Source organism: Escherichia sp. WS1265, assembly GCF_046487585.1.
GTDB lineage: Bacteria > Pseudomonadota > Gammaproteobacteria > Enterobacterales > Enterobacteriaceae > Escherichia > Escherichia coli.
Genome location: NZ_JBJQJE010000003.1, coordinates 114427 through 172097 on the forward strand (window position 1 = coordinate 114427; position 57671 = coordinate 172097).

A 57671-nucleotide genomic window follows, 5' to 3' on the forward strand; every position below is an offset into this window, starting at 1 on the left:
CTCGCTTTTGCCGTAAAACTCATCTTCATGCCAGACGCCTTGCGGCAGCTGTACGTCGGCAATTTTCGCGTGTTCCGGCGTAATGCGGATCTGTTTACGGTAGAGGTAGTAACCGTCTTTGATCTGCCAGGTCAGATTAAGGTCATGTTGGTTTTGCTGAAAATCAAAAGCAAAGGCTTGATCCGCGGGGACAAATTGTGAACGTCCCGGCGCGTCGAATAATCCGGCAAAAACGGAAGTGCTGCAAAGTAGCAGGATCAGCGTAAAGATGCGTTGAGCCATGAGAGGTAATCTGTGTCTCCGTGTGTAACAGGTAAAACCAGAAGTTCCGGGGTTTGATATGGATGATGAGACTTCAGGCATTCCAGCAGTGCCTGCTGGTGAGATACGGTAGTTTTTAAAATCATCTGCACTTCGTATTCTTGCTCCAGCTTACCTTCCCAGTAATAGAGAGAGGTAGCGCCGGGAATCAAGGTCGCGCAGGCCGCCAGTTTTTCCGCCAGCACTTTGGCGGCTAAATCCTGGGCTGTCGCTTCATCCGGTGCCGTACATAGCACCACGACAGACGCGGTATTCGAACTTTTTTCATCAAGCATAAACACCTCGCAAGAACAGATGGAACCGCAAGAGAGAGGTCACTATACAACGGACGGGGGAAGGATGTTAGTCGGCGGGAAAGAAAGCGGGGCCTGAAGCCCCGCGATTGGTCATTACAGCATGAAGCTACCCAGCACGAAGCCGAAGCAAACGGCCAGGGCAACACCCAGAGTACCCGGGATGAAGAACGGATGGTTGAAGACGAATTTACCGATACGGGTAGTACCCGTGTCATCCATCTGTACCGCAGCAACCAGCGTCGGGTAGGTCGGCAGAATGAACAGACCAGACACCGCAGCGAAAGAAGCAACAGCGGTCAGAGGAGAAACGTTCAGTGCCAGAGCCATCGGCATCAGTGCTTTTGCGGTTGCAGCCTGAGAGTACAGCAGAGCAGAAGCAAAGAAGAAGATGACGGCCAGCAGCCACGGATGACCCTGAATCACTTCACCAGCGGTATCTTTGATCCAGTCGATGTTGTTGGAAACGAAAGTATCGCCCAGCCACGCAACACCCAGGATACAAATACAGGCGCTCATACCTGCTTTGAAGGTGCTGGAGTTGAGGATGTTGTCGGTATCGACTTTACAGATAACGGTGGTCAGAGTTGCAACGCTGAGCATGATGATCAGGATTGCGTTGGTGGTGTTCATCAGCGGTTTTTCAACCAGACCCATGCTTGGGCTGTTGATGATTGCATAGATAACCACGCCAACTACGCCCAGCAGGAATAGCCAGACGGACGTTTTTGCACCGGATTTGATTTCAATCTGCTTTTCACCGCGCAGTTCAACCAGGCCTTCTTCCAGACGCTTGCGATAAATCGGATCGTCAGAGAGTTTGGAGTTGAACAGCATAGTGACCAGGAAGGACATCACCAGAACCGCCAGCAGGGTGGACGGGATGACCACGGAGAGCAGATGGAGGTAGCTGATGCCATGACCTTCCATTACGGAAGACATGTAAACCACTGCTGCTGAGATTGGCGATGCGGTGATCGCAATCTGCGCGGATACCACTGCAGTAGACAGCGGACGGCAAGGTTTAACGCCTTGTTCCTTCGCAACTTCAGCGATAACTGGCAGTGTCGCCAGAGAGATGTTGCCAGTACCAGCAAAGATTGTCAGGAAATAGGTCACGATCGGCGCGAGGATCGTGATGTATTTCGGGTTACGGCGCAGCAGCTTTTCTGTCTGATGAACCAGATAGTCCAGACCGCCAGCAACCTGCATGGCAGAAATAGCGGCGATAACCGCCATGATAATGGAAATGACATCGAACGGGATGTTACCGGGTTTAACGCCAATAGCGGCAAGAACCAGCACCCCCAATCCGCCTGCAAAACCAATACCTATTCCCCCCAATCTGGCGCCCAAGAAGATCGCCAGCAAAACTATGATGAGTTCTACAACTAGCATATTAGCCTTCCTTGTTTTTTAACAAGTTGATATTAGATTGTTATTTTTAAGTTACTGCTCACAAGAAAAAAGGCACGTCATCTGACGTGCCTTCTCTATTTGTACTACCCTGTACGATTACTGTTCGCTTTCATCAGTATAGCGTTTTGCTTTGTAAGCCGGGTGCATCAGATTCTGTACGGAGAAAATATCGTCAAGTTCCGCTTCAGTCAACAGACCGCGTTCCAGAACGACTTCACGTACACTCTTACCGGTTTCGGCACAGATTTTACCCACGATGTCACCGTTGTGGTGACCGATGAACGGGTTCAGGTAAGTAACGATACCGATAGAGTTGTAAACGTAACCTTCGCACACTTCTTTGTTAGCAGTGATGCCGTTAATGCATTTTTCCAGCAGGTTGTAGCAAGCGTTGGTCAGAATGTGAACGGATTCGAACATAGCCTGGCCAATGACCGGCTCCATAACGTTCAACTGCAGCTGACCTGCTTCTGCTGCCATGGTAACAGTGGTGTCGTTACCGATGACTTTGAAGCATACCTGGTTAACCACTTCCGGAACAACCGGGTTTACTTTAGCTGGCATGATGGAAGAGCCCGCCTGCAGTTCCGGCAGGTTGATCTCGTTCAGGCCGGCACGTGGGCCAGAAGAGAGCAAGCGCAGGTCGTTACAGATTTTGGACATCTTCACAGCCAGGCGTTTCAGCGCGCCGTGAACCATAACATAAGCGCCGCAGTCAGAGGTCGCTTCGATCAGGTCTTCAGCCGGTACGCATGGGAAGCCAGTGACTTCAGCCAGTTTTTTCACTGCCAGCGGAGAGTACTCTTTCGGCGTGTTCAGACCAGTACCGATTGCTGTTGCGCCAAGGTTAACTTCCAGCAGCAGCTCAGCGGTACGTTGGATATTTTTCACTTCTTCTTTCAGCAGGATGCTGAAAGCGCGGAATTCCTGACCGAGGGTCATCGGTACTGCGTCCTGCAGCTGGGTACGACCCATTTTCAGGATGTCCTGGAATTCGACAGCTTTACGTTCAAAGCCTTCACGCAGTTGGTTAATCGCATCTACCAGCTTAATCAGGGAAGAGTAAACTGCGATACGGAAACCGGTCGGGTAGGCGTCGTTAGTGGACTGACATTTGTTAACATGGTCGTTCGGGTTCAGGTACTGATATTCACCTTTCTGGTGACCCATCAGTTCCAGACCGATATTGGCCAGCACTTCGTTGGTGTTCATGTTTACGGAAGTACCTGCGCCGCCCTGGTAGACGTCTACCGGGAACTGATCCATGCATTTTCCGTTGTTCAGGACTTCATCACATGCGGCAATGATGGCATTCGCTACACTTTTAGGAATGGTTTGCAGCTCTTTGTTTGCCATAGCTGCGGCTTTTTTAACCATTACCATACCGCGAACAAATTCAGGAATATCACTGATTTTGTTGTTGCTGATATAGAAGTTTTCAATCGCTCTCAGAGTGTGAACACCATAGTAGGCATCAGCTGGAACTTCCCTGGTACCCAACAGATCTTCTTCGATACGAATGTTGTTTGACATGTGAACCTTCTTTTTCAAGCTGCCAATGATTTGCTTTAAACACACAGAATATATGTGGTTTCGAATGTTTTTCGACCGACGATTATCCCCTGCATCGACCGAATACCCGAGATCATATGCTGCTTGAGGATTTCTACCGTAATCTGGATCACTTTAAGTGTCGGTTTTTACCCCTTAATTATTAATTTGTGAAATAGATCACCGCTTTGGGATTACTACCAAAAATAGTTGCGCAAACATCTTGAAATTTTGCTAACGACCACAATATAAGCTGAACGCGATTCGCAACCCATTCAGGTAGCCGGGGTTAACCGGCTGCTATTACAGGAGAAACCTTTGCGCTGGTTACCTTTTATTGCCATTTTCCTTTATGTCTATATTGAGATTTCAATCTTTATTCAGGTTGCCCATGTATTGGGGGTATTGCTGACCCTCGTGCTGGTTATATTCACGTCAGTTATCGGTATGTCACTGGTACGCAACCAGGGCTTTAAGAATTTCGTGCTGATGCAGCAAAAAATGGCGGCGGGTGAAAACCCAGCGGCGGAGATGATTAAAAGTGTTTCGCTGATCATTGCCGGTTTGCTGCTTTTATTACCTGGCTTTTTCACCGACTTCCTCGGTCTTCTGCTTTTATTGCCGCCGGTGCAAAAGCATCTGACAGTGAAGTTGATGCCGCATTTGCGCTTTTCTCGCATGCCAGGCGGCGGTTTTAGCGCCGGGACTGGTGGCGGTAATACTTTTGATGGTGAGTACCAGCGAAAGGATGATGACCGCGACCGCCTTGATCATAAAGACGATCGCCAGGATTAATGCCGAAACGCCGGATTATGTGGTTATGCCATTTTCCGGCGTTTTTCGTTTAGGCAGAAACAGCCATAACCCCGCCAGCATGATCAGCGCATAGAGACTTTTCCAGCCGACCATTGCCAGTAACAGAACGCATAACAGCCCGCCAACCACCGCCAGTAGTCGATAACGTCCTTGCAATAATTTACAGCCTGCCAGCATGCATAACAGATAAATCATAATAAAGATGCCATTGGCATAGATGATAAGTGCGTCCAGATTGATCTCTAAAGCATGAATCACCAACGTGCTCACCACGCAGCAGCCGAGCACCGCATTGAGGGCATTATTCGGGATATGACGAGAAGAGAGGCGTGCCAGGTAGTGGTCAGGATTATGTTGCGCCTGCGACCAGACCAGACGGGCGAAGCTCTGTATATAAATGTTGAGACTGGCAAAGCAGGCCAGATAGCCAATCACGCAGGCAATCCATAACGCTCCTACACCGAACAACTGCACTACAATTTTTGGAAGCGATGCTGCCGCCGCCATTTTTTCACCATAGGCGTCGAAGTGTAAGACGACTACCGTACAGCCCCAGTAGACTAATCCTGCCAGCAGCAGACCAATCATCAAAGCACGAGGAAAATCACGCTCTGGATTTTTAAATTCCGAGGCAAGATGGGCAAATGCCTCCAGACCGACAAAGCACCAGAACATCACTGATAACGCAGCAAATAACCCGGTAAGTTCGATATTACCAGGTGCAGGGAAGGGGATATTCGCAGGTTTGATATCGCCCGCCCACCAGATAGCGACAATCAGCGCGACGATAAGTCCGGCAATAACGGTTTGTAGATTAGCACTGGAACTAGCACCGCGAGTACCGATATACCACACCAGCGCCAGCGTACCGAGTTCTGCCAACAACAGTTGCCAGCTATGCCAGCCAAACATTGCCTGGCCGAACCCGGCGGCAATTTGTAGCGCGGCAGGCAAACCCACGGGAATGACCGATAAAAACAACCAGCCGGTGACTCGCTCAAGCCGCGAACCAAACGCCATACCGACGAAGTGCGCGACACCGCCTGCGCTGGGATAGTGGCGACCCAGAATCGCAAACACAATCGCAATCGGGAACACTAAGATAATCAAAACAGGCCACGCCCACAGGCTGTTATTGCCCGCTACCAGTGCAGCTAACGCAGGAACGGCAAACACGCCAGTGCCTAATAATGACGTCGATAGCAGGCCAATGCCCTGGGCCAGCCCCAGTTCTTGTTTGAGTCCACTCATGGGTTGATGTCCGATTGCGCCCAAATTATGGGCAACTGCGTAGATTTTCGATGGTAGCACAATCAGATTCGCTTATGACGGTGATGAAGAAATTGCGATGAAATGTGAGGTGAATCAGGGTTTTCACCCGATTTTGTGCTGATCAGAATTTTTTTTCTTTTTCCCCCTTGAATGGGCGAAGCCTCATCCCCATTTCTCTGGTCACCAGCCGGGAAACCACGTAAGCTCCGGCGTCACCCATAACAGATACGGACTTTCTCAAAGGAGAGTTATCAATGAATATTCGTCCATTGCATGATCGCGTGATCGTCAAGCGTAAAGAAGTTGAAACTAAATCTGCTGGCGGCATCGTTCTGACCGGCTCTGCAGCGGCTAAATCCACCCGCGGCGAAGTGCTGGCTGTCGGCAATGGCCGTATCCTTGAAAATGGCGAAGTGAAGCCGCTGGATGTGAAAGTTGGCGACATCGTTATTTTCAACGATGGCTACGGTGTGAAATCTGAGAAGATCGACAATGAAGAAGTGTTGATCATGTCCGAAAGCGACATTCTGGCAATTGTTGAAGCGTAATCCGCGCACGACACTGAACATACGAATTTAAGGAATAAAGATAATGGCAGCTAAAGACGTAAAATTCGGTAACGACGCTCGTGTGAAAATGCTGCGCGGCGTAAACGTACTGGCAGATGCAGTGAAAGTTACCCTCGGTCCGAAAGGCCGTAACGTAGTTCTGGATAAATCTTTCGGTGCACCGACCATCACCAAAGATGGTGTTTCCGTTGCTCGTGAAATCGAACTGGAAGACAAGTTCGAAAATATGGGTGCGCAGATGGTGAAAGAAGTTGCCTCTAAAGCGAACGACGCTGCAGGCGACGGTACCACCACTGCAACCGTACTGGCTCAGGCTATCATCACTGAAGGTCTGAAAGCTGTTGCTGCGGGCATGAACCCGATGGACCTGAAACGTGGTATCGACAAAGCTGTTACCGCTGCAGTTGAAGAACTGAAAGCGCTGTCCGTACCGTGCTCTGACTCTAAAGCGATTGCTCAGGTTGGTACCATCTCCGCTAACTCCGACGAAACCGTAGGTAAACTGATCGCTGAAGCGATGGACAAAGTCGGTAAAGAAGGCGTTATCACCGTTGAAGACGGTACCGGTCTGCAGGACGAACTGGACGTGGTTGAAGGTATGCAGTTCGACCGTGGCTACCTGTCTCCTTACTTCATCAACAAGCCGGAAACTGGCGCAGTAGAACTGGAAAGCCCATTCATCCTGCTGGCTGACAAGAAAATCTCCAACATCCGCGAAATGCTGCCGGTTCTGGAAGCTGTTGCCAAAGCAGGCAAACCGCTGCTGATCATCGCTGAAGATGTAGAAGGCGAAGCGCTGGCAACTCTGGTTGTTAACACCATGCGTGGCATCGTGAAAGTTGCTGCGGTTAAAGCTCCGGGCTTCGGCGATCGTCGTAAAGCTATGCTGCAGGATATCGCAACCCTGACTGGCGGTACCGTAATCTCTGAAGAGATCGGTATGGAGCTGGAAAAAGCAACCCTGGAAGACCTGGGTCAGGCTAAACGTGTTGTGATCAACAAAGACACCACCACCATCATCGATGGCGTGGGTGAAGAAGCTGCAATCCAGGGCCGTGTTGCTCAGATCCGTCAGCAGATTGAAGAAGCAACTTCTGACTACGACCGTGAAAAACTGCAGGAGCGTGTAGCGAAACTGGCAGGCGGCGTTGCAGTTATCAAAGTAGGTGCTGCTACCGAAGTTGAAATGAAAGAGAAAAAAGCACGCGTTGAAGACGCCCTGCACGCGACCCGTGCTGCGGTAGAAGAAGGCGTGGTTGCTGGTGGTGGTGTTGCGCTGATCCGCGTAGCGTCTAAACTGGCTGACCTGCGTGGTCAGAACGAAGACCAGAACGTGGGTATCAAAGTTGCACTGCGTGCAATGGAAGCTCCGCTGCGTCAGATCGTCCTGAACTGCGGCGAAGAACCGTCTGTTGTTGCTAACACCGTTAAAGGCGGCGACGGTAACTACGGTTACAACGCAGCAACCGAAGAATACGGCAACATGATCGACATGGGTATCCTGGATCCAACCAAAGTAACCCGTTCTGCTCTGCAGTACGCGGCTTCTGTGGCTGGCCTGATGATCACCACCGAGTGCATGGTTACCGACCTGCCGAAAAATGATGCAGCTGACTTAGGCGCTGCTGGCGGCATGGGCGGCATGGGTGGCATGGGCGGCATGATGTAATTGCCCTGCACCTCGCAGAAATAAACAAACCCTCAGGCAGAAATGTCTGGGGGTTTTTCTTTTAGTCATCTTTCTAGTATAAGATTCAGACACGGACGACGCGAGTGGCGTCCAGCTCATTGATTATGGGGAATAACATGCACGTAAAATACTTAGCAGGGATTGTCGGTGCCGCGCTACTGATGGCGGGTTGTAGCTCCAGCAACGAATTGAGTGCTGCCGGTCAGAGTGTACGCATTGTGGACGAGCAGCCAGGCGCAGAGTGCCAGCTGATTGGTACTGCGACAGGTAAGCAAAGCAACTGGCTTTCCGGGCAACACGGAGAAGAGGGCGGTTCTATGCGCGGCGCGGCAAACGATCTGCGCAACCAGGCGGCTGCAATGGGCGGTAACGTGATTTATGGCATCAGCAGCCCGTCGCAGGGGATGTTGTCCAGTTTTGTCCCGACGGATAGCCAGATTATCGGCCAGGTATATAAGTGCCCGAACTGATGGGATCCAGAGGCTGGATACTTCCAGCCTCGTAGTAAAACAGATGGGATTATTTCGCCTGTGGTGCAGTTTTGCTGGTGGATTGAACACGTAAGTGATGCAGCGCGCGTAAGCATTGATCCTGGGTTAGCGGTTGGGCGTTATTTGCCGCTACGGTGCGAACATAGACCTGACATGGTACACCCGCGAGTTTTTTCAGTCGTGGGCTGAAATCAAGCATTCGGCGAGTGATCGCCTCCACTTCTTTACCCGGCGTTGCTTCACGCGTTTTCACTACTGCGCCGCTAAATTGTTCTTTGCCACTTTCATCTTTAAAGCGGTAAAGCACCGCCAGATAATGGTTGAACAAGTTATGTTTCCATTCCGGTTGGGAATAGGTGTCATATTCCAGATTGCCATTGTCCTGGCAGTCAACGTCGTATAACGGCAGGAAATCTAACAGTGAAGTAATACGTAATGCCAGTTCACGCATTTCCGCATTATTAATTGCATGAATGATTGCTCGCGCCAGCATTTCAATCTGTAATTCATTGATGACTAACTCACATTTGCTACCGTCATGTAGTGTTAATACGAAGGTAAGATTTTCGCCCTGATTATCGGTAAGTTCCAGCGTGTTAACCCGACGATTAATATCGGCATTTTTAAGCTCATCAACCAGAATTTCTGGGATATTTTCTGCCATTTTCTTAATGACTTTATCGCGAGCTTGCTCATACTGAAGGCGTGCAGCAGCATCCAGTTTATGCTTTTGATGCAGACGGCTTTCCAGCGCAATCAGAAGGTCGCGCAGTTCCATGACAGACAGAAAGAACAACGATTCTTTATTGCGAGGCTCTTTAATTTTCAGCGCCAGTGCAATGAAATTATTACTCTTGCGAATAACACCGGTATTAACACCCTTGATGCTTATGGCCATGTAGGTTCTCCCTAACCATTTCTCAATCAAATAATTAATTTTAATTTATAAGCCAGATAAATGGGCTTGGTAGTAATAGTTGTTAAAATAACATAAATAGCCGTGCTCACTCTATATAAACAGAAAAGAAAGGTTAATTATTGGTGTTGGTTATATAAAAAGTAATAACAGCAATGTATATGAATAATTAAAGGTTATGCAACGTGCAAAGATTAAACTTCCCTGTTTAATCAGTTACTGCTGGCGTAGCTGGAGATCCAGCGGCGTTTTGCTGGGTTCGCCGCCAATTTCTCGCGCCAGTTTAGGCACCAGATATCCCGACACCAGTGTCAGCAACTCACGCATAATCTGCCGTGCTTCGTCATCACTCACCATAAAATGCGCCGCGCCCTGTACCTTATCGAGCACATGCAGGTAATACGGCATCACGCCGGCATCGAACAACGCATTACTCAGGTTTGCCAGCGTTTGTGCGTTATCGTTCACGCCACGTAACAGAACGCTCTGGTTGAGCAAAGTAACGCCTACCCGGCGCAACTTAGCCATCGCCTGACGGAATGTTTCATCTATCTCATTGGCATGGTTGATGTGATTCACCAGCAAGATTTGCAGCGTAGAATGTGAAAAGCGTTCAACCAGCGCATCTGTGATGCGTGCCGGGATCACAATCGGCAGACGGCTGTGAATCCGCAGACGTTTGATATGCGGGATGGCTTCCAGTTGTGTGAGCAACCAGTCCAGCTCGTGATCTTTCGCCATCAGCGGATCGCCGCCGGAGAAAATTATCTCGTCCAGTTCCGGATGCGCAGCAACATACTCAAGTGCAGTCTGCCAGTTACGCTTGTTGCCCTGATTTTCGGCATAGGGGAAGTGGCGACGGAAGCAATAGCGGCAATTTACCGCGCAGCCGCCTTTGACCAGCAAAAGCGCCCGGTTGTGGTATTTATGCAACAAACCTGGCACTACGCTGTGCTGTTCTTCCAGCGGGTCGGTGGAGAATCCGGGCGCGACGACAAACTCATCTTGCGAGGTAATTACCTGACGCAAAAGCGGATCGTTCGGATTGCCTTTCTCCATGCGATCGATAAATGAGCGGGGCACACGCAGGGCAAACAGCTTTTTGGCGCTGCGTCCGGCCAACAGTTTTTCGTCCGCGTCTATATTCAAAAGACGCAGAAGTTCATCAGGATCGGTCACAACATCGGCAAGTTGCGTTAACCAATCTTCTCTGGATGGGGTATTTAGGGTTACAATATGCGCCATTTTGTGGCTTAGCTACCAATTAACAAATTTCAGAGGGCCTTATGGCAACGTACTATAGCAACGATTTTCGTGCTGGTCTTAAAATCATGTTAGACGGCGAACCTTACGCGGTTGAAGCGAGTGAATTCGTAAAACCGGGTAAAGGCCAGGCATTTGCTCGCGTTAAACTGCGTCGTCTGCTGACCGGTACTCGCGTAGAAAAAACCTTCAAATCTACTGATTCCGCTGAAGGCGCTGATGTTGTCGATATGAACCTGACTTACCTGTACAACGACGGTGAGTTCTGGCACTTCATGAACAACGAAACTTTCGAGCAGCTGTCTGCTGATGCAAAAGCAATTGGCGACAACGCCAAATGGTTGCTGGATCAGGCAGAGTGTATCGTAACTCTGTGGAATGGTCAGCCGATCTCCGTTACTCCGCCGAACTTCGTTGAACTGGAAATCGTGGATACCGATCCGGGCCTGAAAGGTGATACCGCAGGTACTGGCGGCAAACCGGCTACCCTGTCTACTGGCGCTGTGGTTAAAGTTCCGCTGTTTGTACAAATCGGCGAAGTCATCAAAGTGGATACCCGCTCTGGTGAATACGTCTCTCGCGTGAAGTAATGCGGTTGTGGTGCGGCCTGCAGGCTGCACCATCACTTATTCAGGCCAGAGATGATGAAACGCCTTATCGTTCTTGTTTTGCTTGCCAGTGCGCTGCTCACGGGCTGTAACACCGCTCGCGGTTTTGGTGAAGACATTAAACATCTCGGTAATTCCATCTCCCGCGCTGCCAGCTAATTTTTCTTCTCTTCCGAAAAATCATCAGATTTCCATCATTTTTGGCGATGTTGTCTATTATTAATTTGCTATAGGCAAACATAAATAACATTACCTAAAAGGAAGACGTTATGGTGAAGAAGACAATTGCAGCGATCTTTTCTGTTCTGGTGCTTTCAACAGTATTAACTGCCTGCAACACCACGCGTGGCGTAGGTGAAGACATTTCTGATGGCGGTAACGCGATTTCTGGCGCAGCAACGAAAGCGCAGCAATAAGCAATAACGGTACGGCAGCTGTGTCGTGCCGTTTGTTTTTTCTGCGATAGTTACAAAGGTAATAGTTGAAATTCCTCTGCCACCTGGCAAAATATCCGTTCAACCATCAGCTTTGCAGGACGACCTGCAAACGCCTCTTTTCACCGGGGACGGCCCCAATTCTCCGGAGCCTGATATGTCCTGGATTATCTTAGTTATTGCTGGTCTGCTGGAAGTGGTATGGGCCGTTGGCCTGAAATATACCCACGGCTTTAGTCGTTTGACGCCAAGTGTTATTACCGTGACGGCGATGATTGTCAGTATGGCGCTACTTGCCTGGGCGATGAAATCGCTACCGGTAGGGACGGCTTATGCCGTGTGGACGGGTATTGGCGCAGTCGGCGCGGCCATCACCGGCATTGTGCTGCTCGGCGAGTCCGCTAACCCGATGCGCCTGGCGAGTCTGGCGTTAATCGTATTGGGGATTATTGGTCTGAAACTCAGCACTCATTAACTACCGGGTTGCTGTACCCAAATAAACTTACTGACATCAAACCCTTCCCGGGTCGCGATTGCCAGCATCTCCTGTTTCACTTCGTCAGAAATGGTTGGCGTGCGGGAGAGTATCCACAGGTAGTCGCGGTCCGGGCCGCAAACCAGCGCATGGCGGTATTCCCGATCGAGTGCAATAACGTTATAACCGCCATAGAAAGGACCAAAGAATGACACTTTCAGCGCAGCGCGAGTTGGTGCGCCGGTAAAGTACGCTTTCCCTTCACTCTGTTGCCACATTTCTCTGTCAGGGTTATAGCCTTTATTAATGACATTCAGGCCGCCGTCATCCCGCAGGCTGTATGTTGCGGTGACTTTTTCCAGTCCACGTTCAAAGCGGTGATCAAAACGGGCAATCTCATACCAGGTACCGAGATAGCGTTTAGCATCGAAATTATTCACTACGGTCACGCCACGGGGCGGCGTAGGAGAACTGCAGGCAACGACCAGAAATGCAGCTGTCGCTGCGGCAACGAGAGGGAGCAGGCGCATAAATGTTTCCTTACTGGTTTTTTTCTAAGTGTAGATGACAGCAAGGAAAAGCGGAGAAAAGGTCCAAAAATTCGGACCCGATGAAATTTTACTGTAGAGCGTTGAGAATCTGCCAGGCGGCAGTGACTCTCGCTGGATTGGGATAGTTTTTGTTAGCCAGCATCACGATACCCAGCTCTTTTTCTGGAATAAACGCGACATAGCTACCAAATCCGCCGGTCGCCCCTGTTTTATGTACCCATGATGCGCGCACTGCAGGAGTTGGGGGCGTAATCGCTTTTACGGGGCGTGCTGCCAGTGCAATTTTATTGTCACTGCCGTTAATGATGCTGTCAGGATTTACCGGCCAGTCCAGCATTTCCCAGCCCAGGCCCTGATACATATCGCCGGTTTGCCAGTAGCGAGATTGTGCCAGTTGTATCCCTTGTTGAAGCGTTTTCTCAGTGATATCAAGGGGTTTTAAATTGCTTTGCACCCAGCGGGCCATATCTTCAATGGTCGACTTCACACCATAAGCTTCAGCATCTAACGCCCCTGGCGAAACATGCACTGCCTTACCTTCGCGATATCCCCAGGCGTAATTCTTTTCTTCTGCGGGCGGTACATTAATCCACGTATGGTTGAGTTTGAGTGGCTGGAAGACACGAGTTTGCATCGCCTGCTCAAAACTCAAACCAGACGGCTTCACAGCCAGTGCGCCGAACAAACCGATACTGGAGTTGGCATACAGACGTTGTGTTCCTGGAGCCCATGCAGGCTGCCAGTTTTGATAGAAGCGCAGCAAGTCGCTTGAGGATTTAACGTCATCCGGCACCTGCAATGGCAGGCCGCCAGCGGTGTAGGTCGCAAGATGTAATAGTGTGATCCCATTCCATTGTTTAGCGGTAAGTTCAGGCCAGTATTTTGTCGCGGGATCGCTTAACTTGATTTCCCCTCGTGCAATAGCGTCGCCACCAAGCACGCCCGTAAATGTTTTGCTGACCGAACCTAACTCAAACAACGTTTGCTGTGTGACGGGCTGCTTTTTGGCGATGTCCGCATAGCCCCAGGTAAAGTAATAAGGTTTACCCTGATAAATTACCGCCACCGCCATACCGGGGATCTTTTGTTGCTCTATAAGCGGGGTAATTGTGCGATGCACAATATCGTTGATTTGTTGAGGGGCGGCAAATGTGGAGCAAGAGGCGGTAATTAATAAGGCGCAGAGCGTCATTTTGAACATAGGGTCTGGTTTCCATACAAAAAGGCCCGCCATAGGCGGGCCGGATTTACATTGGCGATGCGTTAGATTGTAACGACACCAATCAGCGTGACAACTGTCAGGATAGCAGCCAGACCGTAGAAAACCCATTTGCCCGCAGGTACGTGGATTTTCAGATCGTGCATCGCGTGGTGCATACGGTGTAAACCACACCACAACGGCAGAACGATCATCAGGAACAGGAATACGCGACCAATGAAGCTCTGCGCGAACGCCAGAACGCGCTCGTAGCTCAGTGCGTCACCCGGAAACAGCCCCAGCGGCAGCAGAATACCCACCAGCAGGATCATCACCGGCGCAATAATTGCGCTCCACATACCACCGGCCCCGAAGAGGCCCCAGAATACCGGTTCGTCAGAACGCTTTGGATTTGGATTAATCATCTCAGGCTCCTTACCAGTACAGGGCAACAAACAGGATTACGATGGTGGCAACCACAGTTACCGCCCAGAGACTTTTGATAATTGGCTCTGGTCCCATTTTTTCGTCTTTTACAATGATATTGGCCGCTTTTGGTGCCAGTTCAAACCAGGTTTTGGTGTGCAGCAGAGCTGCCGCCAGAGTGATCAGGTTAATGATCACAATAACCGGGTTTTGTAAAAAGTCGACGAATCCCGCCCAGCTTTCCGGGCCATTTTTCAGGGCAAACAGCCCGAAAATCAGTTCAATGCTGAACCACACAGCCGGAACTGCCGTGCCTTCGCGCAGCATGTAAAAGCGATAAAACGGCAATTTTTTCCACCAGGTGGACGTCATTGGCCGTACATACGGTTTACGTTTAGTCGTCATGTTGCACTCCTTAGCGTGGTTTCAGGGTCGCGATAAGAAAATCTTTCGAACTTTCTACTTTGCCCTGCTGAATGGCCGCAGCCGGATCGACGTGTTTCGGGCAGACTTCGGAGCAGTAGCCCACGAAAGTACAGCTCCATACGCCGTTCTGGCTGTTCAACTGCGCCATACGCTCCTTCTTACCGTGGTCGCGGCTATCTTCGTTGTAACGATGCGCCAGCGTAATGGCAGCCGGACCGATGAACTCTGGGTTCAGGCCAAACTGCGGGCACGCGGCGTAGCACAGACCACAGTTGATGCAACCGGAGAACTGGTGATACTTCGCCATCTGCGCCGGGGTCTGGATGTTAGTACCTTGATCCGCGGTGCGGGAGTTGCCGATGATGTACGGTTTGATCGCTTCCAGACTTTCGATGAAGTGGGTCATATCGACCACCAGATCGCGTTCAATCGGGAAGTTAGCTAACGCTTCAACCTTCATACCGTCGGTGTAATCACGCAGGAAGGTTTTACATGCCAGTTTTGGCACGTTGTTAACCATCATGCCGCAGGAACCACAAATCGCCATACGGCAGGACCAGCGGTAGCTCAGGTCCGGTGCCAGGTTGTCTTTGATGTAGCCCAGCGCATCCAGTAATGAGGTAGTTGCGTCATAAGGCACTTCATAGAATGCGCTATGCGGTGCGGTATCGACTTCCGGGTTATAGCGCACCACCTCAATTTTCAGGTTTTTCATCTCAGCCATTCGCCTTCTCCTTCTTATTGGCTGCTTCCGCCTTATCGGCTGCATCCGCTTCGCCACCGTAAACGCGTTTAGCTGGCGGCAGCGTAGTAATCTTCACGTCGCTGTACTCCAGGCGAGTTGTGCCATCAGCATCGCGGAAGGCGAGGGTGTGTTTGAGGAAGTTGACGTCGTCACGCTCGGTGCAACCTTCGTCCAGACGCTGGTGCGCGCCGCGGGACTCTTTACGTGCCATTGCGGAGTGCGCCATACATTCAGCAACGTTCAGACCGTGACCCAGTTCAATGGTGTAGAGCAGGTCGGTGTTGAACACGCTGGAGGTGTCGGTGATGCGCACGCGCTTGAAGCGTTCCTGCAGCTCAGCCAGCTTGTCGATGGTTTTCTGCATCAGTTCCGGCGTACGGTAGATACCGCAACCTTCTTCCATAGCCAGGCCCATTTCGTCGCGGATCTTCGCCCAGTTTTCGCCGCCCTCCTGGTTAACCAGATCTTTCAGACGTTGTTCAACGCCAGCTGCCTGCGCTTCAATTGCCGCTTCGTTGCCATTACCGGCAGTTGCTGCACGCTCTGTCGCTTGTTCACCGGCCAGACGGCCGAAGACCACCAGTTCCGCCAGGGAGTTAGAACCCAGACGGTTTGCACCGTGCAGACCAACAGAGGAACATTCACCCACGGCGAACAGACCTTTAATGCGGGTTTCACAGTTCTGATCGGTTTCGATACCGCCCATGGTGTAGTGTGCGGTCGGACGTACCGGAATCGGTTCTTTAACCGGATCGACGCCAACGTACGCTTTCGCCAGTTCGCAGATGAACGGCAGACGTTCATGCAGTTTTTTCTCGCCGAGGTGACGCAGGTCGAGATAAACCACATCGCCACGCGGCGTGGAGATGGTGTTGCCTTTACGCCATTCGTGCCAGAAGGCCTGAGAAACTTTGTCGCGTGGACCCAGTTCCATATATTTGTTTTTCGGCTCGCCCAGCGGAGTTTCCGGGCCCATGCCGTAATCTTGCAGATAACGGTAGCCATTTTTGTTGACCAGAATACCGCCTTCACCGCGGCAGCCTTCGGTCATCAGGATACCGGAACCTGGCAGACCGGTTGGGTGATACTGAACGAATTCCATGTCACGCAGCGGAACGCCGTGGCTTAGCGCCATACCCATACCGTCACCGGTAACGATGCCGCCGTTGGTGTTGTAACGATAAACGCGACCCGCACCGCCGGTAGCCATAACGACCGCGTTAGCACGGATCTGCACCAGCGTGCCTTCCATCATGTTCATTGCTACCAGGCCGCGAACATGACCATCATCAACCAGAATATCCAGCACGAAATGTTCGTCAAAACGCTGGATCTGCGGGAATTGCAGAGAGGTCTGGAACAGCGTGTGCAGCATATGGAAGCCGGTCTTATCGGCGGCGAACCAGGTACGCTCGATTTTCATGCCGCCGAAGCGACGTACGTTGACGCTACCATCCGGGCGACGGCTCCATGGGCATCCCCACAGTTCCAGTTGGGTCATTTCGGTTGGGCAGTGGTGGACGAAATAATCCACGACATCCTGCTCACACAACCAGTCGCCACCCGCTACTGTATCGTGAAAGTGATATTCGAAGCTGTCATGATCCTGCGCGACAGCGGCGGAGCCCCCTTCTGCAGCAACGGTATGGCTACGCATCGGGTATACTTTTGAGATTAGTGCGATTTTTGCATTTGGATTTGCCTGCGCGGCAGCAATTGCAGCACGTAATCCCGCGCCACCGGCGCCTACAATGGCAAGATCGGCTTGAAAGGTTTGCACGACATTCCTCCAGATTGTTTTTATCCCACAGCCCCGTACTTCAGGGTAAGTGCCTGAAAGTTACGGTCTGCGAACGCTATTCCACTGCTCCTTTATAGGTACAACAGTATAGTCTGATGGATAAGTCTGAAATTTGACGAGATCGATTTTTTTAGTGCGCAAGAGGGCTAAATTATCACTGAAGATGATTAATTTAATTACTAAACCATCAGATCGTGCTTTTTTTAGTCACTGCCCACCGTTGTTTGATTCCTGCGTAAAATTTGTCTCGCCGTCGCGTTGCGAGTAGACTTCGTGCCCTTGTCAAAAACTGGAGATTTAACTATGAGCGAAACGGCATCCTGGCAGCCGAGCGCATCCATTCCTAACTTATTAAAACGCGCGGCGATTATGGCGGAGATCCGTCGTTTCTTTGCCGATCGTGGAGTGCTGGAGGTGGAGACGCCTTGTATGAGCCAGGCGACGGTAACCGATATTCATTTGGTCCCGTTTGAGACACGTTTCGTTGGCCCCGGGCATTCGCAGGGGATGAATCTCTGGTTAATGACCAGCCCGGAATACCATATGAAACGCCTGCTGGTTGCCGGTTGTGGGCCGGTATTCCAGCTGTGCCGCAGCTTCCGTAATGAAGAGATGGGGCGTTATCACAACCCTGAGTTCACTATGCTGGAGTGGTATCGACCGCACTATGATATGTACCGGTTGATGAACGAGGTGGACGATCTCTTACAACAGGTGCTTGACTGCCCGGCAGCAGAAAGCCTTTCTTATCAACAAGCTTTCTTGCGTTATCTGGAAATTGACCCGCTCTCTGCCGACAAAACGCAACTGCGGGAAGTGGCAGCGAAACTGGATTTGAGCAACGTTGCCGATACCGAAGAAGACCGCGACACGCTGCTACAACTGCTGTTTACCTTTGGCGTAGAGCCAAATATTGGCAAAGAAAAACCGACCTTTGTGTACCACTTTCCGGCCAGCCAGGCATCACTGGCGCAAATCAGTACCGAAGATCATCGGGTCGCTGAACGCTTTGAGGTTTATTATAAAGGTATTGAGCTGGCGAATGGTTTCCATGAATTGACGGATGCCCGTGAGCAGCAACAACGCTTTGAACAAGATAACCGTAAGCGCGCGGCGCGCGGTTTGCCGCAGCACCCCATTGATCAGAATCTGATTGAAGCCTTGAAAGTCGGTATGCCTGACTGTTCCGGCGTGGCATTAGGTGTTGATCGTCTGGTGATGTTGGCGCTGGGCGCGGAGACACTGGCTGAAGTCATCGCCTTTAGCGTTGACCGGGCATAATTCTGAAAAATTACTGAATTAACCGCGAAGAATGGCGTGATAAGCGCCATTCTGTAGCATATGTTTTCATTTTTCCGCTAAAGGCCACAATTTAAGACTGGATATTTGATATCATCCAGGTATCAATTCTGTATTGGTTTTTACGCTGCCCGCTCAATGTTGGGCAGTGCAGTTCAGTGGGCGCGTTTTATACACGCGCTGAAATGAAGGATGGTTTCATGCCTCACACGATAAAAAAGATGAGTCTGATAGGACTCATATTGATGATCTTTACTTCCGTATTTGGATTTGCCAATAGCCCATCGGCTTATTACTTAATGGGTTATAGTGCGATTCCCTTTTATATATTTTCTGCATTGTTATTCTTTATTCCATTCGCCTTAATGATGGCTGAAATGGGAGCTGCTTATCGCAAAGAAGAAGGCGGTATCTATTCCTGGATGAATAATAGTGTCGGACCACGTTTTGCCTTCATTGGTACATTTATGTGGTTTTCCTCTTATATCATCTGGATGGTGAGTACCTCCGCGAAAGTTTGGGTACCGTTCTCAACATTCCTCTATGGTAGCGACATGACCCAGCACTGGCGTATTGCCGGACTGGAGCCTACGCAGGTGGTTGGTCTGCTGGCAGTGGCATGGATGATTCTGGTCACCGTCGTTGCTTCAAAGGGGATTAATAAAATTGCCCGCATTACTGCGGTGGGCGGTATTGCAGTAATGTGTCTGAATTTAGTATTGCTGTTAGTAAGCATTACTATTTTGTTATTAAATGGTGGGCATTTCGCGCAGGATATTAATTTCCTTGCATCACCGAACCCAGGTTATCAGTCCGGTCTGGCAATGCTATCGTTTGTGGTATTTGCTATTTTTGCCTATGGCGGAATTGAAGCGGTTGGTGGTCTGGTCGATAAAACGGAAAATCCAGAAAAGAACTTTGCCAAAGGTATTGTTTTTGCCGCTATTGTTATTTCAATCGGTTATTCGCTGGCAATATTTTTATGGGGCGTCAGCACAAACTGGCAGCAGGTATTAAGTAATGGTTCCGTTAACCTCGGCAATATTACCTATGTGCTGATGAAGAGCCTCGGGGTGACGCTGGGTAACGCACTGCATTTGTCACCTGAAGCGTCATTGTCGCTGGGCGTGTGGTTTGCGCGTATTACCGGACTTTCGATGTTCCTCGCTTATACCGGTGCGTTCTTTACGCTTTGCTATTCACCGCTGAAAGCCATCATCCAGGGGACGCCGAAAGCGTTGTGGCCGGAACCGATGACGCGCCTGAATGCGATGGGGATGCCGTCTATCGCCATGTGGATGCAGTGCGGGTTGGTTACTGTCTTCATCCTGCTGGTTTCGTTTGGTGGCGGTACCGCATCGGCGTTCTTTAACAAGCTGACGCTGATGGCGAACGTGTCTATGACGCTTCCTTACTTGTTCCTCGCGCTGGCTTTCCCATTCTTTAAAGCACGTCAGGATCTCGACAGACCATTTGTGATTTTCAAAACGCGTATGTCGGCAATGATTGCGACGGTGGTTGTTGTACTGGTGGTGACATTTGCGAACGTCTTCACCATCATTCAACCTGTGGTTGAAGCCGGAGACTGGGACAGCACATTGTGGATGATTGGCGGCCCTGTCTTCTTCTCGCTGTTAGCGATGGCGATTTACCAGAACTATTGCAGTCGCATGGCGAATAAACCTGAGTTAGCTCTCGACTGATCCTATGAAATCCTGCAACTCATCGTCTCTCCGACGATGAGTTGTCAGGAAGTAATGCGTATGGATGATACTCTCCAGGGCCGGTGATAACTGAAGATGATGTTAAGCTGCTAAATGAGCCACGTTGACATCATTTGGCAGCTTCATGCATTACAAACTTCCCGCCTGACGACCTTTGCCCGCAGACGTCAGCGTTCTCCCCGTTTGTTTACCGTTGAGGCTTTCCAGACGCATCTGGAAGGGCGGGAATGGCATATCGATACCGTGGGCATGGAAGCCTGCCAGAATTAGCTGGTGGATCTCATGGCGTAGCGGCATACGGTGACCCATCTCAGCGGCGTAAATACGCAGCTCGAAAATCTGAATCCCCTGTTGCAGATCCACCAGGAAGACTTCCGGTGCCGGGTTGTCGATCACCAGCGAGCAGCGACGCGCTGCGGTGAGCAGGATTTCCGTCACTTCTTCACTGTTGGCATCGGCAGGGGCCGGAATCGTCAACACCACGCGCGTGACCGAGTCAGAGAGCGACCAGTTGATAAACTGCTCGGTAATAAACGCCTTGTTCGGCACGATTATCTCTTTACGGTCCCAGTCGCTGATGGTGGTGGCGCGGGTGTTAATTTTCGTCACGCTACCAGTAAGATCGCGGATCGTTACCGTATCGCCAATGCGAATCGGTTTTTCGAACAGGATGATCAGGCCAGAGATAAAGTTGGCGAAAATTTCCTGCAAACCAAAACCGAGACCAACACCGAGCGCGGCGACCAGCCACTGCAATTTCGACCACTCAATACCAATCATTGAGAAGCCGACCAGCCCGCCAATCAGCATCAGCAGATATTTGGTGATGGTGGTGATGGCGTAACCTGTACCCGGCGTTAAATCCAGGTGCTGCAAAATCGCCAGTTCCAGCAGCGCGGGCAGGTTGCGCACCAGCTGCGTGGTGATGATAAACACCAGAATGGCAATCAGCACCGCACCGAGGGTAATCGGCTCCAGACTTTCTACGCCCTGTACCGTGGAGGTGACATCCCACAGCGAAATATTTTCGAGGAAGCCGAAAGCGGAATGGATTTCTGACCACAGCACAATGACCGAAAGCAGGGCGATCAACATCAAAATTGAGCGCACCAGCCGCAAGGATTGCGCACTGATGGCATCGAGATCGACTTCGCTTTCATCGACTTCAATTGCCCCTTCCGGGCTACTGTGATGATGAGCTTCCTCTTCGCCACGCGCACGTTGCGCTAACATCTCTGCCCGGCGATGCTTCGCCCGGTCAAACGCCAGCCTGCGGCGCTGGATCAGCATCCAGCGGCGGATAACGTGATAAACCACTAGTAGCAGGAACCAGATGGCAACCGAGGTTTCAAGCCTCGCTAACAGCGCCTGTGCCGTTGCCAGATAACCCACCGCCGACGCCAGAATAGCAACCAACGGTGCGCCAATCATCATGTTCCACAGCATATGGTTGGTAATGTTGTCACCGCTGCCTTCTTTGTTGAGATACAGCGGGATCCCGGCCTTTTTCAGACTGAGAGTGACCACCGCCAGCGCACCGCAAATGAGGATAAAGCAAAGCCGTCCCAGCGAACCGGAGAATTCACGGTCGTCGAGGTTATCGAACATCATCAGCGCCATAATCAGCGGCACAATAAGCCCGATGCTCATCAGGTAGTAGCGCATCCCACGGGAAACCCGTTCGCGCGGCCAGCCAAAATGAGCGATAAACAAGCCGTTCGGGCGAGCAAAGGTGGCGCAAATCATCACTACCCACAGCAGCGGCACGGTGGCTGTTACGCCATCACCAATCGCGACCGCCAGCGGATAAGGCCACGCCTCGCGCAAGCCGTAACCCAGCGTCATCCACAGCACCGGCAACGGTGACGCGACGAGTATCGACCAGAAAAGGGTGCGCAACGTCAGCCAGAAGTGATCCTGAGTCACTTTGCCGACTTTCGCCGCCGAACGTTCAAGAAAACGGGTGAAATAGCGGCGCGAGTAAATACTGCAACCGACCAGAATCAACGCGCCAAACAGCGGCAAAATTGTCTCTTTGCTGGTCAGCATCATCACACTGGCTTTGCCCAACTGACTGAAGGTGTCCAGCGAAATGAGACGACGCAGATCCTGGGCGATCTCCAGCGGCCAGGCGATGGTCATCGGGCGCACGTCAGAGGTCCAGAACAGATAGCGGTGCGTCGCTTCGTTCACCTCTTTCAGCGCATCCTCCAGTTGCCCGTTGGAGACTTTCAGCTTGGTCAGTTCCAGTAGTAGCGTGTCGCCACCCTGCAACAATGAGTTCAGCAACTCACGCTGAGTGCGTAGCTGTGCTTCCAGAATACGGTTTTGCTCGGCGGTCAGCGGCTGACCGTCGGCCTGATGAATCTGCCGTAGCAGCGGCTGTTTATTAAGCAGATCCTCATAACGTAACCGTTGCACACGCAACTGCGCCATTTCGGTATCAAGCTGTTGTGGTTTTGGCATTTCCGGTAGCCGTGCCACCTGCGCCCGCAACGCTTCGCCGAGCAGGTTGGACGATCCCAGCCATTGCGACTGTTCACGCAGCGTATTCAACGCCTGCCGGACCTGTAACGTCTGGCTGGCAGCCTGACGCTGTTGCGAGGCAACGAGATCCATCCGCTGCGCCTGTTGATTCAGCGCCGCCGATAGTTCGCGGTTAATTTTGAATTGCGCGACGATATCTTTCGGCAAATCGGCGCTGTTTTCTGCCAGTAATTCGGTACTTTCCAGCGCCCGCTCCGCTTCAAGCTGACGTTGGCTGTTCAACTGATTACGTAAGGCCTGCAAATATGCATCCAGTTGCTGGCTCTCTTTTTCCGCCAGCTCAGAGCGTAAGCGCGCTAATTCCTGGCGGTTATTGGCAGACAGCTGCGCCAGCTCCAGTTCATCAACGAGCGCTTTCAGACGTGCGGAGTCAGACTGCAACGCGAAATTTTGCGCCTGATTAAGCGGGGTATTGCCGGTAAGCGTTCCCAGGCGGCGCTCGATCTCATTTAACTGACGGCGGGCGTCGGTTTGCTGTTGCGGCAGTTGATTCAGCGAATCGGCAATCTCGCGGGCGCGCTCCTGCTCTTGCTGGGCCTGACGGCTTTTATCCAGCAACTGGCTGCTGACCTGGAGAATTTCCTGATTCAGAGCGTCGGTAGACATCCCCGGTGACACGCTGCGCGGCTCGTCACGCATGTTGTTTAATTGTGCGCGCAGAGTAGCGGAAAGTTTCGGGTAATTATCAATGACTTCTTGATATTGCTTGATGCGCTCAAGGGAACCTTTCCGTTCCTCAAGCGCATTTAAGGCAGACTGGAGCGCCTCTACGACTTCCGGCTGCGCGGGCTTCGCCGCTTTTGCCTGCTCCAGTTCTTGTGAGATTTGTTTGCTATCGGGGGCCGTCGCGGCGTACGCCCCCCAACTGAGGCACCAGGCCATCAGAAAAGTGATAATCAGGCGCACGTCAGCGTTTCCTTTGATGGATTAGACCTGGTCTTTTTTGTCGTCAACCAATGGGCTGGCGTCGTGTTCTGCTTCGATCTCTTCAGCAGGAAGCGGGGCGGGTTCAGCGTCTGGCGTAACAAAGGTTTCGGTAGATACTGCCAGCGGCTGGCCAATTTTCGTGACAGACAGGCTTTCCAGTTGCTCAACCAGATTCACTTTACCCGGTGCAAACAGGTTGATAACGGTGGAACCGAGTTTAAAGCGACCCATTTCCTGGCCTTTCAGCAGTGCCACAGAACCGTCGTTTTCCCCGGCAGGCCAGGTCCAGCGCTTGATGATGCCTTCGCGCGGCGGCGTAATGGTGCCCGCCCAGACCGTCTCAATGCTGCCTACAATCGTCGCACCGACCAGAATCTGCGCCATCGGGCCAAATTCGGTATCGAACAGGCAGATCACGCGTTCGTTACGGGCAAACAGATTCGGCACGTTCTGAGCGGTGAGATGGTTAACGGAGAAGAGATCGCCCGGCACGTAGATCATCTCACGCAGAATACCGTTGCACGGCATGTGTACGCGGTGGTAGTCACGTGGGGAGAGGTAAGTGGTCACAAACGTACCGTTACGGAAGAGATCCGCCATCAGATAGTTGCCTGCCAGCAGGGCTTCGAGGCTGTAGTTGTGGCCTTTGGCTTGCAGGATTTTATCTTCTTCGATTTTACCCAACTGGCTGATAACGCCATCGGCAGGCATAACCAGTACATTCGGATCGGTATCGATTGGGCGTACTTCGTCACGCAGCGGACGGACAAAGAATTCGTTAAAGGTGCGGTAGCTGGCGGTATCCGGCTTTTGCGCCTCTTTCATGTCGACCTTGTAGTATTTAACGAACAGATCGATAACCAGTTTTGTCAGCCATCCTGCCCGCTTGCTTGCGCCCCAACCCGCCAGGCGAGTAAGCCATAGTTTCGGCAGAATGTACTGTAGCGAAAGTTTAAATGAATTTAACAAGGTAGCCTCCAGGCCATTGTTTTGTCGTTCCTGATCCGGCCTACATGCCGGATCCTGAAAAAAAGGGGACGATTCTAACGACGGTTAGCTTAATTGTCAGTCATCCGTATCAGAAAAGTTTTTACGCGTTTTTACCTGCGCCATGCTTTCCAGAATACGGTGATAGTTTTCGAAACGGGTTTCCGCGATTTTCCCTTCCTCAACCGCTTCCCGGATAGCGCAGCCCGGATCGGTATCGTGTTTGCAATCGCGATATTTACACAGACCTAAGTAGTCATGGAATTCGACAAAGCCCTGAGTGATTTGTTCCGGCTCCAGGTGCCAGAGGCCGAACTCACGCACACCAGGGGAGTCAATCACATCACCGCCGTGCGGGAAGTGATACAGCCGAGCGGCGGTCGTGGTGTGCTGACCAAGCCCCGAGTTGTCAGAGACATCGTTGGTCAGGATCTCTTTTTGCAGCCCCAGCAGCGCGTTCAGCAGGCTGGATTTCCCGACGCCGGACTGCCCGGCAAAAATGCTGATGCGCCCGGTCAACGCCTCTTCCAGCGGTTTCAGCCCATCCTGAGTATGACTGGAAACCATCAATACGCGATAACCGATATTGCGGTAGATATCCATCTGCTCGTTGACGAACTCCATACCTTCGTCGTCCAGCAGGTCTATCTTGTTGAGCACAATAATCGGCTCAATCTGCAAGGTTTCGCAGGCCACCAGGTAACGGTCGATAATATTGAGCGACAGCTCCGGCAAAATGGCGGAGACAATGACAATCTGGTCGATGTTGGCGGCAATAGGTTTCACGCCGTCGTAGAAATCCGGACGCGTCAACACCGAGGTGCGCTCATGCACCGCTTCCACGATCCCTTTGACATTTACGCCTTCCGCCGCCGGTTTACCCGGACGCCAGACTACGCGGTCGCCGGTCACCAGCGAACGGATGGTACGGCGAATATTGCAGCGGTGAACGTCGCCATCGGCGGATTCCACATCAGCGTGCATACCAAAGCGGCTGATGACGATACCTTCATCAGGCTCGCCAAACAGATTGTCGTCGTAGTCGGGCTTCTCCTTAGACGTTTTAAGACGACGCTGGTGATTGGCGTTCACGCGGCGCTGCTGGCCTTTGGAGAGTTTATTTTTACTCAATCGTACAGACTCCTGGTCGCCCCTGATGGGCAAAACATCTATGATACACGCAATTGTGGATCAATATAGTCACTGTGAATGGGTGGAAAATAGCATGAGTGCCAATGAAAACAACCTGATTTGGATCGATCTTGAAATGACCGGTCTGGATCCCGAGCGCGATCGCATTATTGAGATTGCCACGCTGGTGACCGATGCCAACCTGAATATTCTGGCAGAAGGGCCGACCATTGCAGTACACCAGTCTGATGAACAGCTGGCGCTGATGGATGACTGGAACGTGCGCACCCATACCGCCAGCGGGCTGGTGGAGCGCGTGAAAGCGAGCACAATGGGCGATCGTGACGCTGAACTGGCAACGCTCGAATTCTTAAAACAGTGGGTGCCTGCGGGAAAATCGCCGATTTGCGGTAACAGCATCGGTCAGGACCGTCGCTTCCTGTTTAAATACATGCCGGAGCTGGAAGCCTACTTCCACTACCGCTATCTCGATGTCAGCACCCTGAAAGAGCTGGCGCGCCGCTGGAAGCCGGAAATTCTTGATGGCTTTACCAAGCAGGGGACGCATCAGGCGATGGATGATATCCGTGAATCGGTGGCGGAGTTGGCTTACTACCGCGAGCATTTTATCAAGCTGTAAAATTTTTCCTGGTCACGTAAGCGCCGGAATCCACTTGCGGCGGCGTGATTTTGACGCTAAATTGAACGTCTTGCTGATAATTTCAGCATTTGAGATAAAAACTCAAAAAAAATTTTTTAGGGGGGTTGCAGAGGGAAAGATTTCTCGTATAATGCGCCTCCCGTAACGACGCAGAAATGCGAAAATTACGAAAGCAAAATTAAGTAGTACGCGGGAATAGCTCAGTTGGTAGAGCACGACCTTGCCAAGGTCGGGGTCGCGAGTTCGAGTCTCGTTTCCCGCTCCAAAATTTGAAAAGTGCTGCAAAGCACAGACCACCCAATCGCAGTATTTCGAATTGCGACAAGGCGGCAACTGAACGAATCCTTGGGAGCTTACAAAAGTAAGTGACTAAGGTGAGTGAAGGCAGCCAAGGCAGTAGCGGTTCGAAAGACGAAGATTAAGCGGGAATAGCTCAGTTGGTAGAGCACGACCTTGCCAAGGTCGGGGTCGCGAGTTCGAGTCTCGTTTCCCGCTCCAAAATTTGAAAGTGCTGTAAAGCACAGACCACCCAAGCGGGAATAGCTCAGTTGGTAGAGCACGACCTTGCCAAGGTCGGGGTCGCGAGTTCGAGTCTCGTTTCCCGCTCCAAATTCTTCTCTCAATAAAATATCCACAGCGACGCGATGCGTTATTGCTGGTTTTTGTTGTCTCTGACAAACTCTTGTAAACAGAGTTATCCACAGTCTCAGGCTGTAATCTTAATTTCAAAGAAACTTCGCACGGTGAATGGTATTTTTTTAACTTATTGATATATAAGTTGAAAATTAAGATTCTGTTTTGTCGAGTCGATCACTTGACGATTTTATTCGTCTTGAATTGCAATGTGTTTTTATTTTTATTCACAAGCTGTGGATGAATCAGGCGTCACGCGATAACCCTTTTTCAATCACCCGAACCAGACGCTGTTTTTTCGGTAATTGCACTTCGACTATGCACGCATTTCGTCTCTCGATTTGCTGCGCAATCGCCCACGCTATGTGCTCATCAAGAAGTGGGTGCTCACCTTTACGACTTTCCAGCGCTGTCAAAATCGTTTCATCCCAGGGGGCATTGCCTAATGCTACGGCGATATTACGCAGCCAACGCAGGTGACCTATACGGCGAATCGCCGAACCTTCCGTGACTTTTAAAAACTTCTCTTCGCTCCAGGCGAATAACTCAATGAGTTCCGGAGCGTGTAGCGGCTTACGCGGGCTGAAATCGTCTTCTGTAGTGAGTTGCGAATAGCGATTCCACGGGCAGATAAGCTGGCAGTCATCGCAACCATAAATACGGTTTCCCATTAACGGTCGCAACTCTTCCGGGATCGCCCCTTCCAGTTCGATGGTGAGATAAGAGATACAGCGGCGAGCATCGACGGTATATGGTTCGACGATGGCTCCGGTCGGGCAAATCGTCATACAGGCCACGCATTTACCGCATCCTTCCTCGACCGGTTGATCCACGGGCAGAGGAATATCGACCAGCAATTCGCCTAAAAAGAAGAACGAACCAGCCTCGCGATTGAGGATAAGTGAGTGCTTACCTGTCCAGCCGAGTCCTGCTTTTTCAGCTAACGGACGCTCGAGAATAGGCGCAGAATCGACAAACGGTCTAAAATTCAGCGAAACACAATGTTGCTGAATCATCTCGCCCAGCTTTTTGAGTCGGTTGCGCAGAAGTTTGTGATAGTCACGGCCCAGCGCATAACGGCTCACATAGCCGAGCTTGGGGTTTTTCAGCGTGCTGGCAAATGCGGCGTTAGCAGGAAGGTAATTCATCCGCACGCTGATCACGCGCAGCGTACCGGGCAATAATTCGTGAGGACGAGCACGCAGCATACCGTGACGCGCCATCCAGTCCATTTCGCCGTGGTATTGTTTGTCCAGCCATGCTTGCAGTTTGGGCTCGGACGCGCTGAGATCGGTATCGGTAATACCTACCTGCTGAAAGCCCAGTTCCAGCCCCCACTGTTTAATTTTTTGCGCTAACTGATTGAGATCGAGGGGCTCTGACATGACGGACCATACAATGAAGAAAAACCCCGTAAGTATACCACACACCGTCTGGTACGCCGACGATATCCGCCGCGGAGAACGCGAGGCGGCAGATGCGCTGGGGCTCACTCTCTATGAGCTGATGCTTCGCGCTGGCGAAGCCGCATTCCAGGTGTGTCGTTCGGCTTATCCTGACGCCCGCCACTGGCTGGTGCTGTGCGGTCATGGTAATAACGGCGGCGATGGCTACGTGGTCGCGCGGCTGGCCAAAGCGGTCGGCATTGAGGTTACGCTGCTGACCCAGGAAAGTGACAAACCGTTGCCGGAAGAGGCCGCGCTGGCACGTGAAGCATGGTTAAACGCGGGAGGCGAGATCCATGCGTCGAATATTGTCTGGCCCGAGTCGGTAGATCTGATTGTTGATGCGCTGCTCGGTACCGGCTTGCAGCAAGCGCCCCGTGAATCCATTAGCCAGTTAATCGACCACACTAATTCCCATCCTGCGCCGATTGTGGCGGTTGATATCCCTTCCGGCCTGCTGGCTGAAACCGGCGCTACGCCAGGCGCGGTGATCAACGCCGATCACACCATCACTTTTATTGCGCTGAAACCAGGCTTGCTCACTGGAAAAGCGCGGGATGTTACCGGACAACTGCATTTTGACTCACTGGGGCTGGATAGCTGGCTGGCAGGTCAGGAGACGAAAATTCAGCGGTTTTCGGCAGAACAACTTTCTCACTGGCTGAAACCGCGTCGCCCGACTTCGCATAAAGGCGATCACGGGCGGCTGGTGATTATCGGTGGCGATCACGGCACGGCGGGGGCTATTCGTATGACGGGGGAAGCGGCGCTGCGTGCTGGTGCTGGTTTAGTCCGAGTGCTGACCCGCAGTGAGAACATTGCGCCGCTGCTGACTGCACGACCGGAATTGATGGTACATGAACTGACTATGGACTCTCTTACCGAAAGCCTGGAATGGGCCGATGTGGTGGTGATTGGTCCCGGACTGGGCCAGCAAGAGTGGGGGAAAAAAGCCCTGCAAAAAGTTGAGAATTTTCGCAAACCGATGTTGTGGGATGCCGATGCATTGAACCTGCTGGCAATCAATCCCGATAAGCGTCACAATCGCGTGATCACGCCGCATCCTGGCGAAGCCGCGCGGTTGTTGGGCTGTTCCGTAGCAGAGATTGAAAGTGACCGCTTACATTTCGCCCAACGTCTGGTACAACGTTATGGCGGCGTCGCGGTGCTGAAAGGTGCAGGAACCGTGGTCGCCGCCCATCCTGACGCTTTAGGCATTATTGATGTCGGAAATGCAGGCATGGCGAGCGGCGGTATGGGCGATGTGCTCTCTGGTATTATTGGCGCATTGCTTGGGCAAAAACTGTCGCCGTATGATGCAGCCTGTGCGGGCTGTGTCGCGCACGGTGCGGCAGCTGACGTACTGGCGGTGCGTTTTGGAACGCGCGGGATGCTGGCAACCGATCTCTTTTCCACGCTACAGCGTATTGTTAACCCGGAAGTGACTGATAAAAACCATGATGAATCGAGTAATTCCGCTCCCTGATGAGCAGGCAACATTAGACCTGGGCGAGCGGGTAGCGAAAGCCTGCGATGGCGCAACCGTAATCTATCTGTATGGCGATTTAGGCGCAGGTAAAACCACCTTTAGCCGGGGCTTTTTACAGGCTTTGGGCCATCAGGGTAATGTCAAAAGCCCCACTTATACGCTGGTCGAACCCTATACGCTCGACAACTTAATGGTTTATCACTTTGATTTGTACCGCCTTGCCGATCCCGAGGAGCTGGAGTTTATGGGGATCCGCGATTATTTTGCCAACGATGCCATCTGCCTGGTGGAGTGGCCACAACAAGGTACAGGTGTTCTTCCTGACCCGGATGTCGAAATACACATTGATTATCAGGCACAAGGCCGTGAGGCGCGCGTGAGTGCGGTTTCCTCTGCGGGTGAATTGTTGCTGGCGCGTTTAGCCGGTTAACCTTTGAAAGGTGGCGGGATGATGTATCGCATCAGAAATTGGTTGGTAGCGACGTTGCTGCTGCTGTGCGCGCCGGTGGGTGCCGCGACGCTCTCTGATATTCAGGTTTCTAACGGCAATCAACAGGCGCGGATAACGTTGAGTTTTATTGGCGATCCTGATTATGCGTTTAGCCATCAAAGCAAACGCACCGTGGCGCTCGATATCAAACAAACGGGCGTGATTCAGGGGCTGCCGTTGTTGTTTAGCGGCAATAATCTGGTGAAGGCGATTCGCTCTGGAACGCCTAAAGATGCACAAACGCTACGGCTGGTGGTCGATCTTACCGAAAACGGTAAAACCGAAGCGGTGAAGCGGCAGAATGGCAGCAATTACACTGTTGTCTTTACGATTAACGCCGATGTGCCGCCACCGCCTCCTCCGCCGCCTGTGGTTGCGAAACGCGTTGAAACGCCTGCGGTTGTCGCACCGCGCGTCAGCGAACCGGCGCGCAATCCGTTTAAAACGGAAAGTAACCGCACTACAGGTGTTATCAGCAGTAATACGGTAACGCGTCCGGCAGCGCGCGCGACGGCTAACACTGGCGATAAAATTATCATCGCTATTGATGCAGGACACGGCGGTCAGGACCCTGGCGCTATCGGCCCCGGTGGTACGCGGGAGAAAAATGTCACCATCGCCATTGCGCGTAAATTACGTACCTTGCTCAATGACGATCCGATGTTTAAAGGCGTTTTAACTCGTGATGGGGATTACTTTATTTCGGTGATGGGGCGCAGCGATGTGGCACGTAAGCAAAACGCCAATTTCCTCGTGTCGATTCACGCTGATGCCGCACCAAACCGCAGTGCGACTGGCGCTTCCGTATGGGTGCTCTCTAACCGTCGTGCAAACAGCGAGATGGCAAGCTGGCTGGAACAGCATGAGAAACAGTCGGAGCTATTGGGCGGAGCGGGCGATGTGCTGGCGAACAGTCAGTCTGACCCCTATTTAAGCCAGGCGGTGCTGGATTTACAGTTCGGTCATTCCCAGCGGGTAGGGTATGATGTAGCGACCAGTATGATCAGTCAGTTGCAACGCATTGGCGAAATTCATAAACGTCGACCAGAACACGCCAGCCTTGGCGTTCTGCGTTCGCCGGATATCCCATCAGTACTGGTCGAAACCGGTTTTATCAGCAACAACAGCGAAGAACGTTTGCTGGCGAGCGACGATTACCAACAACAGCTGGCAGAAGCCATTTATAAAGGCCTGCGCAATTATTTCCTTGCGCATCCGATGCAATCTGCGCCGCAGGGTGCAACGGCACAAACGGCCAGTACGGTGACGACGCCAGATCGCACGCTGCCAAACTAAGGACGATTGATGCCAATTCAGGTCTTACCGCCACAACTGGCGAACCAGATTGCCGCAGGTGAGGTGGTCGAGCGACCTGCGTCGGTAGTCAAAGAACTGGTGGAAAACAGCCTCGATGCAGGTGCGACGCGTATCGATATTGATATCGAACGCGGTGGGGCGAAACTTATCCGCATTCGTGATAACGGCTGCGGTATCAAAAAAGATGAGCTGGCGCTGGCGCTGGCTCGTCATGCCACCAGTAAAATCGCCTCTCTGGACGATCTCGAAGCCATTATCAGCCTGGGCTTTCGCGGTGAGGCTCTGGCGAGTATCAGTTCGGTTTCCCGCCTGACGCTCACTTCACGTACCGCAGAACAGCAGGAAGCCTGGCAGGCCTATGCCGAAGGGCGCGATATGGACGTGACGGTAAAACCGGCGGCGCATCCTGTGGGAACAACGCTGGAGGTGCTGGATCTGTTCTACAACACCCCGGCGCGGCGCAAATTCCTGCGCACCGAGAAAACCGAATTTAACCATATCGATGAAATTATTCGCCGCATTGCGCTGGCGCGTTTCGACGTCACGATCAACCTGTCGCATAACGGTAAAATTGTGCGTCAGTACCGCGCAGTGCCGGAAGGCGGGCAAAAAGAACGGCGCTTAGGCGCGATTTGCGGCACCGCTTTTCTCGAACAAGCGCTGGCGATTGAATGGCAACACGGCGATCTTACGCTGCGCGGCTGGGTGGCAGATCCGAATCACACCACGCCCGCACTGGCGGAAATTCAGTATTGCTATGTGAATGGTCGCATGATGCGCGATCGCCTGATCAATCACGCGATCCGCCAGGCCTGTGAAGACAAACTGGGGGCCGATCAGCAACCGGCATTTGTGCTGTATCTGGAGATCGACCCACATCAGGTGGACGTCAACGTGCACCCTGCCAAACACGAAGTGCGTTTCCATCAGTCGCGTCTGGTGCATGATTTTATCTATCAGGGCGTGCTGAGCGTGCTACAACAGCAACTGGAAACGCCGCTACCGCTGGACGATGAACCACAACCTGCACCGCGCGCCATCCCGGAAAACCGCGTGGCGGCGGGGCGCAATCATTTTGCTGAACCGGCAGTTCGTGAGCCAGTAGCTCCGCGTTACACTCCTGCGCCCGCCTCAGGCAGTCGTCCGGCTGCCCCCTGGCCGAATGCGCAGCCAGGTTACCAGAAACAGCAAGGTGAAGTGTATCGCCAGCTTTTGCAAACGCCCGCGCCGATGCAAAAACCAAAAGCGCCAGAACCGCAGGAACCTGCACTTGCGGCGAACAGTCAGAGTTTTGGTCGGGTACTGACTATCGTCCATTCCGACTGTGCGTTGCTGGAGCGCGACGGCAACATTTCACTTTTAGCCTTGCCAGTGGCAGAACGTTGGCTGCGTCAGGCGCAACTGACGCCGGGTGAAGCGCCAGTTTGCGCCCAGCCGTTGCTGATTCCGCTGCGGCTAAAAGTTTCTGGTGAAGAAAAATCGGCATTAGAAAAAGCGCAGTCTGCCCTGGCGGAATTGGGTATTGATTTCCAGTCAGATGCACAGCATGTGACCATCAGGGCCGTGCCTTTACCCTTACGCCAACAAAATTTACAAATCTTGATTCCTGAACTGATAGGCTACCTGGCGAAGCAGTCCGTATTCGAACCTGGCAATATTGCGCAGTGGATTGCACGAAATCTGATGAGCGAACATGCGCAGTGGTCAATGGCGCAGGCCATAACCCTGCTGGCGGACGTGGAACGGTTATGTCCGCAACTTGTGAAAACGCCGCCGGGTGGTCTGTTACAATCTGTTGATTTACATCCGGCGATAAAAGCCCTGAAAGATGAGTGATATCAGTAAGGCGAGCCTGCCTAAGGCGATTTTTTTGATGGGGCCGACGGCCTCCGGTAAAACGGCGTTAGCCATTGAGCTGCGTAAAATTTTACCAGTAGAGTTGATAAGCGTTGATTCTGCCCTTATTTACAAAGGGATGGATATCGGGACGGCGAAGCCGAACGCTGAAGAGTTACTCGCCGCGCCGCACCGATTGCTGGATATTCGCGATCCGTCGCAGGCTTACTCGGCTGCTGATTTTCGCCGCGATGCGCTGGCGGAAATGGCCGATATCACCGCAGCGGGGCGGATCCCACTGTTAGTGGGCGGTACGATGTTGTATTTCAAGGCATTGCTGGAAGGGTTGTCGCCGCTACCGTCGGCAGACCCGGAAGTGCGGGCCAGAATTGAGCAACAGGCGGCAGAGCAAGGTTGGGAGTCATTGCATCGTCAACTTCAGGAGATCGATCCGGTTGCGGCAGCAAGGATTCATCCAAATGATCCACAAAGGCTTTCCCGGGCACTGGAAGTTTTTTTCATTTCGGGTAAAACTTTAACGGAACTGACGCAAACGTCAGGAGACGCTCTACCGTATCAGGTGCATCAGTTCGCCATCGCCCCGGCGAGCCGTGAACTGCTCCATCAACGAATTGAGCAGCGTTTTCATCAGATGTTGGCTTCAGGTTTTGAAGCAGAAGTCCGGGCGCTTTTTGCCCGAGGAGATTTGCATACGGATTTGCCTTCCATTCGTTGCGTGGGTTATCGCCAGATGTGGTCTTACCTTGAAGGCGAAATCTCATACGATGAAATGGTTTATCGAGGTGTTTGCGCCACGAGACAGTTGGCGAAGCGGCAGATAACCTGGCTGCGTGGTTGGGAAGGGGTTCACTGGCTTGACAGTGAAAAACCAGAACAGGCGCGTGATGAAGTATTACAGGTTGTTGGTGCTATCGCAGGCTGAATGTGTACAATTGAGACGTATCGTGCGCAATTTTTTCAGAATCGAAAGGTTCAAAGTACAAATAAGCATATAAGGAAAAGAGAGAATGGCTAAGGGGCAATCTTTACAAGATCCGTTCCTGAACGCACTGCGTCGGGAACGTGTTCCAGTTTCTATTTATTTGGTGAATGGTATTAAGCTGCAAGGGCAAATCGAGTCTTTTGATCAGTTCGTGATCCTGTTGAAAAACACGGTCAGCCAGATGGTTTACAAGCACGCGATTTCTACTGTTGTCCCGTCTCGCCCGGTTTCTCATCACAGTAACAACGCCGGTGGCGGTACCAGCAGTAACTACCATCATGGTAGCAGCGCGCAGAATACTTCCGCGCAACAGGACAGCGAAGAAACCGAATAAGGTTTCGGGCTGTTTTTTTTACACGGGGAGCCAGCGATCCTGCGTTCCCCGCTGATCTATTTAGAGGGTTATACGCTTGTTTGACCGTTATGATGCTGGTGAGCAGGCGGTACTGGTACACATCTATTTTACGCAAGACAAAGATATGGAAGACCTCCAGGAGTTTGAATCTCTGGTCTCTTCCGCCGGTGTCGAAGCATTGCAGGTGATTACCGGTAGCCGTAAAGCGCCGCACCCAAAGTATTTTGTAGGTGAAGGTAAAGCAGTTGAAATTGCGGAAGCTGTCAAAGCGACGGGTGCTTCGGTCGTTCTTTTTGACCATGCCCTGAGCCCGGCGCAAGAGCGTAACCTGGAGCGTTTGTGCGAGTGTCGTGTCATCGACCGCACCGGCCTTATTTTAGATATTTTCGCCCAACGTGCGCGTACCCATGAGGGTAAGTTGCAGGTTGAGCTGGCGCAGCTGCGCCATCTGGCTACGCGCCTGGTGCGTGGCTGGACCCACCTTGAAAGACAGAAAGGCGGGATAGGTTTGCGTGGTCCGGGTGAAACCCAGCTCGAAACCGACCGTCGTTTGTTGCGTAATCGCATCGTGCAGATACAGTCGCGCCTGGAAAGAGTTGAAAAGCAGCGTGAGCAGGGGCGGCAATCGCGTATCAAAGCCGACGTTCCTACTGTTTCGCTGGTGGGATATACCAACGCCGGTAAATCTACCCTTTTCAATCGCATCACCGAAGCGCGGGTCTACGCGGCAGACCAGTTGTTTGCCACCCTCGACCCGACGTTGCGGCGTATTGACGTCGCAGATGTCGGTGAAACCGTGTTGGCAGATACCGTAGGGTTTATTCGCCACCTGCCGCACGATCTGGTGGCGGCATTTAAAGCCACGTTACAAGAGACGCGGCAAGCCACATTGCTGCTGCACGTCATTGATGCGGCGGATGTACGTGTACAAGAAAACATCGAAGCGGTGAATACGGTTCTTGAAGAGATCGACGCTCACGAGATCCCAACCCTGCTGGTGATGAACAAGATCGATATGCTGGAAGATTTCGAACCGCGTATTGATCGGGACGAAGAGAACAAACCGATCCGTGTCTGGCTTTCCGCACAGACCGGAGCGGGGATACCACAGCTTTTTCAGGCTTTGACGGAGCGGCTTTCCGGCGAGGTGGCGCAGCATACATTGCGTCTGCCACCGCAGGAAGGGCGTTTGAGAAGTCGTTTTTATCAGCTTCAGGCAATAGAAAAAGAGTGGATGGAGGAGGACGGCAGCGTAAGTCTGCAAGTTCGTATGCCGATCGTTGACTGGCGTCGCCTCTGTAAACAAGAACCGGCGTTGATCGATTACCTGATCTAACGGCGTAGCGTCTGAAGCGTGGAGTCATATCCTCTGGCGTCGAAAGACAACAGGGATCACCGCATAACAAATATGGAGCACAAACATGGCGTGGAATCAGCCCGGTAATAACGGACAAGACCGCGACCCGTGGGGAAGCAGCAAACCTGGCGGCAACTCTGAGGGAAATGGAAACAAAGGCGGTCGCGATCAAGGGCCACCTGATTTAGATGATATCTTCCGCAAGCTGAGCAAAAAGCTCGGTGGTCTGGGCGGCGGTAAAGGCACCGGATCTGGCGGTGGCAGTTCATCGCAAGGCCCGCGCCCGCAGCTTGGCGGTCGTGTCGTTACCATCGCAGCGGCAGCGATTGTCATTATCTGGGCGGCCAGTGGTTTCTATACCATTAAAGAAGCCGAACGTGGCGTGGTAACACGCTTTGGTAAATTCAGCCATCTGGTTGAGCCGGGTCTGAACTGGAAACCGACGTTTATCGACGAAGTCAAACCGGTGAACGTGGAAGCCGTGCGTGAACTGGCCGCTTCTGGTGTGATGCTGACGTCGGACGAGAACGTAGTGCGCGTTGAGATGAACGTGCAGTACCGCGTCACCAATCCGGAAAAATATCTGTATAGCGTGACCAGCCCGGATGACAGCCTGCGTCAGGCTACCGACAGCGCCCTGCGTGGGGTTATCGGTAAATACACCATGGACCGCATTCTGACGGAAGGTCGCACCGTGATTCGTAGCGATACTCAGCGCGAACTGGAAGAGACGATTCGTCCGTATGACATGGGTATCACGCTGCTGGACGTCAACTTCCAGGCAGCTCGTCCGCCGGAAGAAGTAAAAGCGGCGTTTGACGATGCGATTGCCGCGCGTGAAAACGAACAGCAATACATTCGTGAAGCAGAAGCGTATACCAACGAAGTTCAGCCGCGTGCGAACGGTCAGGCGCAACGTATCCTCGAAGAGGCGCGTGCATACAAGGCCCAGACCATCCTGGAAGCTCAGGGTGAAGTGGCGCGCTTTGCTAAACTTCTGCCGGAATATAAAGCCGCGCCGGAAATTACTCGCGAGCGTCTGTATATCGAGACGATGGAAAAAGTGTTGGGCAACACCCGCAAAGTGCTGGTTAACGATAAAGGTGGCAACCTGATGGTTCTGCCGTTAGACCAGATGCTGAAAGGTGGTAACGCCCCTGCGGCGAAGAGCGATAACGGTGCCAGCAATCTGCTGCGTCTGCCGCCAGCCTCTTCCTCCACAACCAGTGGAGCAAGCAACACGTCGTCCACCAGTCAGGGCGATATTATGGACCAACGCCGCGCCAACGCGCAGCGTAACGACTACCAGCGTCAGGGGGAATAACGATGCGTAAGTCAGTTATCGCGATTATCATCATCGTGCTGGTAGTGCTTTACATGTCTGTCTTTGTCGTCAAAGAAGGTGAGCGCGGTATTACGCTGCGTTTTGGTAAGGTACTGCGTGACGATGACAACAAACCTCTGGTTTATGAGCCGAGTCTGCATTTCAAGATACCGTTCATTGAAACGGTGAAAATGCTCGACGCACGTATTCAGACAATGGACAACCAGGCCGACCGCTTTGTGACCAAAGAGAAGAAAGACCTGATCGTCGACTCTTACATCAAATGGCGCATCAGCGATTTCAGCCGTTACTACCTGGCAACGGGCGGTGGCGACATTTCGCAAGCGGAAGTGCTGTTGAAACGTAAGTTCTCTGACCGTCTGCGTTCTGAAATTGGTCGCCTGGACGTGAAAGATATCGTCACCGATTCCCGTGGTCGTCTGACCCTCGAAGTACGTGACGCGCTGAACTCCGGTTCTGCGGGTACAGAAGATGAAGTTACTACCCCGGCAGCAGATAACGCCATTGCCGAAGCGGCAGAGCGCGTAACGGCTGAGACGAAGGGCAAAGTTCCGGTCATCAACCCGAACAGTATGGCGGCGCTGGGTATTGAAGTTGTCGATGTGCGTATCAAGCAGATCAACCTGCCGACCGAAGTGTCTGAAGCGATCTACAACCGTATGCGCGCCGAGCGTGAAGCGGTAGCGCGTCGTCACCGTTCACAAGGTCAGGAAGAAGCGGAAAAACTGCGCGCGACTGCCGACTATGAAGTGACCAGAACGCTGGCAGAAGCTGAGCGTCAGGGCCGCATCATGCGTGGTGAAGGCGATGCAGAAGCAGCCAAACTGTTTGCTGATGCATTCAGTAAAGATCCGGACTTCTACGCATTTATCCGTAGCCTGCGTGCTTATGAGAACAGCTTCTCTGGCAATCAGGACGTGATGGTCATGAGCCCGGATAGCGATTTCTTCCGCTACATGAAGACGCCGACTTCCGCAACGCGTTAATATAACGACTGCGGTACAGGTCAATAAAGCCACCGCATCCTCAGGGATGTCGGTGGTTTTCTTTTTCTATAAGGATAATCAATGAATTCGACAATCTGGCTGGCGCTTGCCCTGGTTTTGGTGCTGGAAGGTTTAGGGCCGATGCTTTACCCGAAGGCATGGAAGAAGATGATCTCTACGATGACCAATTTGCCCGATAATATTTTACGTCGTTTTGGCGGTGGACTTGTGGTTGCGGGCGTTGTGGTCTACTACATGTTGAGGAAAACGATTGGCTGAACAAAAAACAGACTGATCGAGGTCATTTTTGAGTGCAAAAAGTGCTGTAACTCTGAAAAAGCGATGGTAGAATCCATTTTTAAGCAAACGGTGATTTTGAAAAATGGGTAACAACGTCGTCGTACTGGGCACCCAATGGGGTGACGAAGGTAAAGGTAAGATCGTCGATCTTCTGACTGAACGGGCTAAATATGTTGTACGCTACCAGGGCGGTCACAACGCAGGCCATACTCTCGTAATCAACGGTGAAAAAACCGTTCTCCATCTTATTCCATCAGGTATTCTCCGCGAGAATGTAACCAGCATCATCGGTAACGGTGTTGTGCTGTCTCCGGCCGCGCTGATGAAAGAGATGAAAGAACTGGAAGACCGTGGCATCCCCGTTCGTGAGCGTCTGCTGCTGTCTGAAGCATGTCCGCTGATCCTTGATTATCACGTTGCGCTGGATAACGCGCGTGAGAAAGCGCGTGGCGCGAAAGCGATCGGCACCACCGGTCGTGGTATCGGGCCTGCTTATGAAGATAAAGTGGCACGTCGCGGTCTGCGTGTTGGCGACCTTTTCGACAAAGAAACCTTCGCTGAAAAACTGAAAGAAGTGATGGAATATCACAACTTCCAGTTGGTTAACTACTACAAAGCTGAAGCGGTTGATTACCAGAAAGTTCTGGATGATACGATGGCTGTTGCCGACATCCTGACTTCTATGGTGGTTGACGTTTCTGACCTGCTCGACCAGGCGCGTCAGCGTGGCGATTTCGTCATGTTCGAAGGTGCTCAGGGTACGCTGCTGGATATCGACCACGGTACTTATCCGTACGTAACTTCTTCCAACACCACTGCTGGTGGCGTGGCGACCGGTTCCGGCCTGGGCCCGCGTTATGTTGATTACGTTCTGGGTATCCTCAAAGCTTACTCCACTCGTGTGGGTGCAGGTCCGTTCCCGACTGAACTGTTTGATGAAACTGGCGAGTTCCTCTGCAAGCAGGGTAACGAATTCGGCGCAACTACGGGTCGTCGTCGTCGTACCGGCTGGCTGGACACCGTTGCCGTTCGTCGTGCGGTACAGCTGAACTCCCTGTCTGGCTTCTGCCTGACCAAGCTGGACGTTCTGGATGGCCTGAAAGAGGTGAAACTCTGCGTGGCTTACCGTATGCCGGATGGTCGTGAAGTGACTACCACTCCGCTGGCAGCTGACGACTGGAAAGGTGTAGAGCCGATTTACGAAACCATGCCGGGCTGGTCTGAATCCACCTTCGGCGTGAAAGATCGTAGCGGCCTGCCGCAGGCGGCGCTGAACTACATCAAGCGTATTGAAGAGCTGACCGGTGTGCCGATCGATATCATCTCTACCGGTCCGGATCGTACTGAAACCATGATTCTGCGCGACCCGTTCGACGCGTAATTCTGGTACGCCTGGCAGATATTTTGCCTGCCGGGCTAACAGTGTGATACATTGCTGTGTCGGTTAAGCCATTACGCTTTCCGACACAGTGTTAAATCCTCGCTTTTTTCCTTCCCCGAACTGAAATAAATTAGCGACACAGCTTGTGGCTGGTTTATCATCAATATAAATGTATTTTTTCCCGATTTCCCTTTTGAGGTTGATGTGCAGTTAACGAGTTTCACTGATTACGGATTACGTGCGCTGATCTACATGGCGTCATTGCCAGAAGGGCGGATGACCAGTATTTCTGAAGTGACTGACGTCTACGGCGTCTCCCGTAATCATATGGTCAAAATAATCAATCAACTTAGTCGTGCCGGCTACGTGACTGCTGTTCGTGGAAAAAATGGCGGCATTCGTCTGGGTAAACCGGCGAGTGCGATACGTATTGGTGATGTGGTGCGCGAGCTGGAGCCCTTATCGCTGGTGAATTGCAGCAGTGAGTTTTGCCACATTACACCTGCCTGTCGGTTGAAACAGGCACTTTCTAAGGCCGTGCAAAGTTTTCTTACGGAACTGGATAACTACACGCTTGCCGATTTGGTTGAAGAGAATCAACCGCTTTATAAATTATTGCTGGTGGAGTGACGAAAATCTTCATCAGAGATGACAACGGAGGAACCGAGATGTCACAAGATCCTTTCCAGGAACGCGAAGCTGAAAAATACGCGAATCCCATCCCTAGTCGGGAATTTATCCTCGAACATTTAACCAAACGTGAAAAACCGGCCAGCCGTGATGAGCTGGCGGTAGAACTGCACATTGAAGGCGAAGAGCAGCTTGAAGGCCTGCGTCGCCGCCTGCGCGCGATGGAGCGCGATGGTCAACTGGTCTTCACTCGTCGTCAGTGCTATGCGCTGCCGGAACGCCTCGACCTGGTGAAAGGTACCGTTATTGGCCACCGTGATGGCTACGGCTTTCTGCGGGTTGAAGGGCGTAAAGATGATTTGTATCTCTCCAGCGAGCAGATGAAAACCTGCATTCATGGCGATCAGGTGCTGGCGCAGCCGCTGGGTGCTGACCGTAAAGGTCGTCGTGAAGCGCGTATTGTCCGCGTACTGGTGCCAAAAACCAGCCAGATTGTTGGTCGCTACTTTACCGAAGCGGGCGTCGGCTTTGTGGTTCCTGACGACAGTCGTTTGAGCTTCGATATCTTAATCCCGCCCGATCAGATCATGGGCGCGCGGATGGGCTTTGTGGTGGTGGTTGAACTGACCCAACGCCCGACTCGCCGTACCAAAGCGGTGGGTAAAATCGTCGAAGTACTTGGCGACAATATGGGCACCGGCATGGCGGTTGATATCGCTCTGCGTACCCATGAAATTCCGTATATCTGGCCGCAGGCCGTTGAGCAACAGGTTGCCGGGCTGAAAGAAGAAGTGCCGGAAGAAGCAAAAGCGGGCCGTGTCGATCTGCGCGATTTACCGCTGGTCACCATTGATGGCGAAGACGCCCGTGACTTTGACGATGCAGTTTACTGCGAGAAAAAACGCGGCGGCGGCTGGCGTTTATGGGTCGCGATTGCCGACGTCAGCTACTATGTGCGTCCGCCAACACCGCTGGACAGAGAAGCGCGTAACCGTGGTACGTCGGTGTACTTCCCTTCGCAGGTTATCCCGATGCTGCCGGAAGTGCTCTCTAACGGTCTGTGTTCGCTCAACCCGCAGGTAGACCGCCTGTGTATGGTGTGCGAGATGACGGTTTCGTCGAAAGGCCGCCTGACTGGCTACAAATTCTATGAAGCGGTAATGAGCTCTCACGCACGTCTGACCTACACCAAAGTCTGGCATATTCTGCAGGGCGATCAGGATCTGCGCGAGCAGTACGCCCCGCTGGTTAAGCATCTCGAAGAGTTGCATAACCTCTATAAAGTGCTGGATAAAGCCCGTGAAGAACGCGGTGGGATCTCATTTGAGAGCGAAGAAGCGAAGTTCATTTTCAACGCTGAACGCCGTATTGAACGTATCGAACAGACCCAGCGTAACGACGCACACAAATTAATTGAAGAGTGTATGATTCTGGCGAATATCTCGGCGGCGCGTTTCGTTGAGAAAGCCAAGGAACCAGCACTGTTCCGTATTCACGACAAGCCGAGCACCGAAGCAATTACCTCTTTCCGTTCAGTGCTGGCGGAGCTGGGGCTGGAATTGCCGGGCGGTAACAAGCCGGAACCGCGTGACTACGCGGAGCTGCTGGAGTCGGTTGCCGATCGTCCTGACGCAGAAATGCTGCAAACCATGCTGCTGCGCTCGATGAAACAGGCGATTTACGATCCGGAAAACCGTGGTCACTTCGGTCTGGCATTGCAGTCCTATGCGCACTTTACTTCGCCGATTCGTCGTTATCCTGACCTGACGCTGCACCGCGCCATTAAGTATCTGCTGGCGAAAGAGCAGGGGCATCAGGGCAACACTACTGAAACCGGCGGTTACCATTATTCGATGGAAGAGATGCTGCAACTGGGTCAGCACTGTTCGATGGCGGAACGTCGTGCCGACGAAGCAACACGCGATGTAGCTGACTGGCTGAAGTGTGACTTCATGCTCGACCAGGTAGGTAACGTCTTTAAAGGCGTAATTTCCAGCGTCACTGGCTTTGGCTTCTTCGTCCGTCTGGACGACTTGTTCATTGATGGTCTGGTCCATGTCTCTTCGCTGGACAATGACTACTATCGCTTTGACCAGGTAGGGCAACGCCTGATGGGTGAATCCAGTGGCCAGACTTATCGCCTGGGCGATCGCGTAGAAGTTCGCGTCGAAGCGGTTAATATGGACGAGCGCAAAATCGACTTTAGCCTGATCTCCAGCGAACGCGCACCGCGCAACGTCGGTAAAACGGCGCGCGAGAAAGCGAAAAAAGGCGATGCAGGTAAAAAAGGCGGCAAGCGTCGTCAGGTCGGTAAAAAGGTAAACTTTGAGCCAGACAGCGCCTTCCGCGGTGAGAAAAAAACGAAGCCGAAAGCGGCGAAGAAAGACGCGAGAAAAGCGAAAAAGCCATCGGCGAAAACGCAGAAAATAGCCGCAGCGACCAAAGCGAAGCGTGCGGCGAAGAAAAAAGTGGCAGAGTGATCATTACCCTCTTCAAACAGAAGAGGGTTAGATTGCTGACAAAATGCGCTTTGTTCATGCCGGATGCGGCGTGAACGCCTTATCCGGCCTACATAATCACGCAAATTCAATATATTGCAGGGAGCATGTAGGCCGGATAAACGTAGTGCATCAGGCAAAACGTAAACAACGAGTATATTAATGAGCGAAATGATTTACGGCATCCACGCAGTGCAGGCCCTGCTGGAGCGCGCCCCTGAACGTTTTCAGGAAGTCTTTATTTTAAAAGGCCGTGAAGATAAACGTCTGTTGCCGCTGATTCACGCCCTTGAGTCCCAGGGCGTGGTTATCCAGTTGGCGAACCGTCAGTATCTCGACGAGAAAAGCGAAGGTGCCGTGCATCAGGGCATTATTGCCCGCGTGAAGCCAGGACGTCAGTATCAGGAAAACGATCTGCCGGATCTGATCGCTTCGCTCGATCAACCGTTCCTGCTGATCCTCGACGGTGTAACCGATCCGCACAACCTCGGCGCGTGCCTGCGTAGCGCGGACGCCGCAGGAGTTCATGCGGTGATTGTGCCGAAAGATCGCTCCGCACAGCTCAACGCCACGGCGAAAAAAGTAGCCTGCGGCGCGGCAGAAAGCGTTCCGCTGATTCGGGTGACTAATCTGGCGCGCACCATGCGTATGTTGCAGGAAGAGAATATCTGGATCGTCGGTACGGCAGGCGAGGCGGATCATACACTCTATCAGAGCAAAATGACCGGACGCCTGGCGCTGGTGATGGGCGCGGAAGGTGAAGGTATGCGTCGCCTGACCCGTGAACATTGCGATGAGTTGATCAGCATCCCAATGGCAGGAAGTGTTTCTTCCCTGAACGTTTCGGTTGCGACCGGAATTTGCTTATTTGAAGCGGTGCGCCAGCGCAGCTAGTTCATCGCTATCCATTCAATGGATATTTTGTTAGCCCGATAATTTTTACGTATCGGGCTTCGAATGGAAAATACCCTTAATGGTGGGAATCAATACCGATATTGATATCCTGTAAGGTGTTGAGTTCCTGTTCAATACGCGAACGTGCATTCAGCAGGATACGCGTGACATCGGCAATTTTTTCTTTTGTCGCACGAAATACGGGTATTGAAATGCTGATGGCGGCAAGCGTTTTATTTCGCTGTTTTAAGGCAACAGCATAACATACCGTCTCCTCATTGATTTCCCTGTTATCAAATGCATAGCCATTTACTCTGGCATCCTCAAGTTGTTGGCGCAATTGTTCCAGGGTCGTAACGCTATACGATGTCATGGGAACAAAACCGTCAGGGTAGAGTTGCCGAATTTGTTGATCACTGTATTCACAGATAATGGCTTTTCCCAGCGCAGAATAGATAGCAGGCAGACGAGTCCCAATATGTGAAACCAGTTGTACGGTTTGTGCCGCCTGCACCTTATTGATATATAAAACATCTGCACCGTCCAGGATCCCCATCTGACAAACTTCATTGCACTCTTTGACAATGTTGTTCATCTCTTTGTAAACCATTTTTAACCAGTACGATCTGTCGAGGAAAGCACGGGACAGAATCGAGCAGGAGATCCCCAGATTATAAAGCTGGGTATTAGCGTCATAACTGATGTACCGCTGTTCAACCAGCGTTTTGAGGATGGGAAAAATCGTTCCTTTCAGGATGCCTGTTTTTTCCGAAAGGTGAGTTAATGAAACACCCTGATTCTCCGCTGCCAGTGCTTCCAGTATCTCTAACACCCGGATGGTAGGCTTATGTTCCATAATGACTATTTCCCTTACCATGAGTAATGCACCATTCTAGGGAGAATTATAATTCAAGTAAATTAACCCCCTCGCGTTCCTTGACTGCTGTTGACCCCATCAGTCCTTTTTTAGCGTGATACTGGTCATAAAACGGATAAAAAAAGAACTGTGATTGTTTTTTATGCAGACCCCCTGCATAATTACTCCAAATATATCAATATCTTATGTGTATTACTTCTGTGATTGGCTAAATTTGACTCATTTCTGAGGTTGGGTATACTCATTTTAGTTTGTATTTAAAAACGTTGTTTGTATATATGAACAATAAAACTATGATGAGGTAGGCATGAAAAGTCGTTACATAACCCCCGTTGTCACCATATTTGATGAACAAGGGCGAATCGATCCTGAGCAAAACACTCAGGTTTATGATTTTATTAAAAATCACGTGTCCGGGTTTGTTGTGATGGGCAGTACTGGTGAGTTTTTTTCGCTTAATATGGAAAACGCCCGCCAAATGATTAAAACCTGTAGTGAGTTTTCCCGAGGCGATATGAAGGCTTATGCCGGAGCCAGTCGCATGGACGTCAATGAATCAATATCACTGGCCAATTACGCCTGGGAGCAAGGATTGGATGGTGTGATGATCATCAGTCCTTATTATTTCCCTCTGGATGATGAAGCTATTTTTGATTTCTACAGTACGATTGCAAGCCAAACCCCGGCTCATATTTTTATTTATAACTTCCCGGAGAGAACCGGGTACAGCGTATCACCAGAGATTTGTTTACGACTGGCAGATAAGTATCCCAATATTATTGGTATGAAAGATACCGTCCCTGATGCTTTCCATACTGCGCAGGTTATCAATACCGTAAAGAAAAATATCCCTCATTTTGAAGTGTATGCAGGATATGACAATAATTTTGCCCACAACATACTATCTGGTGGAGATGGCTGTATTGGTGGTTTATCCAATATTGTCCCTGAATTTTTTGCCTCCTGGATGCAAGCATTCATGAATGACGATTTACTTGCAGTCGCGCAGCATCAGCAGATAGTCGATCAACTAATGGCCGTTTACAGCGTGAATTCTCCTTTTATTCCCACTTTCAAAAAAGCCCTTCAGTTAAAGGGGGTTATTCAATCAGAACGGTGTTCTTCACCATTTAATATACTTGATGATATTCAATCCCGGAGATTGCAGGAAATTTTATCTGTCACCGATTATTATAAATAATATAAAACCTATAAATAGAATATCTTACCAACAGAACTAAGGATTTATTTATGGCTAATATAACCCAATACGATAATCCGCTGTTGAATTCCGCAATTCAAAAATCGTGGAAACGTTTAGTACCCTTAATGTTCATAATGTATTTTGTTGCCTTTATTGATCGGGTAAATGTTGGCTTTGCCAAAGATGCAATGAAACTGGATATTGGATTATCAGAGTCGGCATTCGCTCTCGGTGCAGGAATATTTTTCGCTGCCTATGCACTTTTCGGCATTCCAGCTAACCTGATCCTCAATAAAATCGGCGCACAAAAGTGGTTAAGTATTACAACTGCAATTTGGGGCCTTCTCTCGGCAATGACGGGATTTGTCACCAGTGAAACGCAATTTATTATTTTGCGCTTTCTGTTAGGGCTGGGCGAGGCGGGGTTCTATCCCGGCATTTTACTGCTCGCATCCATTTATTTTCCTAACAAGGTTCGCGGATCGGTCGTGGGAATATTTGTGTTGGGGGTGCCGCTGGCGTTAACGCTCGGTTCGCCAATATCGGGAGCTTTACTTGAACTACATGGCTGGATGGGACGTCCAGGATGGTTCTGGATGTTTGTCATTGAGGGATTGCCGGCATTAGTGCTTGGTATCTTTGCCTGGTTCTACCTTGATGATAATCCGACGAAAGCGCGATTTCTTACCCAGGAAGAAAAAGACGCTTTGAATAAGCAACTGGAATCTGAACGACAGAAAACAGAAACCAGTTCAGTGATTTCAGCATTGAAAAATGCCAAAGTTTGGCATCTGGCATTAATCTACGGCACCATCCAGATATCAGTATATGGTTTAATGTTTTTCCTTCCGTCACAGGTTGCATCGCTGATGGGAGAAAGCCTTGGCTTTAAGCAGTCATTAGTCGCGGCAATACCATGGGCGTGCTCTGCTTTTGGCGTCTATTACATTCCGCGAATTGCTGACCGCAATCCTTCCCGGCGTGTGGCCATTTCGGTTATGTGTATGTTGGCTGCTGCTGTCGGCCTTGCCCTTTCCGCATTTGCGGGGCCTGTTGTGGCGATTGGTGCACTTTGTTTAAGTGCGGTTGGTTTCCTCTCAGTACAGCCAATATTCTGGACTTTCCCTCCACAACTTCTTACTGGTCCGGCACTGGCTGCGGGGATCGGTTTTTGCACCACGATGGGCGCTTTCTGCTCGTTCCTTGCTCCTCTTATCCGTGTTGAGGTTGATCGGGCAATGGATAGCAGCATCGCCGGATTGATGGCGTTGTCTGTAATTACTATCGGCTGCGCATTATTGATTGGATTGCTGCAAAAGAGCCAACAGGCAGCAAAAGCATACAGTTAATAAGATTGAACATCTGACTGGAAGAATATGATTATGCAAAAAATATTACGTATCGACAGTAACGATAATCTCATTGTCGCGTTGAAAGACCTGCACGCTGGAGAATCGTACTCGTGGGATGACGACAACATAACGTTAGTAACTGATGTTAAGGCTAAACATAAGTTTGCGACGCAAGATATTCCTCTGGATGGCATTGTTTCGATGTACGGTATGCCAGTTGGCAAGGCCACGCGTCCCATCGTTAAGGGAGAAGCGATTACCGTTGATAATATTCGCCACTATGCAGCTCCTGTCACACTGGAGGATGTTGAACCCTACCACTGGCAGGCACCGGATGTCTCTGAATGGAGCACCCGCACTTTTAAAGGTTATGTCCGTGACGATGGCAGAGTGGGTACTGCCAGTTACTGGTTAGTCTTTCCATTGGTATTTTGCGAGAACCGTAATGTCAGTAAGTTAACCAATGCTTTGAATGATGCTTTGGGTTATACCAATAACTCACTGAAAAAGTTTGCTCTTAATCTGACGTCCGGTAGCGATGAACTGATCGAAACCGCGAGAATGTTCCCGCATATTGAAGGTGTTCGCTGTATTACGGTCACCAGTGGTTGTGGTGGTGCAACTTCAGACTGTGAAACTATGTGCGATGTATTAGCTGCTTATGCTGACCATCCGAATGTAATCGGTATGACGGTATTCAGTTTAGGATGTGAAAAAGCGCAGCAGAAAATGTTTAAGGATGCGCTGGCGAGACGTAATCCTGAATTTGATAAACCTGCGCTCTACTTTCTCCAACAGGAGTGGGACAGCGAAGAGCGGATGATGCAGACCGCTTTACAGCAGACTTTCGAGGCAATGAAAGCGGTGAAGCCGACAGAAAGAGTAGAGGTCCCTCTTTCCTGTCTCAAAGTGGGGATGAAGTGTGGTGGTTCCGATGGTTTTTCTGGTATCTCCGGCAACCCTGCAATGGGGCTGGTTTCTGACTGGTTGACAACGCTTGGTGGCGCTTCCGGGTTAGCAGAATTTCCAGAATTATGTGGGGCAGAAGGTGATATGGTTAAGCGTTGTATTAATCTTGAGGATAAAAAAAAGTTCCTCAATCTAATGCAAGGCTACGAAAAGACAGCGAACTTTTTCGATACCACCATTGCGGATAACCCAAGTTTTGGCAACATTGCGGATGGGTTGATTACTGACGCAATAAAATCTACCGGAGCAGCGAAAAAAGGCGGGCGAGCGCCAATTGTGAGTGTATGCGATTACGCTGAACCGATGCCCGATAGTGGATTATCGTTGGTGTGTACTCCGGGCAATGACGTGGACGCGGTAACCGGATTGGTAGCAGCAGGATGTAATGTGGTTATCTTCTCGACGGGTCTTGGTACGCCCACCGGTAACCCGATTGTTCCGGTGTTAAAAATATCCACCAACAGCACGATTGCCAGACGATTGTCTGACATGATTGATTTCGACTGTGGCCCAGTGATTGACGGCACTCCGCTGGAAGATGTGAGTAGAGAATTATTTGAAAAAGTTATTGAAACTGCCAGTAAGGACTACGTCGTGAAGGCAGACAAACTTGAACAGTTTGACTTTATGTTGTGGAAGCGGTCGTTAGACTTGTAGTGACTAATCATTAGCGTCAGCGTATGTAGACTGGCGCATTTTTTATCGTATGCATAGCGTTAAATTTTTGGTTCTTCTAAATAGCCATCCAGATTTGGATGGTTTTTTTTTGTGTTTAGCTGGTAAGATAATTACGTACTGCAAATATTCATTTTATTAATATTTAAACTTAATTTATATGGAATAATATATGACATGGAATCCGTTGGTGCTGGCGACGGCGCTGCAAACTGTACCTGAACAAAATATTGATGTAACAAATGGCGAGAACGCATTAATTATTAAAATGAATGATTATGGCGATTTGCAAATCAATATTCTATTTACTTCCCGCCAAATGATTATCGAAACCTTTATTTGTCCGGTAAGTAGTATCAGCAATCCAGATGAATTTAATACCTTCTTATTAAGAAATCAGAAGATGATGCCGTTGTCATCGGTAGGGATCTCCAGCGTACAACAGGAAGAGTATTACATTGTTTTCGGGGCGTTATCGCTTAAATCTTCTCTTGAAGATATCCTGCTTGAGATAACCTCGCTGGTAGATAACGCATTGGATCTGGCTGAAATTACAGAAGAATATTCACACTAATTACAAGGACGGGTATTTATGGGAATTTTAAAAAGTTTATTTACGCTGGGGAAATCGTTTATCTCCCAAGCGGAAGAATCCATTGAAGAAACCCAGGGCGTGCGCATGCTGGAACAGCATATTCGTGACGCTAAAGCTGAACTCGATAAAGCCGGAAAATCTCGCGTTGATCTGCTGGCGCGGGTGAAATTAAGTCACGATAAGCTGAAAGATTTACGTGAGCGCAAAGCCAGTCTGGAAGCTCGTGCGCTGGAAGCGTTAAGCAAGAATGTTAATCCCTCGTTGATTAACGAAGTTGCTGAAGAAATCGCGCGTCTTGAGAATCTCATTACCGCTGAAGAGCAAGTGTTGTCGAATCTGGAAGTCTCTCGTGATGGCGTGGAAAAAGCAGTTACAGCGACAGTGCAGCGTATCGCTCAGTTTGAGCAGCAAATGGAAGTCGTTAAAGCTACTGAAGCCATGCAGCGTGCACAACAGGCTGTAACGACCTCTACCGTTGGCGCATCTTCCAGCGTTTCGACAGCGGCAGAATCCTTAAAACGCCTGCAAACGCGTCAGGCCGAACGTCAGGCTCGCCTGGATGCTGCCGCACAGTTGGAAAAAGTCGCAGACGGTCGCGATCTTGATGAAAAGCTGGCGGAAGCCGGAATTGGCGGTAGCAATAAAAGTAGCGCCCAGGATGTATTAGCAAGACTGCAACGCCAACAGGGCGAGTAATTTTTTGCCGGCCTCACTGCAAGGCTGGCAACTATTTTAAGGATAAAATATGTCTGGTTTTTTCCAGCGTCTGTTTGGCAAGGATAATAAGCCTGCTATCGCTCGCGGTCCGCTGGGTCTGCATCTCAATAGTGGTTTTACGCTCGACACGTTAGCGTTTCGTTTGCTGGAAGATGAATTGCTGATTGCGCTGCCGGGTGAGGAATTTACGGTAGCCGCCGTCAGCCGCATCGATCTGGGCGGCGGTAGCCAGATTTTCCGCTACTACACTTCGGGCGATGAATTTCTGCAAATCAATACCACCGGCGGTGAAGATATTGATGACATTGATGATATTAAGCTCTTTGTCTATGAAGAGAGCTACGGTATCAGTAAAGAGAGCCACTGGCGCGAGGCGATCAACGCCAAAGCGATGGGGGCTATGACCTTAAACTGGCAGGAAAAACGCTGGCAGCGATTTTTTAACAGTGAAGAGCCGGGAAATATCGAACCCGTCTACATGCTGGAAAAAGTAGAAAATCAAAACCATGCCAAATGGGAGGTCCATAATTTTACCATGGGCTACCAACGGCAAGTAACCGAAGATACTTACGAATATTTGCTGCTAAATGGTGAGGAATCTTTTAACGATCTCGGTGAGCCAGAGTGGTTATTTTCGCGCGCGTTGGGTGTCGATATCCCGCTGACATCACTTCATATTATTGGTTAATTACAAGGACGTTTACAATGCATATACTGGATTCACTTCTTGCCTTTAGTGCCTATTTTTTTATTGGCGCGGCTATGGTGATTGTTTTTCTGTTTATCTACTCCAAAATTACACCGCACAACGAATGGCAATTAATCAAAAACAATAATACCGCGGCGTCACTGGCATTCAGCGGTACATTGTTGGGTTACGTGATCCCGTTATCCAGTGCGGCAATCAATGCGGTGAGTATTCCAGACTATTTCGCCTGGGGCGGGATCGCACTGGTGATTCAGTTACTCGTTTTTGCTGGCGTCAGGCTTTATATGCCCGCATTAAGCGAAAAAATTATTAATCACAATACCGCAGCAGGAATGTTTATGGGAACCGCCGCACTGGCTGGTGGTATTTTTAACGCAGCTTGTATGACATGGTAATGGACGATCATGGCCAGAAAACGCAAATCAAGAAATAACAGTAAAATTGGTCACGGAGCGATCAGTCGCATTGGCAGACCGAATAATCCTTTTGAACCGCGTCGCAATCGCTACGCACAAAAATACTTAACGTTGGCGCTAATGGGCGGTGCCGCTTTTTTCGTATTGAAAGGTTGTGGCGATAGTGGCGATGTCGATAACGACGGCGACGGAACGTTTTACTCGACTGTGCAGGATTGTATTGATGACGGTAATAATTCAGATATCTGTGCTCATGGCTGGAACAACGCTAAAGCGGCGTTTTATGCCGATGTTCCGAAGAATATGACTCAGCAGAATTGTCAGTCTAAGTATGAAAATTGTTACTACGACAACGTTGAACAGAGTTGGATCCCGGTCGTTTCTGGATTTTTGTTAAGCCGGGTTATTCGTAAAGATCGCGATGAGCAGTTTGTTTATAACAGCGGCGGTTCCTCTTTTGCTTCGCGCCCCGTCTGGCGCAACACTTCTGGTGATTACTCCTGGCGCTCCGGTTCTGGCAAAAAAGAGTCTTACTCTTCGGGCGGCTTTACCACCAAAAAAGCGTCAACCGTTTCTCGCGGCGGCTATGGTCGTTCTTCCAGCGCCCGTGGGCATTGGGGAGGCTAATCATGCTAAGACACAACGTTCCTGTGCGGCGGGATCTGGACCAGATCGCCGCTGACAACGGTTTCGACTTTCATATCATCGACAATGAAATCTATTGGGACGAGAGTCGGGCTTACCGTTTTACTCTGCGCCAGATTGAAGAGCAGATCGAAAAACCGACTGCGGAACTGCATCAGATGTGCCTTGAGGTGGTGGATCGCGCGGTTAAAGACGAAGAGATCCTGACGCAACTGGCGATCCCGCCGTTGTACTGGGATGTGATCGCCGAAAGCTGGCGCGCACGCGATCCTTCGCTGTATGGCCGGATGGATTTTGCCTGGTGTGGCAATGCGCCGGTGAAGCTGCTGGAGTACAACGCCGATACGCCAACCTCGTTGTATGAATCGGCTTATTTCCAGTGGCTGTGGCTGGAAGATGCCCGGCGCAGCGGCATTATTCCGCGTGATGCCGATCAGTACAATGCTATTCAGGAACGCCTGATTTCGCGCTTTAGTGAGCTTTACAGTCGGGAACCGTTTTATTTTTGCTGCTGTCAGGACACCGATGAAGACAGGACTACCGTGCTGTATTTGCAGGACTGCGCCCAGCAGGCAGGGCAGGAGTCGCGGTTTATCTACATTGAAGATCTCGGTTTGGGCGTCGGCGGTGTGCTGACCGATCTTGATGATAATGTCATCCAGCGTGCATTTAAGCTGTATCCGCTGGAGTGGATGATGCGTGACGATAACGGTCCGCTGCTGCGCAAGCGCCGCGAGCAATGGGTGGAGCCGTTATGGAAAAGTATCTTGAGCAACAAAGGGTTAATGCCGCTGCTTTGGCGCTTCTTTCCTGGTCATCCTAACCTTCTTGCATCCTGGTTTGAGGGCGAAAAACCGCAGATTGCCGCTGGCGAAAGCTATGTGCGTAAACCGATCTACTCACGCGAAGGCGGAAACGTCACCATTTTCGACGGTCAGAATAACGTCGTTGACCACGCTGATGGTGATTACGCCGATGAACCGATGATCTACCAGGCGTTTCAACCTCTGCCGCGATTTGGCGATAGCTACACACTCATCGGTAGCTGGATTGTCGATGATGAAGCGTGCGGAATGGGGATCCGTGAAGATAACACGCTGATCACCAAAGACACCTCACGTTTCGTTCCGCATTACATTGCTGGATAAGAATGTTTTAGCAATCTCTTTCTGTCAGGAATCCATGGCAGTGACCATACTAAGGGTGACTGCCATTGATGGAGGGAGACACAGTGCACTGGCAAACTCACACCGTTTTTAATCAACCTATACCATTAAATAACAGCAACTTATATCTGTCTGATGGCGCGCTCTGCGAAGCGGTAACGCGTGAAGGTGCTGGCTGGGATAGCGATTTTCTAGCCAGTATTGGTCAGCAGTTAGGAACGGCTGAATCTCTTGAACTGGGACGGCTGGCGAATGTGAATCCGCCTGAATTATTGCGCTACGATGCGCAAGGACGCCATCTGGACGATGTGCGTTTTCACCCCGCCTGGCACTTGCTGATGCAGGCGCTATGTACCAACCGGGTGCACAATCTTGCCTGGGAAGAAGACGCTCGCTCCGGCGCATTTGTGGCGCGCGCGGCGCGTTTTATGTTGCACGCACAGGTTGAGGCAGGGTCGTTATGTCCGATAACCATGACCTTTGCCGCCACGCCATTGCTGTTACAGATGTTACCCGCGCCGTTTCAGGACTGGACCACGCCGCTGTTGAGCGATCGCTACGATTCTCACTTATTGCCAGGTGGGCAAAAACGCGGTTTGTTGATTGGCATGGGAATGACGGAAAAGCAGGGCGGTTCCGATGTCATGAGCAACACCACCCGCGCAGAGCGTCTGGACGATGGTTCTTATCGGCTGGTGGGGCATAAATGGTTTTTCTCGGTGCCGCAAAGCGATGCGCATCTGGTGCTGGCGCAGACTACGGGCGGGTTGTCCTGCTTTTTTGTGCCGCGCTTTTTGCCTGACGGGCAACGCAACGCGATTCGCCTCGAGCGGCTGAAAGATAAGCTGGGTAATCGCTCTAACGCCAGCTGCGAAGTGGAGTTTCAGGATGCCATTGGCTGGTTGTTGGGGCAGGAAGGGGAAGGAATTCGTCTGATCCTGAAAATGGGTGGGATGACGCGTTTTGATTGCGCCCTGGGTAGCCATGCCATGATGCGCCGTGCATTTTCGCTGGCGATTTATCATGCACATCAACGCCATGTTTTTGGTAATCCATTGATCCAACAGCCCCTTATGCGTCATGTCTTAAGTCGCATGGCACTTCAGCTTGAAGGGCAAACGGCGTTGCTGTTTCGTCTTGCGCGAGCGTGGGACCGGCGTACCGATGCCAAAGAAGCCCTGTGGGCGCGTTTATTTACGCCTGCGGCGAAATTTGTGATCTGCAAACGAGGTATGCCGTTTGTGGCCGAAGCGATGGAGGTGCTGGGCGGCATTGGTTATTGCGAGGAGAGCGAGCTGCCGCGGCTTTACCGGGAGATGCCGGTAAACAGTATTTGGGAAGGTTCCGGCAATATTATGTGCCTGGATGTGCTGCGCGTTCTCAATAAGCAGGCGGGCGTATACGACTTATTGTCGGAAGCATTTGTGGAAGTGAAAGGGCAGGATCGCTATTTTGATCGCGCAGTTCGTCGTTTACAGCAGCAGCTGCGTAAGCCTGCTGAAGAACTGGGGCGAGAGATTACTCATCAGCTATTCCTGCTGGGCTGCGGTGCGCAAATGTTGAAATATGCCTCTCCGCCAATGGCGCAGGCATGGTGTCAGGTGATGTTAGATACGCGCGGCGGCGTACGGTTGTCAGAGCAGATCCAGAATGATTTATTGCTGCGGGCGACGGGGGGAGTGTTTGTGTAAGCGTATACGACTGATGCAACGCTGGTTTCAATTAACTCAATGAAATATGTGAAAATTGTAGGCCGGACAAGGCGCTCGCGCCGCATCCGGCATTGTTCATTTGCTGTAGATGATACTCATGCATACAGTATCGCCTGTACGCGCCAGTTATCAGGCTGCTGGTCTTCGTACATGGTAATAATGCGGTACCATGACGCACCTTGTTCATCAGCCTTTAACGCCACGATACGTTCCACGTCCTGCGGATCCCCTGAAATATTGCTAACTGAGATCTGACCTATTTCATTCAGGCCCGTCACGCAGTCAGCACTGGCGAATTCTGCAGACTGTGCCGTGGCGCTCGCAGGATAAGTCACTAATTGCAGCGAGGGTGAGGCAAGTAATTGTTTCATCGTCAGCTCCATTTTTCGTTTCCCCACATGTTGCAGGGCATTCCATCGCGGTAATAAACGCCCGAGCTTCCAGCCGGTAATTTATTGTGCACAGGTAAACGCATAGGGACGCAAAGCAATGTAAAGCTGACTATGTAAGTTGTCTGATTTATTTACGGTACAAAATGGCTTGTGAATACCACTGTCCTGTCACGATGGTTTCGTCCACCATGACGACAACGTAATAATCAGCTTTTGCAGCGACAGCTTTCGCTCTGATTTCTGCTAATGCGTCATCCGGAGAACCCCGAACCATCGTGCTTACGCTACCTATTCGCTGTAACCCTTGCGTCTGGTCGCGGCGAATCTCTTGCGGATGGTCGGTTACTGGCGGTGCTGGCTGTGGCGTACCTTGCAGTGCGCTACAGGCACTTAACATCAACACCAATAATAAACTGGCAAACCGGTAAATAACGCTATTACGTTTCCTGCTAACCATAGTGTAGTGCCTTATTAATTTAACTTTGGGGGAATGTTCCCGAATTGTTACCTGGTACGCGATTTTCGAATGAAAACGTGACGAAAGCGTAACCCACATCTCAACATTATGAACTAATACCGCCAGCAGAAACTTGTGCTAAGGATTTCTTCATGTCATACCAGACAAAAAGGAGAGACAGATGATTGAAATAGAATCACGCGAGCTGGCAGATATTCCCATTCTTCATGCTTATCCTGTCGGGCAAAAAGATACCCCGTTACCGTGCGTGATTTTTTATCACGGCTTTACTTCGTCCAGTCTGGTGTATAGCTATTTTGCCGTTGCGCTGGCGCAGGCTGGTTTGCGAGTGATCATGCCGGATGCGCCCGATCACGGTAGCCGTTTTAGGGGCGACGCAGCGCGGCGGTTAAATCAATTTTGGCAAATTTTGCTACAAAGTATGCAGGAATTCACTACGTTACGTGCGGCAATAGCCGAAGAAAACTGGCTGCTTGCTGACCGTCTGGCAGTCGGTGGCGCGTCGATGGGCGCGATGACGGCACTGGGAATTACTGCTCGCCACCCCACGGTGAAATGTACCGCCAGCATGATGGGATCGGGCTATTTTACATCGCTCGCCCGTTCACTGTTTCCACCGCTGATACCTGAAACGGCAGCACAGCAGAATGAATCCAATAACATTGTCGCGCAGCTGGCAGAGTGGGAAGCGACAAACCACCTGGAACAACTTGCTGACAGACCTCTACTGCTGTGGCATGGCCTTGACGATGACGTCGTGCCTGCCGACGAATCACTACGTTTGCAGCAGGCCTTAAGCGAGACGGGACGGGATAAACTGCTAACCTGTTCATGGCAGCCAGGCGTGCGTCACCGCATTACGCCTGAGGCGTTAGATGCTGCCGTGACATTTTTCCGCCAGCATCTTTAAACACGCAGAATGCTGACCCCTTGCGCTTCCAGTTGTTGCAGGATTTCCGGGTTAGCATTTTTGCCGGTGATCAGCATATCGATTTGATCGGCACGGCTAAAAAGCATTCCCGCGCGTTCGCCGATCTTACTGCTATCAACCAGTACCACCAGTTTCCCTACCACGCTTAGCATCTTCTGCTCTGCCATTGCCGTCAGCATATCGGTTTTATACAACCCTTCTGCTGTCAGCCCTTTGCCGCTGGTAAACATCCAGTGCCCGGCATAGAGACTGTTTTCGCTGCCTTGCGGGCTTAAAGTGATGGACTGACTTTTGTTGTACTGTCCGCCCATAATGATCACGCTGTCATGCTCC

Annotated in this window: 58 protein-coding genes and 3 tRNA genes (2 of these 61 only partly in view); 40 read left to right on the plus strand and 21 right to left on the minus strand. The window is 51.1% G+C overall.

The features are described from left to right. From dsbD to aspA, 4 genes are all read right to left on the minus strand, one after another. A protein-coding gene (gene dsbD, locus ACJHX3_RS04425; protein WP_094308592.1) for a protein-disulfide reductase DsbD crosses the window boundary here: on the minus strand, positions 1-282 show its 5' end (the start). 1416 nt of this gene lie to the left of the window's left edge; the window shows 282 of its 1698 coding nt (coding positions 1-282); it begins with the start codon at positions 280-282; the stop codon falls past the left edge of the window. Next, the gene (gene cutA / locus ACJHX3_RS04430; protein WP_000883400.1) at positions 258-596 is read right to left on the minus strand and encodes a divalent cation tolerance protein CutA; all 339 of its coding nucleotides are present in this window, start codon (positions 594-596) and stop codon (positions 258-260) included. The genes dsbD and cutA overlap by 25 nt, the downstream gene beginning before the upstream one ends. Positions 597-710: 114 nt before the next feature. Next, complete coding sequence (gene dcuA / locus ACJHX3_RS04435; RefSeq protein WP_000961959.1) at positions 711-2012, minus strand: anaerobic C4-dicarboxylate transporter DcuA; 1302 nt, start codon at positions 2010-2012, stop codon at positions 711-713. 117 nt (positions 2013-2129) lie between these two features. Further along, on the minus strand, positions 2130-3566 hold the full coding sequence (aspA, locus tag ACJHX3_RS04440) for an aspartate ammonia-lyase (protein ID WP_000069437.1): 1437 nt from the start codon (positions 3564-3566) through the stop codon (positions 2130-2132). Between the two features lie 336 nt (positions 3567-3902). On the opposite strand from aspA, the gene ACJHX3_RS04445 reads away from it, so the two are divergent. Then, positions 3903-4379 carry an FxsA family protein gene (locus ACJHX3_RS04445; protein WP_001267445.1) on the plus strand — a complete coding sequence of 159 codons (477 nt, stop codon included), beginning with the start codon at positions 3903-3905 and terminating at the stop codon, positions 4377-4379. Positions 4380-4394: 15 nt separating this feature from the next. Here ACJHX3_RS04445 and yjeH read toward each other — a convergent pair whose 3' ends face one another. Then, entirely contained in the window at positions 4395-5651 is a 1257-nt protein-coding gene (yjeH, locus tag ACJHX3_RS04450; RefSeq protein WP_000015836.1) for an L-methionine/branched-chain amino acid transporter, read from the minus strand. Positions 5652-5926: 275 nt separating this feature from the next. On the opposite strand from yjeH, the gene ACJHX3_RS04455 reads away from it, so the two are divergent. From ACJHX3_RS04455 to ACJHX3_RS04465, 3 genes are all read left to right on the plus strand, one after another. Further along, positions 5927-6220, plus strand: coding sequence for a co-chaperone GroES (locus tag ACJHX3_RS04455; protein WP_001026276.1), 294 nt, complete (start codon positions 5927-5929; stop codon positions 6218-6220). Between the two features lie 43 nt (positions 6221-6263). Next, positions 6264-7910, plus strand: a complete 1647-nt coding sequence (gene groL, locus ACJHX3_RS04460; protein ID WP_000729117.1) for a chaperonin GroEL — start codon at positions 6264-6266, stop codon at positions 7908-7910. Between the two features lie 137 nt (positions 7911-8047). Then, positions 8048-8401 carry a DUF4156 domain-containing protein gene (locus ACJHX3_RS04465; RefSeq protein ID WP_000558209.1) on the plus strand — a complete coding sequence of 118 codons (354 nt, stop codon included), beginning with the start codon at positions 8048-8050 and terminating at the stop codon, positions 8399-8401. Between the two features lie 49 nt (positions 8402-8450). Here the strand turns inward: ACJHX3_RS04465 and ACJHX3_RS04470 are convergent, their stop codons facing one another. Both ACJHX3_RS04470 and epmB read right to left on the minus strand, forming a co-directional pair. Continuing rightward, positions 8451-9320 (minus strand): YjeJ family protein, encoded by an 870-nt coding sequence (locus tag ACJHX3_RS04470; protein ID WP_001008025.1) that lies wholly within the window; start codon positions 9318-9320, stop codon positions 8451-8453. Positions 9321-9554: 234 nt separating this feature from the next. Further along, positions 9555-10583 (minus strand): EF-P beta-lysylation protein EpmB, encoded by a 1029-nt coding sequence (epmB, locus tag ACJHX3_RS04475; RefSeq protein WP_024046258.1) that lies wholly within the window; start codon positions 10581-10583, stop codon positions 9555-9557. Between the two features lie 41 nt (positions 10584-10624). Here epmB and efp point away from each other — a divergent pair, with 41 nt between their 5' ends. The 4 genes from efp to sugE all read left to right on the plus strand — a co-directional run bounded on the left by efp (position 10625) and on the right by sugE (position 12118). After that, a complete protein-coding gene (gene efp, locus ACJHX3_RS04480; RefSeq protein ID WP_000257278.1) occupies positions 10625-11191 on the plus strand; it encodes an elongation factor P in 567 nt (188 codons plus the stop codon). A 51-nt stretch (positions 11192-11242) separates the two neighbouring features. Next, positions 11243-11368 (plus strand): lipoprotein antitoxin entericidin A, encoded by a 126-nt coding sequence (gene ecnA, locus ACJHX3_RS04485; RefSeq protein ID WP_000977754.1) that lies wholly within the window; start codon positions 11243-11245, stop codon positions 11366-11368. A 110-nt stretch (positions 11369-11478) separates the two neighbouring features. After that, positions 11479-11625: a lipoprotein toxin entericidin B gene (ecnB, locus tag ACJHX3_RS04490; protein WP_000239596.1), complete on the plus strand. Its 147-nt coding sequence runs from the start codon at positions 11479-11481 to the stop codon at positions 11623-11625. 175 nt (positions 11626-11800) lie between these two features. Next, positions 11801-12118, plus strand: coding sequence for a quaternary ammonium compound efflux SMR transporter SugE (gene sugE / locus ACJHX3_RS04495; protein ID WP_000118482.1), 318 nt, complete (start codon positions 11801-11803; stop codon positions 12116-12118). On the opposite strand, the gene blc is transcribed toward sugE, so the two are convergent. From blc to frdA, 6 genes are all read right to left on the minus strand, one after another. Then, complete coding sequence (gene blc / locus ACJHX3_RS04500; RefSeq protein ID WP_001238367.1) at positions 12115-12648, minus strand: lipocalin Blc; 534 nt, start codon at positions 12646-12648, stop codon at positions 12115-12117. The two genes, sugE and blc, sit on opposite strands and share 4 nt — an antisense overlap. Positions 12649-12736: 88 nt before the next feature. Then, positions 12737-13870: a BlaEC family class C beta-lactamase gene (locus ACJHX3_RS04505; protein ID WP_001468906.1), complete on the minus strand. Its 1134-nt coding sequence runs from the start codon at positions 13868-13870 to the stop codon at positions 12737-12739. 62 nt (positions 13871-13932) lie between these two features. Next, on the minus strand, positions 13933-14292 hold the full coding sequence (frdD, locus tag ACJHX3_RS04510; RefSeq protein ID WP_000609663.1) for a fumarate reductase subunit FrdD: 360 nt from the start codon (positions 14290-14292) through the stop codon (positions 13933-13935). Positions 14293-14302: 10 nt separating this feature from the next. After that, positions 14303-14698, minus strand: a complete 396-nt coding sequence (gene frdC, locus ACJHX3_RS04515; RefSeq protein WP_000208763.1) for a fumarate reductase subunit FrdC — start codon at positions 14696-14698, stop codon at positions 14303-14305. 10 nt (positions 14699-14708) lie between these two features. Further along, positions 14709-15443 carry a fumarate reductase iron-sulfur protein gene (frdB, locus tag ACJHX3_RS04520; protein ID WP_000829498.1) on the minus strand — a complete coding sequence of 245 codons (735 nt, stop codon included), beginning with the start codon at positions 15441-15443 and terminating at the stop codon, positions 14709-14711. Continuing rightward, positions 15436-17244, minus strand: coding sequence for a fumarate reductase (quinol) flavoprotein subunit (gene frdA / locus ACJHX3_RS04525; protein WP_001192981.1), 1809 nt, complete (start codon positions 17242-17244; stop codon positions 15436-15438). Before frdA ends, frdB begins: the two co-directional genes overlap by 8 nt. Before the next feature lie 324 nt (positions 17245-17568). Between frdA and epmA the strand changes: the two genes are divergently transcribed. Together epmA and yjeM are read left to right on the plus strand one after the other, a co-directional pair. Further along, entirely contained in the window at positions 17569-18546 is a 978-nt protein-coding gene (epmA, locus tag ACJHX3_RS04530) for an elongation factor P--(R)-beta-lysine ligase (protein ID WP_000004771.1), read from the plus strand. 218 nt (positions 18547-18764) lie between these two features. Beyond that, complete coding sequence (gene yjeM, locus ACJHX3_RS04535) at positions 18765-20267, plus strand: glutamate/gamma-aminobutyrate family transporter YjeM (RefSeq protein ID WP_001300174.1); 1503 nt, start codon at positions 18765-18767, stop codon at positions 20265-20267. A gap of 150 nt (positions 20268-20417) precedes the next feature. Here yjeM and mscM read toward each other — a convergent pair whose 3' ends face one another. From mscM to rsgA, 3 genes are all read right to left on the minus strand, one after another. Continuing rightward, positions 20418-23741 (minus strand): miniconductance mechanosensitive channel MscM, encoded by a 3324-nt coding sequence (gene mscM, locus ACJHX3_RS04540; RefSeq protein WP_001236802.1) that lies wholly within the window; start codon positions 23739-23741, stop codon positions 20418-20420. A gap of 21 nt (positions 23742-23762) precedes the next feature. After that, entirely contained in the window at positions 23763-24731 is a 969-nt protein-coding gene (asd, locus tag ACJHX3_RS04545) for an archaetidylserine decarboxylase (RefSeq protein WP_000934920.1), read from the minus strand. A 96-nt stretch (positions 24732-24827) separates the two neighbouring features. Further along, on the minus strand, positions 24828-25880 hold the full coding sequence (gene rsgA / locus ACJHX3_RS04550; RefSeq protein ID WP_000041976.1) for a small ribosomal subunit biogenesis GTPase RsgA: 1053 nt from the start codon (positions 25878-25880) through the stop codon (positions 24828-24830). Between the two features lie 94 nt (positions 25881-25974). Between rsgA and orn the strand changes: the two genes are divergently transcribed. The 5 genes from orn (at position 25975) to ACJHX3_RS04575 (ending at position 27437) form a co-directional block, all read left to right on the plus strand. Next, entirely contained in the window at positions 25975-26520 is a 546-nt protein-coding gene (gene orn, locus ACJHX3_RS04555) for an oligoribonuclease (protein WP_077547871.1), read from the plus strand. A 210-nt stretch (positions 26521-26730) separates the two neighbouring features. Continuing rightward, positions 26731-26806 (plus strand) — tRNA-Gly (locus tag ACJHX3_RS04560). A gap of 157 nt (positions 26807-26963) precedes the next feature. Continuing rightward, positions 26964-27039 (plus strand) — tRNA-Gly (locus ACJHX3_RS04565). A gap of 35 nt (positions 27040-27074) precedes the next feature. Continuing rightward, positions 27075-27150, plus strand: a tRNA-Gly gene (locus ACJHX3_RS04570). A gap of 233 nt (positions 27151-27383) precedes the next feature. Next, positions 27384-27437 (plus strand): hypothetical protein, encoded by a 54-nt coding sequence (locus ACJHX3_RS04575; protein WP_101679539.1) that lies wholly within the window; start codon positions 27384-27386, stop codon positions 27435-27437. Here the strand turns inward: ACJHX3_RS04575 and queG are convergent. Continuing rightward, positions 27420-28559: a tRNA epoxyqueuosine(34) reductase QueG gene (gene queG, locus ACJHX3_RS04580; RefSeq protein WP_410236125.1), complete on the minus strand. Its 1140-nt coding sequence runs from the start codon at positions 28557-28559 to the stop codon at positions 27420-27422. The two genes, ACJHX3_RS04575 and queG, sit on opposite strands and share 18 nt — an antisense overlap. Here queG and nnr point away from each other — a divergent pair. The 14 genes from nnr (at position 28558) to rlmB (ending at position 44500) form a co-directional block, all read left to right on the plus strand. After that, positions 28558-30105: a bifunctional ADP-dependent NAD(P)H-hydrate dehydratase/NAD(P)H-hydrate epimerase gene (nnr, locus tag ACJHX3_RS04585; RefSeq protein WP_001468904.1), complete on the plus strand. Its 1548-nt coding sequence runs from the start codon at positions 28558-28560 to the stop codon at positions 30103-30105. The genes queG and nnr overlap by 2 nt on opposite strands. Then, positions 30077-30538, plus strand: a complete 462-nt coding sequence (gene tsaE, locus ACJHX3_RS04590; protein ID WP_000981977.1) for a tRNA (adenosine(37)-N6)-threonylcarbamoyltransferase complex ATPase subunit type 1 TsaE — start codon at positions 30077-30079, stop codon at positions 30536-30538. The genes nnr and tsaE overlap by 29 nt, the downstream gene beginning before the upstream one ends. An 18-nt stretch (positions 30539-30556) precedes the next feature. Continuing rightward, the gene (amiB, locus tag ACJHX3_RS04595; RefSeq protein WP_000990271.1) at positions 30557-31894 is read left to right on the plus strand and encodes an N-acetylmuramoyl-L-alanine amidase AmiB; all 1338 of its coding nucleotides are present in this window, start codon (positions 30557-30559) and stop codon (positions 31892-31894) included. Positions 31895-31903: 9 nt separating this feature from the next. After that, entirely contained in the window at positions 31904-33751 is a 1848-nt protein-coding gene (gene mutL / locus ACJHX3_RS04600; protein WP_001122471.1) for a DNA mismatch repair endonuclease MutL, read from the plus strand. Next, entirely contained in the window at positions 33744-34694 is a 951-nt protein-coding gene (gene miaA / locus ACJHX3_RS04605) for a tRNA (adenosine(37)-N6)-dimethylallyltransferase MiaA (protein ID WP_001280339.1), read from the plus strand. The genes mutL and miaA overlap by 8 nt, the downstream gene beginning before the upstream one ends. Positions 34695-34779: 85 nt before the next feature. Then, positions 34780-35088 carry an RNA chaperone Hfq gene (hfq, locus tag ACJHX3_RS04610; RefSeq protein WP_001051883.1) on the plus strand — a complete coding sequence of 103 codons (309 nt, stop codon included), beginning with the start codon at positions 34780-34782 and terminating at the stop codon, positions 35086-35088. Between the two features lie 76 nt (positions 35089-35164). Next, entirely contained in the window at positions 35165-36445 is a 1281-nt protein-coding gene (hflX, locus tag ACJHX3_RS04615; RefSeq protein WP_000460360.1) for a ribosome rescue GTPase HflX, read from the plus strand. Positions 36446-36530: 85 nt separating this feature from the next. Further along, positions 36531-37790 (plus strand): FtsH protease activity modulator HflK, encoded by a 1260-nt coding sequence (gene hflK / locus ACJHX3_RS04620; RefSeq protein WP_000312488.1) that lies wholly within the window; start codon positions 36531-36533, stop codon positions 37788-37790. 2 nt (positions 37791-37792) lie between these two features. Beyond that, positions 37793-38797 (plus strand): protease modulator HflC, encoded by a 1005-nt coding sequence (gene hflC / locus ACJHX3_RS04625; RefSeq protein ID WP_128882056.1) that lies wholly within the window; start codon positions 37793-37795, stop codon positions 38795-38797. An 81-nt stretch (positions 38798-38878) separates the two neighbouring features. Beyond that, the gene (locus tag ACJHX3_RS04630; protein ID WP_094308591.1) at positions 38879-39076 is read left to right on the plus strand and encodes a DUF2065 domain-containing protein; all 198 of its coding nucleotides are present in this window, start codon (positions 38879-38881) and stop codon (positions 39074-39076) included. A 103-nt stretch (positions 39077-39179) separates the two neighbouring features. Continuing rightward, complete coding sequence (gene purA, locus ACJHX3_RS04635) at positions 39180-40478, plus strand: adenylosuccinate synthase (RefSeq protein WP_000527955.1); 1299 nt, start codon at positions 39180-39182, stop codon at positions 40476-40478. A 204-nt stretch (positions 40479-40682) separates the two neighbouring features. Next, positions 40683-41108: a nitric oxide-sensing transcriptional repressor NsrR gene (gene nsrR / locus ACJHX3_RS04640; protein WP_001177639.1), complete on the plus strand. Its 426-nt coding sequence runs from the start codon at positions 40683-40685 to the stop codon at positions 41106-41108. A gap of 38 nt (positions 41109-41146) precedes the next feature. After that, entirely contained in the window at positions 41147-43588 is a 2442-nt protein-coding gene (gene rnr, locus ACJHX3_RS04645; protein WP_000076316.1) for a ribonuclease R, read from the plus strand. 180 nt (positions 43589-43768) lie between these two features. Continuing rightward, positions 43769-44500, plus strand: a complete 732-nt coding sequence (gene rlmB / locus ACJHX3_RS04650) for a 23S rRNA (guanosine(2251)-2'-O)-methyltransferase RlmB (RefSeq protein ID WP_001293287.1) — start codon at positions 43769-43771, stop codon at positions 44498-44500. 76 nt (positions 44501-44576) lie between these two features. On the opposite strand, the gene ACJHX3_RS04655 is transcribed toward rlmB, so the two are convergent. After that, positions 44577-45356 (minus strand): IclR family transcriptional regulator, encoded by a 780-nt coding sequence (locus ACJHX3_RS04655; protein ID WP_000400401.1) that lies wholly within the window; start codon positions 45354-45356, stop codon positions 44577-44579. Between the two features lie 328 nt (positions 45357-45684). Here ACJHX3_RS04655 and ACJHX3_RS04660 point away from each other — a divergent pair, with 328 nt between their 5' ends. The 10 genes from ACJHX3_RS04660 to ACJHX3_RS04705 all read left to right on the plus strand — a co-directional run bounded on the left by ACJHX3_RS04660 (position 45685) and on the right by ACJHX3_RS04705 (position 55516). Next, positions 45685-46578 carry a dihydrodipicolinate synthase family protein gene (locus ACJHX3_RS04660; RefSeq protein ID WP_000842399.1) on the plus strand — a complete coding sequence of 298 codons (894 nt, stop codon included), beginning with the start codon at positions 45685-45687 and terminating at the stop codon, positions 46576-46578. Positions 46579-46628: 50 nt separating this feature from the next. Then, positions 46629-47930 (plus strand): MFS transporter, encoded by a 1302-nt coding sequence (locus tag ACJHX3_RS04665; RefSeq protein ID WP_001284217.1) that lies wholly within the window; start codon positions 46629-46631, stop codon positions 47928-47930. A gap of 33 nt (positions 47931-47963) precedes the next feature. Then, the gene (locus ACJHX3_RS04670) at positions 47964-49559 is read left to right on the plus strand and encodes a UxaA family hydrolase (RefSeq protein ID WP_094308602.1); all 1596 of its coding nucleotides are present in this window, start codon (positions 47964-47966) and stop codon (positions 49557-49559) included. 190 nt (positions 49560-49749) lie between these two features. Continuing rightward, entirely contained in the window at positions 49750-50151 is a 402-nt protein-coding gene (locus ACJHX3_RS04675) for a YjfI family protein (protein ID WP_000220146.1), read from the plus strand. An 18-nt stretch (positions 50152-50169) separates the two neighbouring features. After that, the gene (locus ACJHX3_RS04680) at positions 50170-50868 is read left to right on the plus strand and encodes a PspA/IM30 family protein (protein WP_000511961.1); all 699 of its coding nucleotides are present in this window, start codon (positions 50170-50172) and stop codon (positions 50866-50868) included. Between the two features lie 49 nt (positions 50869-50917). Further along, positions 50918-51577 carry a YjfK family protein gene (locus ACJHX3_RS04685; RefSeq protein ID WP_000012565.1) on the plus strand — a complete coding sequence of 220 codons (660 nt, stop codon included), beginning with the start codon at positions 50918-50920 and terminating at the stop codon, positions 51575-51577. Positions 51578-51594: 17 nt separating this feature from the next. Further along, positions 51595-51993: a DUF350 domain-containing protein gene (locus tag ACJHX3_RS04690; RefSeq protein WP_000547746.1), complete on the plus strand. Its 399-nt coding sequence runs from the start codon at positions 51595-51597 to the stop codon at positions 51991-51993. Positions 51994-52002: 9 nt separating this feature from the next. Then, complete coding sequence (locus ACJHX3_RS04695) at positions 52003-52641, plus strand: DUF1190 domain-containing protein (protein ID WP_000101676.1); 639 nt, start codon at positions 52003-52005, stop codon at positions 52639-52641. Positions 52642-52643: 2 nt separating this feature from the next. Beyond that, entirely contained in the window at positions 52644-53807 is a 1164-nt protein-coding gene (locus ACJHX3_RS04700; RefSeq protein ID WP_000943966.1) for a glutathionylspermidine synthase family protein, read from the plus strand. Between the two features lie 83 nt (positions 53808-53890). Further along, a complete protein-coding gene (locus ACJHX3_RS04705; protein WP_094308589.1) occupies positions 53891-55516 on the plus strand; it encodes an isovaleryl-CoA dehydrogenase in 1626 nt (541 codons plus the stop codon). Positions 55517-55632: 116 nt separating this feature from the next. On the opposite strand, the gene yjfN is transcribed toward ACJHX3_RS04705, so the two are convergent. Both yjfN and bsmA read right to left on the minus strand, forming a co-directional pair. Next, positions 55633-55908, minus strand: coding sequence for a DUF1471 family protease activator YjfN (gene yjfN, locus ACJHX3_RS04710; RefSeq protein ID WP_000811566.1), 276 nt, complete (start codon positions 55906-55908; stop codon positions 55633-55635). Between the two features lie 148 nt (positions 55909-56056). Next, entirely contained in the window at positions 56057-56386 is a 330-nt protein-coding gene (gene bsmA, locus ACJHX3_RS04715; protein ID WP_000254636.1) for a biofilm peroxide resistance protein BsmA, read from the minus strand. 181 nt (positions 56387-56567) lie between these two features. Here bsmA and yjfP point away from each other — a divergent pair, with 181 nt between their 5' ends. Then, positions 56568-57317, plus strand: coding sequence for an esterase (yjfP, locus tag ACJHX3_RS04720; protein ID WP_000569673.1), 750 nt, complete (start codon positions 56568-56570; stop codon positions 57315-57317). Here the strand turns inward: yjfP and ulaR are convergent. Then, positions 57314-57671 carry the final stretch of an HTH-type transcriptional regulator UlaR gene (ulaR, locus tag ACJHX3_RS04725; RefSeq protein ID WP_000133631.1) on the minus strand. It continues 398 nt past the right edge of the window, so the window shows 358 of its 756 coding nt (coding positions 399-756); its start codon lies beyond the right edge, outside the window; it ends in the stop codon at positions 57314-57316. The genes yjfP and ulaR overlap by 4 nt on opposite strands.

Coding starts and splice junctions, on each gene's coding strand:
- efp (WP_000257278.1), top strand. CDS start 10,625: ATGGCAACGTACTATAGCAACGATTTTCGTGCTGGTCTTAAAATCATG.
- hfq (WP_001051883.1), top strand. CDS start 34,780: ATGGCTAAGGGGCAATCTTTACAAGATCCGTTCCTGAACGCACTGCGT.
- yjfP (WP_000569673.1), top strand. CDS start 56,568: ATGATTGAAATAGAATCACGCGAGCTGGCAGATATTCCCATTCTTCAT.
- dcuA (WP_000961959.1), bottom strand. CDS start 2,012: ATGCTAGTTGTAGAACTCATCATAGTTTTGCTGGCGATCTTCTTGGGC.
- ACJHX3_RS04630 (WP_094308591.1), top strand. CDS start 38,879: ATGAATTCGACAATCTGGCTGGCGCTTGCCCTGGTTTTGGTGCTGGAA.
- cutA (WP_000883400.1), bottom strand. CDS start 596: ATGCTTGATGAAAAAAGTTCGAATACCGCGTCTGTCGTGGTGCTATGT.
- epmB (WP_024046258.1), bottom strand. CDS start 10,583: ATGGCGCATATTGTAACCCTAAATACCCCATCCAGAGAAGATTGGTTA.
- yjeM (WP_001300174.1), top strand. CDS start 18,765: ATGCCTCACACGATAAAAAAGATGAGTCTGATAGGACTCATATTGATG.
- nnr (WP_001468904.1), top strand. CDS start 28,558: ATGACGGACCATACAATGAAGAAAAACCCCGTAAGTATACCACACACC.
- miaA (WP_001280339.1), top strand. CDS start 33,744: ATGAGTGATATCAGTAAGGCGAGCCTGCCTAAGGCGATTTTTTTGATG.
- ecnB (WP_000239596.1), top strand. CDS start 11,479: ATGGTGAAGAAGACAATTGCAGCGATCTTTTCTGTTCTGGTGCTTTCA.
- frdD (WP_000609663.1), bottom strand. CDS start 14,292: ATGATTAATCCAAATCCAAAGCGTTCTGACGAACCGGTATTCTGGGGC.
- queG (WP_410236125.1), bottom strand. CDS start 28,559: ATGTCAGAGCCCCTCGATCTCAATCAGTTAGCGCAAAAAATTAAACAG.
- ACJHX3_RS04660 (WP_000842399.1), top strand. CDS start 45,685: ATGAAAAGTCGTTACATAACCCCCGTTGTCACCATATTTGATGAACAA.
- ACJHX3_RS04505 (WP_001468906.1), bottom strand. CDS start 13,870: ATGTTCAAAATGACGCTCTGCGCCTTATTAATTACCGCCTCTTGCTCC.
- purA (WP_000527955.1), top strand. CDS start 39,180: ATGGGTAACAACGTCGTCGTACTGGGCACCCAATGGGGTGACGAAGGT.
- ACJHX3_RS04680 (WP_000511961.1), top strand. CDS start 50,170: ATGGGAATTTTAAAAAGTTTATTTACGCTGGGGAAATCGTTTATCTCC.
- sugE (WP_000118482.1), top strand. CDS start 11,801: ATGTCCTGGATTATCTTAGTTATTGCTGGTCTGCTGGAAGTGGTATGG.
- yjeH (WP_000015836.1), bottom strand. CDS start 5,651: ATGAGTGGACTCAAACAAGAACTGGGGCTGGCCCAGGGCATTGGCCTG.
- ACJHX3_RS04455 (WP_001026276.1), top strand. CDS start 5,927: ATGAATATTCGTCCATTGCATGATCGCGTGATCGTCAAGCGTAAAGAA.
- rnr (WP_000076316.1), top strand. CDS start 41,147: ATGTCACAAGATCCTTTCCAGGAACGCGAAGCTGAAAAATACGCGAAT.
- ACJHX3_RS04700 (WP_000943966.1), top strand. CDS start 52,644: ATGCTAAGACACAACGTTCCTGTGCGGCGGGATCTGGACCAGATCGCC.
- ACJHX3_RS04695 (WP_000101676.1), top strand. CDS start 52,003: ATGGCCAGAAAACGCAAATCAAGAAATAACAGTAAAATTGGTCACGGA.
- ACJHX3_RS04655 (WP_000400401.1), bottom strand. CDS start 45,356: ATGGAACATAAGCCTACCATCCGGGTGTTAGAGATACTGGAAGCACTG.
- epmA (WP_000004771.1), top strand. CDS start 17,569: ATGAGCGAAACGGCATCCTGGCAGCCGAGCGCATCCATTCCTAACTTA.
- tsaE (WP_000981977.1), top strand. CDS start 30,077: ATGATGAATCGAGTAATTCCGCTCCCTGATGAGCAGGCAACATTAGAC.
- ACJHX3_RS04470 (WP_001008025.1), bottom strand. CDS start 9,320: ATGGCCATAAGCATCAAGGGTGTTAATACCGGTGTTATTCGCAAGAGT.
- yjfN (WP_000811566.1), bottom strand. CDS start 55,908: ATGAAACAATTACTTGCCTCACCCTCGCTGCAATTAGTGACTTATCCT.
- aspA (WP_000069437.1), bottom strand. CDS start 3,566: ATGTCAAACAACATTCGTATCGAAGAAGATCTGTTGGGTACCAGGGAA.
- hflC (WP_128882056.1), top strand. CDS start 37,793: ATGCGTAAGTCAGTTATCGCGATTATCATCATCGTGCTGGTAGTGCTT.
- ACJHX3_RS04465 (WP_000558209.1), top strand. CDS start 8,048: ATGCACGTAAAATACTTAGCAGGGATTGTCGGTGCCGCGCTACTGATG.
- rlmB (WP_001293287.1), top strand. CDS start 43,769: ATGAGCGAAATGATTTACGGCATCCACGCAGTGCAGGCCCTGCTGGAG.
- ACJHX3_RS04675 (WP_000220146.1), top strand. CDS start 49,750: ATGACATGGAATCCGTTGGTGCTGGCGACGGCGCTGCAAACTGTACCT.
- bsmA (WP_000254636.1), bottom strand. CDS start 56,386: ATGGTTAGCAGGAAACGTAATAGCGTTATTTACCGGTTTGCCAGTTTA.
- frdC (WP_000208763.1), bottom strand. CDS start 14,698: ATGACGACTAAACGTAAACCGTATGTACGGCCAATGACGTCCACCTGG.
- ACJHX3_RS04685 (WP_000012565.1), top strand. CDS start 50,918: ATGTCTGGTTTTTTCCAGCGTCTGTTTGGCAAGGATAATAAGCCTGCT.
- ACJHX3_RS04665 (WP_001284217.1), top strand. CDS start 46,629: ATGGCTAATATAACCCAATACGATAATCCGCTGTTGAATTCCGCAATT.
- ACJHX3_RS04690 (WP_000547746.1), top strand. CDS start 51,595: ATGCATATACTGGATTCACTTCTTGCCTTTAGTGCCTATTTTTTTATT.
- frdB (WP_000829498.1), bottom strand. CDS start 15,443: ATGGCTGAGATGAAAAACCTGAAAATTGAGGTGGTGCGCTATAACCCG.
- groL (WP_000729117.1), top strand. CDS start 6,264: ATGGCAGCTAAAGACGTAAAATTCGGTAACGACGCTCGTGTGAAAATG.
- ecnA (WP_000977754.1), top strand. CDS start 11,243: ATGATGAAACGCCTTATCGTTCTTGTTTTGCTTGCCAGTGCGCTGCTC.
- ACJHX3_RS04670 (WP_094308602.1), top strand. CDS start 47,964: ATGCAAAAAATATTACGTATCGACAGTAACGATAATCTCATTGTCGCG.
- amiB (WP_000990271.1), top strand. CDS start 30,557: ATGATGTATCGCATCAGAAATTGGTTGGTAGCGACGTTGCTGCTGCTG.
- hflK (WP_000312488.1), top strand. CDS start 36,531: ATGGCGTGGAATCAGCCCGGTAATAACGGACAAGACCGCGACCCGTGG.
- orn (WP_077547871.1), top strand. CDS start 25,975: ATGAGTGCCAATGAAAACAACCTGATTTGGATCGATCTTGAAATGACC.
- mutL (WP_001122471.1), top strand. CDS start 31,904: ATGCCAATTCAGGTCTTACCGCCACAACTGGCGAACCAGATTGCCGCA.
- blc (WP_001238367.1), bottom strand. CDS start 12,648: ATGCGCCTGCTCCCTCTCGTTGCCGCAGCGACAGCTGCATTTCTGGTC.